Raw genomic sequence first — 57,671 nt, 5'->3', positions numbered from 1 at the left:
TGCTTTTAAGATATCCTCTTTAAATCCCAAGTGTCCGCCAGCCTCTGTTCCTTCAACAATAACCATATCGGGTATTTTATTATAGTTTTTATCCCAATAGCGGGTAATAACCTTAGCTGCTTTGGCAGAAGAAACAATAGGGGCAAGTTTTATATTTGTACCTTTTGTTAGTTTTGGCAATTGAGTTGGTAGTCCTGCACCACTTATTATTAAATCGATGCCCTCCGAAACAGCTGTTTTAACCATTTCAGCATAGTTATTCATGGCAACCAAAAAATTAATACCAATAAACCCTTTAGGCGCTAACTTCTTAGTAGTTCTAATTTTATTTATTAAGGCTCTTAAATCAGCTTTTTTGGGATTTTTATTATAATCCGACTCGGTATATCCAATACCCACTCCAGATAAAACTCCTATTCCACCAGCGTTAGCCACAGCAGCTGCTAAGTTAGGACCAGATACCCCAACCCCCATAGCTCCTTGAATAATTGGAATATTAACTTGAATATCGCCAATTTTAAGTTTAGGTATTTTCATATTAAGCTCCTTAAATAAATTTAAACAAAATACTTTGAACATCAAAGTATTATATTATATTGTATCACACATTACCTTCGCTAAGAAACAAAAACAGCAAAATTTTTATCACTATACTGTTAATTAGGATTTTAAATGTGGATTTTAATTATCACATCACGAATATTTCAGCATAGTGTAAAGAGAATCACTGCGTTTAGTATTAATTATAGAAAGGTTGGTTATGTGAAAATTAATGAAATTCCTTTAAATATTTTAGCTATTGGTAAAAAGGCAAAGGTAGTTAAGCTGTTAGCCTTTGGATCTAAAAGACGTAGATTTTTAGATTTAGGTCTTATTCCTAATACCATTGTAGAGGCAGTGCAAATTAGCCCTGTAGGAGACCCTAAAGCTTTCTTTATTAGGGGGGCAGTAATAGCACTTCGCGCAGAAGAATCAAGCAAAATTATTGTTCAACAACTTAATTAATTATAGAAAGGAGATACCATGGGACTAACAAAAAATTCTACTGGTTCAAAATTAATCAGTAAAAATAATCTTTTAAATATTGACAGTACAAATAGCTACATTATTGCCTTAGCTGGCAACCCTAATGTTGGTAAAAGTACAGTCTTTAATAGCTTAACTGGTTTAAAACAACATACTGGTAATTGGCCAGGCAAAACGGTTATGAATGCCCGAGGAAAATATCAGTTTAAAGATGAAAGCTTTACGCTTGTAGATTTACCAGGCACATACTCAATTATGTCTACGTCCGAAGAAGAAGAAATAGCCCGTAACTTTGTTTGTTTTGCAAAGCCAGATGTAACTGTTATTGTAGCTGATGCAACAAGTTTAGAGCGTAACTTAAACCTAACTCTTCAAGTACTTGAAATAACTAATAAGGTAGTTGTCTGTGTTAATTTAATTGATGAAGCTAAGCGCAAAGGTATTGAAATAAAGATAAAGCAACTTTCAAAAAAACTAGGCGTACCAGTAGTAGCTACCAATGCTAGAGATAAAAAAAGCTTAGTAAATTTAGAGTATCAAATACATAAAGTTGCTAATAATTTAATTGAATTAAAACCACATAGAGTTACCTATGAGCAAAGCATAGAAGTAGCTATAGGCATTATAGAGCCTAAAGTAAAAGAAATAGTTAAAGACAAAATGAATAGTAGATGGATTGCTTTAAAGTTGCTTGATGGTGAACAGAGCATTATAAATTCTATAAATGAATACTTTAATAATAAGCTCTTAAGTAATGAAGAATTGCAAAGTTTGTTAATAAAAGCTAAACAAAGTTTAACAGCAAAAAATATAGATGCAGATAAGTTTAGAGATAAAGTAGTAACTAGTATTGTAACAACAGCAGAGCAAATAAGTAAAGAACACGTATCATTTACTAATAAAGAGTATAATAAAACCGATCGCAAAATAGATAGAGTATTAACATCAAAATTTTTTGGCATACCAATTATGATTGGCCTATTAGGTTTAGTATTTTGGTTAACAATAACGGGTGCCAATTATCCGTCGGCAATGTTAGCTAACTTTCTTTTTGGTATAGAAGCAAAAATTACAGTTTTATTTAATAGTTTAAATGCCCCAAGCTGGTTACACGGAATATTAGTTTTAGGTGTTTATCGCACCTTAGCATGGGTTATATCAGTAATGTTACCGCCTATGGCAATCTTCTTCCCAATGTTTACGTTTTTAGAAGACCTTGGTTATTTGCCACGTATAGCATTTAATCTCGATAAATTCTTTAAAAAAGCATGTGCTCATGGTAAGCAGGCTTTAACAATGTGTATGGGATTTGGCTGTAATGCAGCAGGTGTAATAGGGTGTAGAATAATAGATTCTCCGCGTGAGCGCTTAATTGCTATAATAACAAATAACTTTGTGCCTTGTAATGGTCGTTTTCCTACTTTAATAGCAATATCCATGATATTTATTGGTGGAATGTGGGGTGGAAAATATCAGACCTTAGCCGCTACCCTAGCAATGGTATTAATAATACTTTTAGGAATTTTTATGACTCTTTTTATCTCTAAGCTGTTATCAAAAACAATACTTAAAGGTATGCCATCGTCTTTTACCTTAGAACTACCCCCATATCGCAAACCACAAGTAGGTCGAATTTTAGTAAGATCATTATTAGACCGTACTTTATTTGTATTAGGTCGGGCTATTGCAATTGCAGCACCTGCTGGTATTGTTATATGGGTTATGGCAAACATAGATATTGGTAGTGCTAGTTTATTAACTCATTCAGCTTTATTCTTAGAGCCCTTTGCCAAACTCATAGGTATGGATGGTTATATACTAATGGCTTTTATTTTAGGTCTACCTGCCAATGAAATAGTTGTTCCTATAATTATAATGAGCTATATGGCAAGCGGCAGTATGTTAGAGTTTGAAACCCTAGGTGAATTAAAACAACTATTAATAAACAACGGTTGGACTTTATTAACTGCAATTAACGTTATGTTATTTTCCTTAATGCATTTTCCATGTGGAACAACGCTGTGGACCATAAAAAAAGAAACCCAAAGCCGAAAATGGACCTTTTTATCATTTTTAATACCAACTGTTACAGGTATAATAGTATGTTTTATAGTTACTCAAGCTGCATATCTTCTTGGCTTGATGTAATAGTTGTAAGTTGCTCTTTAGTTAGAGGTGAACAAAATTGCACCCAGGTAGGGGTTTGTTTAACTAACTTTACAAAAAGAAGACCTAATCAAACTAATATAAACATATAAAATACTACAGATGAAGGTGCTGAGGCGTAAGGATTATCATAAACCTGCCACACCTTCTTTTGCCTTTGTGCACTTGGTGGTTTCTAAAACGTATATATTTACCTTAAGCTTGATTTTAAATCCTCAAATATTATTGATACATAAATTATAGAATTTAATATAATTGGTGGTTTAAGAACGAGTATCGCATAAAGTTTAAGATAAATTTTTGCACTCTTAAACTTTGCATCTATAAGTTATCTACATTTATAAGAAAACACAGTCATTTTTATTATAAATAGGCTGCTACATTAGCTTTTTTTTATTTATCCTAATGTGACAGCCCCTTTATTGTGTTTTAAAGAATTACGCAAGATAATGTAACTAAAAAATATTAATGTGATTGAGATAAAAAATTTGTAGAAGTAAAACTAAATCTTTATCACTTGATTTTCTGCTGCCTTTATAACCGCTTTTATTCGGCTATCGACTTCTAACTTACTATAAATATTACTTAAGTGATTTTTTACAGTGCCTAAAGATATATGAAGCTGTTGGCTAATTAAAGAGTTTGTTAGTCCATTTGCAACAAGTTGTAAAACCTCTATTTCTCTTTGTGTTAGTTCTGATTCAGCTTTTTTAGAGTTAAGCATGTCTCTAATATTAATGTTTTTAAGGGTATCTAATTTTGTTACGATTATTTGTAATATTGTTTTTAGGTACATAATAAAATCACTATTAAATACTGCTTTATCTTTTGTTTCTATATACACTACACCTACTAAAACATCAAGATATTTTATAGGCATGCTTAATATATTAACATCATCTTTGTGAGCTAAGGTATTAGCAAAAATGGAATTATTATTATCAGCACCTATTAAAACATCTTCTGCAGTTCTGGCTACGTATCTAACAACCTTATGAGAAATATTACTGGTAAGATTAAGTCTTTGAGCTATATTTAGCTTTAGCGTTTTATTATTTTTTTCTTTGTGGTAGTGTAAATACATTTCATCTTCTTTTTCAAATAGTATTGCTACATAATCAATACTATTATTATTAGGTAAATTTTCTATGAAATAAAAAATACTCTCTTGCTCATTAAGTTTTTCAATATTATTAAGCTTGAGGAGATTTTGAGATTTCACTTCTTGTTGATCACTTATTATGGGTGATTTTTTACCATATTGAACTTCTAAAGCACTTTCAATAACATACTTCTCTGCAATAACATTAGCAATATAATCAGCACCCCAAAGTTTAAAATTGTTGATAGATTCTTTTACATAAAACTGTACAAGTTTAGGATTATAATCATAGTAGTTTGCAGTTAATAGATTTCCGATAGCAGCAATATGATATTGTGAATTTTTTTCAGCAAAATTATTTGCCTCATAGTAAATTTTATCTATATTTTTTTTATTTTCGAATAGTCGACAATATTCTGCTTCAATCAGCTTATATCTCGAATAATTCTCCACTTTATTAAGCTTTGTAAAAACTTCTAAGTCAGCTTTGTAACTTATAATAAGTTGTTTATTAGTAATGGCTGTTTCTTCATGTAAAAGATGATGATAATTTAGGCGTACCAATGCACACATAAATAGCACATGAGGATAAATAATATGCCCTTTTAAAGAATCTATTAAAGCTGTAATTGTTACAACTAAATTATATGCTTCATTAATATCCTGACTAAAGTAAAACCTTTGCATCTCAAAAAAGTAATAAACAAACTTAAAAGCATCGAGCTCATTGCAGATTACTGGTTTTAGTTCTAAATATTCAGGTTTTAATTCACCTAATTCTAAATAATTTAAATAGTTTAAGAAAAAAATATTTACAAATAAACTATTACCATCTCCAAAAATACTAATATCATTCAGCTTGTTCTTAAGGTATTGCTTAATTTCTGTAAATGGAACTGCCATTGCATATTTAGCATATAAGATTGAAACAATTGAATAACCCCCATAAATTAATTTTCCTGACTTTATATTCTCATTAATGCCCTTCTCTAAATAAAAAATGGAGCTAGTTAAGGGTTCAGACCAATGTTTTATAAATGTTCCCACAAAGCTATAAACAAAAGATTTAATATCCGAGTCATCGCTTTTATTTAATAGCTGCAGAACGGTTTGGATTAATTTTTCACCAGTTTGGTAATCTTTTAAATTATTATAAAGTATAAAGCTATATGCTCCATAACCTATTACTGAATATGGAGATTTGCCATATTGAACTGATAAAATTCCTATTCTTAATAATATAAGCTCAAAAAGCTTTTTGTTTACACAATTAGCAGAAGGGGTCATTTTAGCTAAGGTTTCAATTATTATAAGTATTCTTTTATCTGTTGCATCTTTTTGGCTAATTAAATCAGCTATTTTTTTAGTAGTAAATAGCTCTCGTGCTAAAAGTAAGTCTTTCTCATAATCTTGTATATTAAGCTTATAATTAAGTAATTTAAGAATTTTTAGCCCAGTTTTTAGTTCCTTTTTAAAACTGCCTTTATAGCCATACATTATCATATATTTTTGCATGATTTTTATTTGATCACTCATATTACTAAAACTACTCATTAATTCTGCAAGCTTTAACTCTGTTAGTTCATATTTATTATTAACTAATAAACACTCAATATAATTTAAGTTTACATGCAATAATAGATTGGGATTTAGGTTAGCTGAATATGATATGAGCTTGATAATAAAATTAAATAATGAAGTGTATTGCTCTAGAGATATGGCACTCATTGAGTTTTTTTCGGCATTGTATAAAAACTCAACCCACTCATTTGCTTTACTTTGTAAAAGCACTGGCTTAGACCTCAAAATTTGAGAAACAACTAATTGTATATGCATATTATTTTGGTTTAATTTCTCATCTTTAATAGACACCGCAATATCAAAATGTAAAGAGTGTCTTTGTTCTTCTGTGAGGTTTGAGTAGATAATGTCTAGTAAAATATCATGACTTAAATAATACTTGTTATCTTTGTAGTATAAAAAAGCCCAATTTTTAAGTTTGTTAAGAGTAGTGTTTAATTGATAATCACTATTTTGGCTTATCAATTTAAGCAAATTAAAGTCAGCTACCCCATCTAAACATCCCATAATATTTAGTAGCTTTTTTTCTTCATCACTAATTTTTGCTATTCTATTCTCTATAATTGTTTTTGCATTAGAAGATAATGTTAACTCACTAAGGTTGTTCATATCAACTACCCATTTACTTTGTTTTTTGTCATATAACAATATCTTTTCATTAATTAATAAGCTAGTGATTTCTTTAATATAATAGGGGTTTCCTAAAGTTAAGCTATAGGTAAATCGTGATAAATAATCTATATAATTAATTTCGTAGCCACAAATTTTACTGTAATATTCTATTATACTTTCTATCTGAATCTCTTTTAAGGCAATATAGCTAATAAGATTTTTGTTTTTATTTATATTGAGTTTATTTATATCAAATTCACTATTTCTATACGATACTACTAACATTACATTCAACTTTTTGATGTTGTTTATTAAAAACTGGCTTACCTCTAATGAAAAAGAATCAGCCCATTGCAAATCATCTATAAAAATAATTAAGGGAAATAGACATTGGCTAGCTATATCTATAAATTGAATAATTGACTTTTTAACCTTATACTTTAAGGCATTTGAATTTATTTTTACAGGTTTTTTATTGCCAAAAAGTTTTTGAGAATAATCACTAATTGAGGTTATAATATTAATATTACTACCTAATAATTTATTTATTTTTTCTTTTACTTGGTATAAGGATTTACTAGGTAATGTTAATAAGTGTTTAACTATTTCAGTAATAATCTCTTCAATAGCTATTAAAGGTTTAGTATCATAGTGTCTATACTTGCCAGATACATAGGTGATTTTATTTTTATCTAGGTCTTTTATCACTTGGTTCACTAAAAAGGTCTTGCCTATTCCAGCAACACCACTAATAAACACCACTGAACTTTGTGCTTTTAAAACTGCATCAAACTCATTAATGATTTTAAGTTTTTCATTTTCTCTAGCTACAAAAATAGTATTTAAATCATCTTTTAATAAATAATCATTATTTAAACTCATAATTTACCCCAATAATAATCCTTATAATACTGAATATAATAAACTTATTACACTTATTATAAAAAACCTTACATAACAATGCAATTATAAGTTTTTTTAGTTTTTTTAAATACAAGCATCTGCATAAATAAATAATTAAAACCTATTTGTTATTATGTAATACTGCTGTGCAAATTGATATACTTATTTATATAATATATTTATAATACTTAAAAAATTGTTAAAATTAGCTCTCTAAGGGTATATAATAAAGAAGTTGTTTTGTAAAGTAGGAGAGGTTAGTGTTATGTATAGAGATAAAAAGAATGATGTATTTAATATATTTAAAAAACGCAAGTTTTGGTTTTACATAGTGTTAATAGCTTCATTAATATTGTTACTATATTTAGGACTTAAAGTATATGTAAACGAAAGCATTGTTTTAGAAGACTTTATTTTTTTCTTTAGCTTAATTTTTGCTGAGTTAGTAGTTACAGTAATTTATTGCTCAGTAGTAGATCAAATAAAAGATTTCTTTCAATCATCTATTATTGGTAAGATATCAATAATATCCTCATTTCTATTATTAGTTACAATAGTTGTACTGGAAATTATTAAACTAAAAAAAGTACTAAAGAGCGGTTTATTATTGTTTGATTGTATAATGTAGTTATTAAAAGTAATTGAAGATTATAACTTAGCTATTTTATATTAAAGAATAGCTACATAAATTAATATTAATAAATAATTAGTTATAAAAATAATAAAATACTATCTCTATTTATAAATATAATTAAGTATGATTTATAGATTAAATAGGAGAAAAAATATGCATATAGATAAAAATAGTGAGGTATTTAATATATTCCTCAAACCAAAATTTTGGATTTGTATAGTGTTAATAGCATTACTAATATTTTTCCCATATTCTATTTATAAATTGAATGGAATTAAAAATTTTAAAGCGACAGATCTTATTTTTGCAATCATACCAGTTATTATTGAATTAATACTCACATTACTATATTGTTTAGTAGTATATTTAGTAAAAGATTTCTGTGAATCATCTAAAATAGGTAAGTTCTTTACTATAGCTTTACTGTTGTTATTTGTTATTAAGGTAGTAATTGAAATAAAGAAAATAAGATAAATAATATTATTATGTAAAGGTCAGTTATGTAGAAAAAATCAGTTTATGAATAAATAATTGCTTATTTAATTGAAGGGCTTTATCTGAGATTAAAGATATAAAGTAAGTTAATAAAATAGTAGAGATAATCAGGCATTACCACCAATAAACTAATAATTTATTGATAGTAATGCCTTTTTTATTTATTGTGAAATAATAAAGTAACAATTTGTTTTAGCACATCAATTAATCACACTTATAAAAAATTAGTAAAGAGTCAATACTTAAAGGGTAAATATTCCAATAAAAATAGTGAGGTGGTAATAATGAAACCTGTAATAGGTATACCACGGGGATTATTTTTTTATAAGTATTATCCGTTATGGCAAGGTTTTTTTGATAGCCTAAATGTTGAAACTAAGGTTTCTCAAAAAACCAATAAACAAATAATGAATGATGGAGTTAATAACTGCGTTGATGAAGCCTGCTTGCCTGTAAAAATATTTATGGGACATGTTTTGGATCTTAAGGATTCTGTAGATGTTTTATTTATTCCGCGTTATACAAGTGTATCGAAAAAAGAGTATATCTGCCCTAAGTTTGGTGGTTTACCAGATATGGTACGTAGCAGTATTAAAAACCTACCTCCCATTATTGATACCGAAATTAACATGCGTAAAGATAAAGATAACTCTGCTGTGGCTGCCATTAAAATTGGTCAGTCACTGGGCTTTGATTTTTTTAAGTCAGCAAAGGCCTACGAAAAGGCTGTAGAATTTTACCGTGATTTTAGAAGTAAAGTACAACAATATAAATTTCCACATAGGCTTATTAATAAAGAAAAAGTAATAAGTTTTAATGAAAAGAAGCTCAAAATTTTACTTTTAGGCCATGTTTATAATGTTTGTGATAGTTACGCTAATATGAATATTATTAATAAACTCGAGAGCCATAATTGTGAGGTAATTAGTTTAGAGATGTTTGATAGTAGAGTATTGCGTACTAATGTAGAGCAGTTGCAAAAGCAGTTTTTTTGGCAGTATGGTTCTTACACTATAGGCTGTATTTACGAGGTATTAAAAAGCAATAAAATTGATGGAATCATTTATTTAAGTAGCTTTGGCTGTGGCATAGACTCATTTGTTGCTTACATGGCAGAACGTAGAGTAAGAGATTTAAGCAGTATTCCTTATACCACAATAATATTAGATGAACACTCTGGTGAAGCTGGCTTAAATACCAGACTAGATGCATTTATTGATACGCTTTTATGGAGGTGTAATAATGAAGTTAACGTTTCCACACATGGGTAATGTATTTATGATTGCAAAGTGTTTATTAGATGAATTTAACCTTAGTTATGTTGTTCCGCCTCTGCAAAGTAAAAGAACCCTAGAGTTAGGAACAAAATATTGCCCGGAGGGTGCCTGTTTACCCCTAAAAATAACTATAGGTAGCTTAATTGAGGCCTATGAATTAGGAGCCGATACAGCCCTTATGGTTGGTGGCTCTGGACCATGTAGACTTGGCTACTATAGTGTAATGCAGCAAGAAATCTTACAGGACGCAGGGGTTAAAATGGAGGTAATAGCCTTAGAGGCTACTAACGGATGTGTTAGCAATTTAATTAGTAAAATAAAACGAATAACTAAGGGTTTTAAGGTGCCTAAGCTCTTAAAAACTATTAGTCAGGTAACCTCGTTATCTATTCAAATTGATGAGCTTGAGCAATTGTGTTTTTATAATAGAGCCTATGAACAGCTACAGGGAACAACCAATAGTATTTATCAGGAGTTTAGAGAGCAGGCTTTTGCAACTAAAGGAGTTAAGGCCTATAAAAGGCTTATAAAATATACCAAAAACAAGCTAAAACTAATACCCTTAAACATCCATAAAACAGCCCTTAAAATTGGAATAGTAGGTGAGATATACGGTAATATAGACCCCTTTGCTAAGCTTAATTTAGAAAAAAAATTAGGTGATATGGGGGTATTGGTTCATAGATATGTAACTATTAGTGACTGGATAGTAGATAAAATAATAAAAAAAGAGTTGCATTTGCCCCAAAATAAGCAGTATGCCAAAGCAGCTAAACCCTATTTAAACGCCATGATTGGTGGACATGCCCTAGAGACCATAGGACATACCGTTATGTATGCCAATAAAAATTATGATGGGGTTATTCAAATCTATCCACTAGGCTGTATGCCCGAGATTGTTGCTCAAAGTATCTTGCCAACAGTGTCTCAACAAGAAAACATACCTGTGTTAACCCTAATAGTCGATGAAATGACGGGCGAAGCAGGTTATATGACTAGAGTAGAGGCCTTTTTAGATTTACTGGAAAAGAGAAGGGCTAATAAACAGCTAAGCATAATAAGTTAAATAAGGGAGATTAACATGAATAATAATCTGTATTTAGGCATAGATGTTGGCTCAGTAAGCACCAACATTGTATTAATAAATGAAGACAATAAAGTTTTATTAAAAAAATATATAAGAACAAATGGACAACCTATTGTAGCTTTATGTAAGGGTTTGCAAGAGGTTGAACAAGAAACAAGTGAGATGCAATACACTATAAAAGCCGCTGGCACTACAGGCAGTGGTCGTAAACTGGCTAGCACCATAATAGGTGCAGATATTATCAAAAATGAAATAACTGCCCATGCTATTGCAGCTCAAGCTCTTAAACCCAATGTAAACACTATTATCGAAATTGGTGGACAGGATTCTAAGCTAATTATCTTAAGAGATAATATTGTTTATGATTTTGCTATGAATACTGTTTGTGCCGCAGGAACAGGATCTTTTTTAGATCGCCAAGCAGAGCGACTAAATATAGCAATTGAAAACTTTGGCAAATACGCTTTAAAGGCAACCTCACCTGTAAGAATAGCTGGTAGATGTGCTGTATTTGCGGAATCAGATATGATTCATAAACAGCAAACAGGGCATGGAGTTGAGGATATTATTGCTGGACTCTGTGAGGCTTTGGTTCGAAATTATCTTAATAACCTAAGTAAAGGAAAAGAATTAAAACCGCCAATACTATTTCAGGGTGGAGTAGCGGCCAATGTTGGTATGATAAAGGCATTTGAGAAGGCCTTAAATGAGCAAATAACAGTACCATTTTATTATGACGTAATGGGGGCTTTTGGTGCAGCATTATTAGCAAAAGACTTTATTACTAAAACAAAAGGTAAAACAAAATTTGCTGGTTTTCAAATAAGCAAAAAGAGTTACAAAACCCTTAGCTTTGAGTGTAATGATTGTGCCAATAACTGCGAACTGCTAAGGATATATGCCGATAATCAAGAGATATCATGCTGGGGAGACAAGTGTGGTAAATGGTCTAACTTAAATGCAAAAAACTCCTCTGCATCGTAGTTAATAACTAAACTTATGCTGATTATAATGTAGCAATAATTATAAACAAATGTATTAAAGCTTCAACTAAAGGGGTAATTATGACTAAAGAATTATTAACAGTAATATGGAGAAGTTTTTTCTCTGTTACAGTTCTTTTTATACTTACACGGATAAATGGAAAAAAGCAAATATCTCAAATAACCTTTTTTGACTATGTTATAGGTATTTCTATAGGCTCTATTGCCTCAGAGATGTCTATTAATAAAGATGTTAAATTAGCCTCAGGATTAGTCAGTTTGGTTATTTGGTCTATATTTCCTTTGTCTTTAGCCTATTTAGCCATGGCCAATGAAAAGATTAAAGCCTTTTTAGATGGTTCCCCCATTGTTGTTGTGCAAAATGGTAAGTTACTAGAGAAGAATATTAGGAAATCTAAATTTATGGTAAGTGAAATATTAGAGCAACTTCGAATTAAAGGCGTGTTTCATATTGATGACATAGACTATGCCGTAGTGGAGACTAATGGAGATATTAGTTTTTTGCTAAAACCCCATAAAGAGATAGTAACCAATAGCGATTTAAATCTCAAGCCTGAGTATAGAGGTTTAAGCGTAAACCTAATTATTGATGGTAAACTACAGCATAAACATTTAAAAAATGCCAACATAAATGAGCAATGGATAATTAATGAACTGAAAAAGCGTAATATAAAGTCAATAGATGACGTATTTTTAGCCACAGTAGATAAAGCTGGGAACTTATATATAAGTTCCCACAATAAAAACATAAAAGAATACGTTGTGTTTTAATAAAATTTTTTTCCGTATTCCTTGGGAATACCCATTCCGTGAGCTAAGCGAACCCCCACCGCGTAGCCCAAACCGTATGACTACTAGTCATACCTAAACCAAAAAAGATAGCTTAGGCTATCTCTTTTTTTTCATTTTTACTACTAACCAATACACAATTGCAACCGTAGGCACATTTGTTAATCCCCATATTCCCCAAAACCAAGGATTAACACCCTCCTTTTGGGCATCTTTAAACAGTAAAATGCTTTGAGTTAGTAGTAAAACCGCAATTATACACCAGGCCCATACAGGTATAACACGTAATTCTTGCATTAATTTGTACCTACCTTTTTACCAAACTTAAAGACTGCTACTGGTATGGCTATAAAAGAACATAATTGAATTTTAATAAACAAAGAAGGATCTTTTATAATAAAAGCAATTAAAACAGAAACTGTAACAAATGCTCCTGTTGCAAAGCAGTAAAAAGCCTTTTGCTGTTTTTGCTCTTTTTTAGCTACCTCAGAACGAACTAATTTACGTATTTCAGCTAAAGAAGGAGCATTTTCAGGTTGTTCATTTACAGAGTTAAGAGTTTTCTTTACAGACTCTATTTCAGCTTTGTATTTTTTATCAATATCTTTTTTCATCTTTGCAACTCCTTCCTAATTCGTTTTAGTCCATTACTTATTCTTGATTTTACTGTGCCTTTAGGTATCTTTAAAAACTTAGCAATTTCACTCTGTTCATATCCGTAATAATACTTAAGAATAACTGGTATTCTAATTTTGGCAGGAATGTTTTTTAGTACCATTAAGGTATCTAAAATCTCTTCTCTATCATAACCAATATTAGTGTTATTGTTCAAGCTAGATAATGGTAGACCATTTAAACTCTGATTTAGCAGGTTATCATAAAACTCTTTTTTTCGTTTCTCTTTTCGATACCAATCTCTACTAGTATTAATGGCAATTTGAATAAGCCAAGTAGAAAACGAAGCTTTGCAGTTATTATATTGTTCAAGTTTCTCAATAGCCTTAGTCATAGACTCCTGCGCTAAATCTAAAGCCAGCTCTTTATTTAAGGTAAGCTTAACTAAATAGCCATATACCTTATTATAATTAAGGTGAAGTAATTGTGCTAAAGACTCAAGATTACCTGCTAATGCTTCATTAATTAAATTTTTTTCAGCTAAACTATTTTGCAATTACTGCACCCCTTTAAGCCTATTTTACAAATGAGGTTATCTCTTTAATTAGTGTTTCATTTAACATATAATATGCCTTGCTATAAGACTCTACGTTTTGTTTTTCATTTGTTACAACCTTTAAAACATGGTTTGTATTTTTAAGCGTTATACATTTTGATTGTGGCAGGGCTTGTTGAAAAATCTTTAGATCAGCTATAGGAACTTGGATATCCATATCTCCATTTAAAAAAATAATGGGCACTTTTAAGTCTTTAGCTATCCTAAGAGGGTTATATTTCATCCAACTTATTAAAAATTTTTGATTAGCAATAGAAAATGAAAGCTTATCTTGCTCTTTTACGTTTTTAACTATCTTACCTTGTTTTAATTCTTCAATTATATACTTTACACTCTCATATTGATTATTAGCAGAAAGTTGCTCTTTTAAGCCATAATATACGTTGTGAGCAGGTCCTGCAATAGATATTACACCATTTACAAGGCCACTTTTAGTAGTTAACATTGCTATTAAGCTACCTTGGCTATGACCAGCTACATATATTCTATTATAACCTTTGTTTTTTAATAAGTTGATACAAGCTATGGCATCGTTTACAAAATCGTCAAAATTTGTGTTTTGAATATCTTTAAAGCTCTTAAAGCTTTTGCCAGCACTACGTTTGTCGTATCTAAAGGTGTCTATGCCTTGTTTATTTAAGGCTTTAGCTAATTGCAATAGGCTATCGTTCCTACCTTTTATAAGGCTTGAGTTACCATTTCTATCAGTAGGACCAGAGCCTGCTATCATTACTACGATGGTTTTGTGGTCTTTTCCTGCTCTATTAAGGCTTGCTTTTAGTACCCCATCGTTAACCTTTACCTTAATATCCCCAAGGTTATTTACGCTAATAACTGCAATAATAGTTACAATAACTATTATTACAGTAAGATAAATGTGTTTCATGACTTTCTCCTAACTTAAATCTATAGTTTTTAATCTAAAAATAGTTAAAAATAATAAGCTAAAACTAAGCCCTATAGTAACTATTAAGGAGCTTAATCCGCTAGTAGTTAAATAAGGTATTAAAAGCTGAGCCTCATCTAAAAGTCCACTTGGTAAATAGCTAGCTACCTTAAACAAACTACCTAAGGCAGGTGTAAATAAAGCAATTACAACGGAACATAAAGCAGCAACATTGGGCTTTTTAAATAGAGCCCCAAAAAACATTAAGCAGGTTGCTAAAAATGAAAAATATAAGCCAAATAACACTCCACTTTTTACAGAGGCGATAAAAGAAAAACGTTCACCACTAAATAAAGTACTGGCATATAAGTAATTAATAATAGAGCTAAGCACAACTGCTGATAATAAGTACAAGGTGTAAACAGTAAACTTAGCAAAAACCATTTTGCTGAAGCTCAAACTATTACAATAAGGAATAATAGCAGTTTTCTCTTTTAGTTCTCCTGCAATAATCTTCATTAAAGCAAAGCAAATAATAATACTGCCAATTTGCTGTAAGTTTTTATAATAATTTAAGGCAGCATTGGGTTGATTTAAGCTTATTAATTGACTTATATCTAAACCCTCAAATTGACTCTGCATTATTTTTGGTAGTAGCTTTAACATTATGGGGTCTAGTAAGGCGAATAACGCTATCCCAAATAAAATAACTAAAAACCGATAGCTTCTTATTGCCTCTATTATTTCCTTTTTAAATATGCTAACCATAGTTAAGTCCTTTCTCTATACCTTATTTACTTAAGGTGTTAATAAAAATATCCTCCAGATTAGGCTTTCTTTTAGCACAAGACTCAATTTCTTGTTCTATATTACCTAAGTTCTTTAATAAAATATTAGCTACATTATCTTTTAGCCATACAATTAGCTCATTTTCAGTTACTTTTAACTCTTTAACATAGGGGTAGTTACTTATGGTATTAAAAGTGTTTTTTGTTATCTTATCTTTAAATGTAATGGTGTAAGCTATACTTACTTGGTTTTTCATTAGGCTACGCATGTTTTCTTCTAGTAATAGCTTGCCATTGTGTAAAATGCCAATTGTATCACAGACCTTTTCTACATCACTTAAGATATGGGTGGATAAAAATATTGAGCATCCTGTTTCTCTTAAATGCTGTAGTAGTTTTAAAACATCTTTTCTTCCTTGAGGGTCAAGTGCCGATGTCGGTTCATCTAAAAATATAAGCTTAGGTTTATGGTACATAGCTGCAGCCATAGCAATCCGTTGCTTCATGCCTCTTGAATAACCCCCAATACGTTTATTTTTAGCATGTTGTAAAGATGTAAGCTCTAACATTTCAGTGGTTCTTTTTTTAACCTCAGTTTTATCTTTAGTTTTTAAATAACCTATAAAATCTAGGTACTCTTTACCAGTCATGTAAGGATATAATCCTGGTGATTCAGGCAAATAAGCAACACTATTAAGCTGTTGGCGAGTGTGGGCGGTTAACTTTGTACCTAGTACGTAACATTCACCAGCATTGAATTTGGCTAAGCCATTTAAGATATTCATGGTAGTAGTTTTGCCAGCGCCATTTTTCCCTAAAAAGCCATAAATAGTTCCTTTATTCTGCTCGGTTTTAACGCTAAGAGTTAAGCCCTTTAATACTTGATGTTGACCATAAGACTTACATAAATTTTTAACTGAAATCATGGCTGTCTCCTCTGTTTATACCAAAGAGTAAAAACACAACAGGTCCTAAAATACTTAAAATAATTATTATGAGTGTCCACCATAATTTGCTGAGGTTTCTACTGCCAGTTTTAAACAATTTCACTAAGCAAAAGACCTGCATAGCTAATTGAACAACAATTATTGGCCATAATAAATTTAGTAACTCCATAGTATTTCCCATATCTTTACCTCCCTATTTTATAAGTATTACGCATGACATTAGAAATTAGTTCAGTAAAAACAAAAATACTACCTAATTAATTTTGTACATATATTAGTTAGTAAACTACTTAAAACTTCTTTATAATTAAGTATAAGAGGTGATTATATTGACTAGGTATTTAAATAAAGCTGAAATAAATGAAATTATTACAGAAACAAACTTTTCAGGGGTGGCTCAAGTATTACATAAAGGAGAAATTATATATTCACATGTAAAGGGTTTTGCTGATAGGAGTAACGAATTGCCCATTAATATTAATACCCGTTTTGGTATTGCATCGGGTACAAAATTATTTACGGCTTTAGCTATCGGTTTGTTAATAGATAGGGGCAAGTTAAACTTAAACTCTCAGGTTTTTGATATTATAAAAATAAGAGATAAGTTTCCCAATTATAATAAAAATGTAACAATAGCTCAACTGTTGTCTCATACATCTGGTTTACCAGACTATTTTGATGAAGAGCTAATTGAAGACTTTGATAACTTTAAACTAGCTATTCCTTGGCATGAACTAAAAGAGCCTTATCATTATTTCGAGGTTTTTCCACATAGAGATATGAAGTCTAAGCCTGGAGAAAAGTTTTCTTATAACAATGGCGGTTATGTGTTATTAGCTGCTGTAATAGCTAAAATCTCAGGAATAAGCTATAGTGAGTTTGTAACAAATCAATTGTTTAAAAAAAATAACATGAATTCAACTGGTTTTTACCCCTTAAACTGTTTACCAAAAAACACAGCCTATGGCTATGTGGATACGGATACTGGCTGGTATACCAATATATACAATCTGCCGATAGTAGGAGCAGGGGATGGGGGAGCTTTTACCTGCGTAAATGATCTCACAAAGCTCTGGCAGGCCCTTTTTAATAATGAAATACTATCGCCTAAACTAACAGCCGAATACTGTAAAAAGCATGCTAAAGATACTGAAAACCGCTACTATGGTTATGGTATGTGGCTTTATAATTACCCTAGTTGTCAGCTAGAGTATATAATGGGTTGCGATGCAGGGGTATCTTTTCAATCGGGTGTAATAAGGGAGCGTGATTTAGAGTTTTCGGTAATTAGTAATACTACTAATGGGGCTTGGAGTGTAGTAAAAGCTATAAAAAATGCTTTAACTAAATAAAAAATTTATACTTAAGGTAAATAATTAAACAGAAAATTTAAATTGTATTTTATTATAAACGTAGTGGGGCTGTTGCATTAGTAGAAATAAAAAAAACTAATGTAGGCGCCTATTTACAATAAAAAATGACTGTGTTTTCTTATAAACATTAATAACTTATAGATAAAAAATTTTAAAAGTCAAAAATAGTCTTAAACTTTAACGATAAACTAGTAATCGTAATTTACTAAACTTAATTGCTTCATCAAAACATTTTTTTGTAGATGAGTAAAGACTTTAATGATCCAGTTATAAGAATAATCCTTACAACTAAGCTTTTTTTATATTTAATTAAATTTTTAAATATTATTGTATAGTCTCATGCTTAAATCACCAATTATGTTAAATTAGGATACCTCTTTGTGCCCCTTTGTGCACTTAGTGTATAGAATATTTTAATTAAGGGAGAGTAAAATTTATGTATCAAAAATATTTGAGGATTTAAAATCAAGCTTAAGGCAAATATTTTTGTTTTAGAAATCACCAAGTGCACTAAGGTAAAAGAAGGTGTGGCAGGTTTATGATAATTCTTACGCCTCAGCACCTTCATCTCTAGTCTTATATATGTTTATATTCGTTTGATTAGGGCTTCTCTTTATAGATTTAGTGCTATAGCTCCTATTTGCTTATCATAACAAGGCATACCTAGCTTTTTACTTAATTAGTATTTTATTTATTAGCATAATTAAATTTTTTATCAATTAATAAAATATAAATTAATAAAACACTTCCATTAAATAATAGCTACTCTCTAACACAGCTAACAAAACACCTGTTTTTTTGTTATAATATTAAAGTAATCAAAATAATTAGTTTAAAATAAGGCTAAGCTGTAGTAACATTAAATCTTGGCTTATTTAAGTTATATTAATAGGAGGAACAGCTATGGGATATCAGGCCTTGTATAGGCAATTACGACCATTAAAATTTGAAGATGTGTTAGGACAAGCACATATTACTAAAACCTTAAGTAATGCTGTAAAAAATAACTTCATAGCTCATGCTTATTTATTTGCTGGACCTCGTGGAGTTGGTAAAACAAGTACTGCTCGTATTTTAGCAAGGGCCATAAATTGTTTGCATCAAGAAGTTATAGTACCCTGCAATGAGTGTTTGGTTTGTAAAAACATATTAGAAAGCCGCTCACTCGATGTAATAGAAATAGATGCTGCCTCCAATAATGGAGTTGACGAAATAAGGGATTTACGTGAAAAGGTTAAGTATGCCCCAGCTAATTGTAGATACAAGGTTTATATTATAGATGAGGTACATATGTTATCTACTGCCGCCTTTAACGCTTTACTTAAAACCCTCGAAGAGCCACCAGCTCATGTTATTTTTATATTAGCTACAACCGAAGCTCATAAAATACCTGCAACCATAAAATCACGTTGTCAACGCTTTGATTTTCATAGAATAAATAAGGATTTTATCAAAAGCCATATACAGCAAGTAGCAACTGACTTAGGAGCTACAATATCTAAAGAAGCCCTTGATTTAATAACACGTGCGTCTGATGGTGCTATGCGTGATGCCATAAGTATTTTAGATCAATGTTTAGCATATAGTGAAAACAATATTAACCTTAAAATAGTTATGGATTTATTAGGTGCAGTAGACGATAAAGCCTTTTATCTAATAACAGAAAGTATTATTTCCAACAATGTAGTGAATGCTTTAGAGCAAGTAGCTAAAGTTTATGATCAAGGCCATAGCTTAGAGCAGTTTTTAGTAGACTATTTACACTACTTACGTAGTTTATTAGAGCTACAGGTGGGTATAAATAATAATGAAATAGTTCTAGAGGATATTTCACTAGTTAATAAACAGGCTAAAGATATTTCAAGAGATCATTTGTATGTACTCATACACTCAATAGTAAAAGCTGTGAATGACATAAAGTATGCCAAAAATCAGCGTTTAGTAGTTGAATTAGCTATTTTAGAGAGCCAGTATATAACAGGATTTTCTCTTACAGAGTTAGCTGCTCGTGTTACTGTGTTAGAAAAACAAACTCGAAATGGTGAAATAGTTAGTGTAAGTACTTCTAAACAGGAAGAGCAAGTTAATAATATTAGTTATAGTGACTTTAAAAAAGAAATTGAACAGCAGGTAGTAAAAAATGAAACTGCAAATGAGCAAGCCGTTATAGCTGAGCCACTAGTTAGTAAGAGTTATGAACCAATTAAACAAACTAAGTCACAGATATCACTATCTTCAATTGAGCGCAATTGGAATGATATTTTAGCAAAGGTTAAAGAGCAAGATGTTATAACAAATGCTTTACTTAAAAACGCAAAACCATTACAATTTGAGAACATGAATTTAGTATTGCAGTTTAGTGATGATTTTCATAAAGATCAGGTCACAAGCAGTTTAAAGAAAAACATAATAGAAACTGTTCTTGAATCAGTTTTAGGCGATAAAGTAAATATTAAAGGTGTTTTGCAAAAGGCTTCAAAACCAAAAAAGAATGAAGTAGTTGAAAAACCTAAAGTCGATATTGTGCAAACTGCAATAGAGATTTTTAGTGGTAAAATAGTTTCAAAAGAAAATTAGGAGGTACTTTTTATGCGTAAGAACTTTGGTGGTGGAGGAAAAAGTATGAGTAAGCTAATGAAGCAAGCTCAAAAAATGCAAGCAGATATGGCGAAAGCCCAAGAAGAGCTTGGTAATAAAACCATAGAAGTAGTTGTTGGTGGTGGTGCTATTAAAGCTGTAGTAAATGGCCATAAACAGCTTCAAGAATTAGTTATACAACCTGATGTAGTAGATCCAGAAGATGTTGAGATGTTGCAAGATATGCTAATTGCAGCTGTAAATGAAGCCCTAGAAAAAGCTGAAAAAATGGCTCAAGATACTATGGGTAAAATTACAGGTGGTTTACCAGGTATATTTTAATAATGACTGCTAAATACCCAGTAGCTTTAACAAGATTAATTCATCACCTAATGCAGTTACCGGGTGTTGGCCCCAAATCTGCAGTAAGAATAGCTTTTCATATTTTAAATATGCCAGAGCAAAGTGTAGCAGATTTAGCAGAGGTAATGGTTAATGCCCGTAATAATATTCAAATGTGCAAACAATGTGCCAATTTATCTGAGCAAGATATTTGCTCACTTTGTAGTGACCCCAATCGCAATAAAAATACAATTTGTGTTGTGGAGTCACCTCGTGATGTTAATGCAATTGAAGCTACTCATGAATATAACGGACTTTACCATGTGTTACATGGTGTAATTTCTCCTTTAGAAAATGTAGGACCCGAAGAACTTCATGTGTATCAGTTATTAGATAGAATAGATCAGGAGTCTATTAATGAAGTAATAATTGCTACAAGTCCTTCAGTAGAGGGCGAAGCTACAGCAATGTTTTTGGCTCGTTTAATAAAACCTTTAGATATAAAGGTAACCCGAATTGCTTATGGTATACCAATGGGCACTGATTTAGAAGCAGTGGATGAAATTACATTAGGTAAGGCACTACAAGGAAGAAGAGAAATTTTATAATGTATTTATATAGCTTTAGTTATATAGTTATAACATAATACTCAATTAAAGATGTTTAAAAATACCACTCTTGGACACAATATTAACAAAGGGAGTGGTATTATTTATTATGGATTGGAAAAAATTTATTGACAGATTATATGTTAAAAATCAGCAAAATAGCCACGATACTAAAAATCAAGAATTATTGAATGAAGTCATAAAAGCACGTGAAGAATGGCAACAGGCTCATAAATATTTTAATAGCGTGAGTGAAGATGGTTTAACAGACCACGCCATAATGATGTGCCAAGCCGCAGAGCAAAAATATATTTATTTGCTACGCTTAGCAAAACAAGAGGGCGTAGTTAACAATAATATTAGTATAAGTTAGCATGTTTTACCCTGTTAAGGCGTATTATTAAGTAAAAGCCATTAACGGGGTGATTTTTATGTTAGACAACTTATCTTCAATCACAGTTAATCCACAATTAATAATTGCATTTATTGGAGGAATAGTGGTTGTTTACTTAGCTATAAGGTTTTTATCTTTACCGCTTAAAATACTTAGTAAAGCAGGTATTATTTTATCTAAAGGTGTACTTGCTGTATTGGTAGTTAATGTTGTTGGACAATTCTTTAACTATATAATACCTTTTAATCTTGCTAATATCTTAATTACAGGTAGCTTAGGTTGGCCAGGTTTAGTAACGGTTATAGCCATAAAACATTTGCTTGCATAAAAGTGGAGATTTTTATTAAACATAATTAAAGCAAATCTCTTATGTTTATGTATCACACCATTCCTAGTAATTTTTAAAAGGGTCAGTAGGATTTACCTCTGTGTAATTCCGTTGTGCATACATAGCTAACGTTTAGTATTACAGTTTATTGAATGATACACTATATATCAAAAAGACATTAAAAAGAGGCGTTACACTTTAAGCTAGGGTAACAGCCTTTTTTTAGATTTTTAAATTTGCAGCTACTGTGATAATAAATAAACCATTAAATCTAATTGTTCTAATACTGTATAAGTATAACTAGAGCATAAAAACCTATAATATATAGTAAATACCTCACTATTTTTACCAATATAGCTCTTACGTTAGCTTAGTGAAGCAAAATGCATAAATACATAATTTTTTTTACTAAAAAAGCATAAATATTTCACTATGTAATACAGTATACAATTGACCTTTAATGCTGAGAGAATTATAATAGTAAGGAGAAAAAATATGTGTGTATATTCGCATATAAGAAGGAGGATCTCCGAATGGCTAAAAGAACCATGAAAACAATGGATGGTAATAGTGCAGCGGCTTATATTTCATACGCATTTACAGATGTTGCTGCAATTTTCCCAATAACCCCATCATCAGATATGGCACAGCATGTTGATGCATGGGCAGCACATGGCAAGAAAAATATTTTCGGTGAGCCAGTAAAGGTAGTAGAAATGCAGTCAGAGGCGGGAGCAGCTGGTGCTGTTCATGGTTCACTGCAAGCAGGCGCATTAACAACAACATATACAGCTTCACAGGGATTATTATTAATGATTCCTAACATGTATAAAATTGCTGGTGAGTTATTACCAGGTGTATTCCATGTAAGTGCTCGTTCAGTAGCTACACAAGCACTATCAATCTTTGGCGATCATTCAGATGTAATGGCTACTCGCCAAACTGGATACGCTATTCTATCTTCAGGTAGTGTACAAGAAGTTATGGATTTAGGTGGCGTTGCTCATTTAAGTTCAATTAAAACTCGTGTACCTTTCTTACATTTCTTTGATGGATTTAGAACATCTCATGAAATTCAAAAGATTGAAGTTATGGATTACGAAGACCTTAAACCTCTAGTTGATTGGGACAAAGTAAAAGAGTTCCGTCATAATGCTTTAAATCCAGAGCATCCAGTAACAAGAGGTACTGCTGAAAACCCAGATATTTTCTTCCAAGCACGTGAATCTTGCAACAAATTCTACGATGCAGTTCCTGCTGTTGTAGAAGATTATATGAAAGAAATTAGCAGAATTACAGGTAGAACATATAAGCCATTTAACTATGTAGGTGCTCCAGATGCAGATAAAGTTATAATTGCAATGGGTTCTGTAGTTGAAACAATTGAAGAAACAGTTGAATACTTAGTTTCTCAAGGCGAAAAAGTTGGTTTAGTTAAAGTACGTTTATATCGTCCTTTCTCTGCTGAACACTTTATGTCTGCTATGCCTAAAACAGTTAAGAAAATTGCTGTTTTAGATAGAACAAAAGAGCCAGGTGCTCCTGGTGAGCCATTATACCTAGACGTTCGTTCTTTATACTTCGGTAAAGAAAACGCTCCTACTGTTGTAGGTGGACGTTATGGTTTAAGTTCAAAAGATACAACACCTTCTCAAATTAAAGCTGTATTTGAGAATTTAAAATTAGATACACCTAAAGACCAATTTACAATTGGTATTGTGGATGATGTTACATTTACTTCTTTAGATGTTAAAGAAACAATCGTAACAGAAGATAAAGACACAGTACGCTGTAAGTTCTGGGGTTTAGGATCAGATGGTACTGTTGGAGCTAATAAAAACGCTATTAAAATTATTGGTGATAAAACAGATATGTACGCTCAAGGTTACTTTGCATACGATTCAAAGAAATCTGGTGGTGTAACAGTTTCTCACTTGCGTTTTGGTAAAAATCCTATTCGCTCAACATACTTTATAAATGAAGCTGACTATCTTGCTTGTCATAATCCATCTTATGTAAAGCAATATGACTTACTACAAGGCTTAGTTCAAAATGGAAACTTTGTATTGAACTGTAAGTGGGATTCTATTGAAGAGTTAAATGAAAACTTACCTGCTTCAATGAAACAATACATTGCGAAAAATAATATTAACTTCTACACAGTAGATGCTACAAAAATTGCCAATGGTGTAGGCCTTGGAAACCGCATTAACATGATAATGCAAACAATTTTCTTTAAAGTATCTAACGTTATTGATTTTAATAAAGCTGTAAGTTACTTAAAAGAAGCTGTAGTTAAGTCTTATGGTACCAAGGGACAAAAAATAGTAGATATGAACCACCGTGGTATTGATGCCGCAACAGAGGGTCTAACTAAAGTAGAAATACCTGCAGATTGGGCTACTGCTGTAGATGGAGAAAAAGCAGAAAGAGTTGCTCCTGATTTCATTAAAAACGTTGTAGACGTTATTAATAAACAAAAAGGTGATACTTTACCTGTAAGTACTTTTGTAGGTAGAGAAGATGGTACATTCCCACAGGGTACAGCTGCTTATGAAAAACGTGGTATTGCTGTAACTGTTCCTGAGTGGCAAATAGATAATTGTATTCAGTGTAACCAATGTGCGTTTGTATGTCCTCATTCAGCAATTCGTCCTTTCTTATTAAACGAAGAAGAAAAGAAGAATGCTCCTGAATCATTTAAACCAAAAAAAGCTACTGGTAAACAGTTAGCTGGTTACGAATACAGAATGCAAGTTACAACTTTAGATTGTACAGGTTGCGGAAACTGCGCAGATATTTGCCCAGCTAAAAAACCTGCATTAATTATGAAGCCTTTAGATACCCAAGTTAATACAGAAGTTCCTAACTGGGAATATGCTGCTAACAATGTATCTTATAAAGCTGATTTAATGGATGTTGGATCAGTTAAAGGAAGTCAATTTGCCCAGCCATTATTTGAGTTCTCTGGCGCTTGTGCTGGTTGTGGTGAAACACCTTATATTAAAGTTATTACTCAATTATTTGGTGACCGTATGCTTATAGCTAATGCTACAGGTTGTTCATCAATTTGGGGTGGCTCTGCACCTTCTACACCTTACTGTAAGAATGCAGAAGGCAAAGGTCCAGCATGGGCTAACTCTTTATTTGAGGATAATGCTGAATATGGTTATGGAATGTATTTAGGTATTAATGCTATTCGTAATCAAATTGAAACTGCTGCTAAATCATTATTAGAGTTAAATGTTGCTGAAGAAGTTAAGGCTCCATTTAAGGCTTGGATTGAAAATAAGAACGATGCTAAAGCATCTAAAGCAGCTACCTTAGATATTTTAAGAGTATTAAATGATAATAAAGTAACTGATGAAAAAGCAAAAGAACTACTTTCTATCATTGATGATCGTAAAGATCAATTAATTAAAAAGTCTGTATGGATTGTTGGTGGAGATGGCTGGTCTTATGATATTGGTTACGGTGGATTAGATCATGTTATTGCTTCTGGCGATGATGTTAATATCTTAGTATTTGATACTGAGGTTTACTCTAATACTGGTGGTCAGGCTTCTAAAGCTACACCTACAGCGGCAGTTGCTAAGTTTGCAGCTTCTGGTAAAAAAATACGTAAAAAAGACCTTGGTTTAATCGCTACAAACTACGGTTATGTATATGTTGCTCAAGTTGCTATGGGCGCAGATAAAAACCAGTTTATGAAAGCAATTAAAGAAGCAGAAGCTTATCCAGGTCCATCATTAATAATTGCTTACTCACCATGTATTAACCATGGTTTACGCGTTGGTATGGGTAAGTCTCAATTACGTATTAAACAAGCTGTTGACGCTGGTTACTGGCATATGTGGAGATTTAACCCTGAGCTTTCTAAAGAAGGCAAGAATCCATTTGTATTAGATTCTAAAGAGCCAAAGGCAGATTTCCAAGAGTTCTTAATGGGTGAGGTTCGTTACACATCACTTAAAGCAACTTTCCCAGAGATAGCTGATGAGCTATTTGCTCAAGCTGAGAAAGATGCAAAAGACAGATATACAAAATACAAGCGTTTATCAGAAATGAAATACGAATAATTATAATTAAACAAACTAATTAATTTATAAAGAAGGCTGTTTCATTAGCATTAAAGCTAATGAGATAGCCTTCTTTGATTAGATATAAACCATTAGTTAGCTTTTTTATTGTTTAGTTTATGATATTAAACATTAAACTCTCTTTAACATATTAGATTTTCATAGTATAATATATTTTATATTAATAAAACATTATATTATATGAAACAATTACATATATATTACGTCTAATGTATAATATGTTTATTTAGATAATATAATAAAAAAAGTAAAAATAGGGAGATTATTATGAAAAAAATATCACTTTTAGTATTACTAATATTAGTAACAGCACTAGCTAGCGGAGTTGCTTTAGCAGCAGAGCACAAAGTAGACCCTAATGATAAGGATTTTCCAGAGATTAGCTATGTACTAAATGGTAATGAGGTAACTTTTACAGTTTACGATGAAGATAAAATACGTCTTATAGTAATAAATGGAGAAGAAATTAATATAGAGGAGCCTAAAGCAACAGTTACACATACAGTCAAGAATTTAAAAAAAGGCAAAAACCAGTTTAAAATAACTGGTGTAGATTTAAACGAAAGATGTGATATTAAAAAATATACTATAGAGATAGGTGAAAATGGACAGATAGATAGTGAAAATCCTAAAATAGAATTGAAGTTAATTACCGGTAAAGCTATTGTAACTATTACAGATGACGTAGAAATAGCAAAACTTATTATAAATAATAAGGAGATTGATATTACCAAAAGCAATAAAATTATTCATAATATTAATATTTTGCAGCAAGGTAAAAATGATATTAGTGTAGTTGCTATAGATTCAAGTGGTAAAAGTTTAACAAAAAACTATAGTGTTGATTACAACGATGGAGTTTGTATTGATCTTGTAAAGCCTCAAGTAAGTTCCGTAGTAAGTGGTCAAGATGTAATAATAACAATAACAGATAATATTGGATTAGCTTTAATAATGATAAATTCAGAAATTTTTAATAATATATCAGATAACGTATTTACACACAAGATTAGTAATTTAAAACCTGGTTCTCATAATATAAAGATTGAAGTTTGTGATGTAAACGCTATGGGTATCTCTAAGAAAATACGCGTAGAGATTGAAGAACCTGTAGACGAAACGGAAAAAGAAGATGAGGTAGGTACTGTAACAGACCCCAAAGGAAGTAGTGTAGGAGACACACAAGATTCAAGTAAAGAGCATTCAACAGATAATACAGCGCCAATAAATCCAAAATCAAAACTATCTGTTAGTTTTAGCCTTAATGAAAAGACAGAGTTTGGATTAATAGAAAGTAAAAATGGTATAACTATGGTACCTGTACGTTTTGGTGAGCTATTAGGTGCAAGTGTAGAGTGGTTTGGTAAAACGAATACCGTTAAGTATACATGCAAAAATAAGATTGTTGAAATAAAGTCAGGTAATAATATGGCTTTAGTAAATGGTCAGGTAAAAGAACTTGAAGTTACCCCTTATATAAATAGCGAAAACAGAATGATGGTACCTATAAGAATGATTGCTGAAGAACTAGGTTATAGTGTTAAATTTATATCTAATACTAAACCAATTGTTATAGAATAATATAATTCAACTGAATATAAGATACCTATTTCATATAAAACCTCTTGAACAGGTACATATAAAAGAACCTATATAAATTATATAGGTTCTTTTTGGTGTAACTAGTATTATTATGCTTTAAGTTTAACTTAGAAAACAGATATTTCGACATTATTATTATAATAATAATTTTAAAGTGAAAAAATGTAGTATATTGTTAAAGTTAAGGGTGTTTGTAGTTTTTATTGTATATATAATAAAAAAGCTTTAGATTGTCTTAATTTAAACGTGTTATTTCTACAAACTATTTTTAGTTTAGAGATATCTTAAATATAAATAAAACAAAAACTATAAAGAAAATATTATGCCTGTCGAAATTAATAATAGGGTGAGGTGTTTATTTTGAACAATATTGATATCGTTTTTTTAAACAAAAAGAAACTACCTATCAATGATACATCATTTGTTGACGATATGAAATATTTATGGGGAGACTGGGGTGTTAACTCCGAGGTATCTCCTCTTAAGTCTGTGCTATTACGAAGACCAGGCAAAGAACTCGAGCAATTTAATCATGAACAAGCAAGATTTAAATCTCCTATTATACCTGAATTATTTAGAGTTGAGCATGATGTGTTAGCAGATATTTATAGAAATAATGAAGTAGAAGTACATTATGTTGAAAATATGCGTAGAGATAGACCTAACTCAGTTTTCTTAAGAGATTTAATGTTTATGACCCCCGAGGGAGCCATATTAGGAAGATCAATTATGCCAGATCGCAGAGGTGAAGAGAGGTATATTGCTGAGCAATTAGCTAAACTCGGTGTGCCCATATTATGCACAATTAATGGAAATGGTTTTTTCGAAGGTTCAAATGCGATGTGGGTTAATAAAAATACCGTAATTATAGCCTCTAATGAAAGGTCTAATGAAAAAGGATTAAAACAGGTTAAATATCAATTACGTAGAATAGGAGTTAAAAATTTCATTAATCTGCAACTACATAAAGGATTAAGTCATATAGATCAAATTATGAACTTTATAAGCGAAGATATGGTGGCGGTATTTAAACCAGCTATACCTGTTGAAGTTGAAGTAGCACTTAAAAGCAAAGGTTATAAACTTTTAGAGGCTCCATGTCAGTTGGAGATTCAAAAAAACCTTGGTTTAGATTTTGTAACCCTAGAACCAGGTAAAATTATTCAGCCATCGGGAAATCCACGATGTAAAGAGCTGTTTGAAAACAATGGTATTGAGGTTATTACTGCTCAATATTCAGAAATGATTAAAGGTTTAGGTGGTATTAATAGTGTAACAGCAGTACTTAAAAGAGAGTAGTATAGTTATTAATAATGTTTAATATTTTAATTTTGGTTTTTATAAATAAAAGGTGAATAAAGAAATATTATAAGGTAAAATATAGTGTGATATTTTGTTTTATTTAGGAGAAAAAAATGGCTAAGGTAAAAATAACAGTATTAGAAAGCAAATGCCGCGGTGGATACCATAAGAAGGGTCAAGAATACATTGTAGAAGACTTGTGTCCTGCACTATGTCATGAACTATGGCAAAATATTTATCCTAGTGTGTATACGTTATTAAACAATGGAGACTTAGATTTTGGTGAAACTAGAGTAAAAATGTTTCAAGCAAGATGTCCAGATGGTGGAAGAGTGTTAGTTCGAGGAGAAGTCGTAACTGACAAGTAGTTAATAAGCAGCTGTATTAAACTAACAATGTTAATACAGCTGCCTTTATTTTAATTAGGTAAAGGGATTAAAGTAGCTATGTCATTCGCATCTACCTTATTAGTTATATTAGCTTTAAATGGCTTTTGTTTACGTTGCATTTCAGTTAAAAATCTCCAATACCTTCTGGGCATACATTTTCGTTGTAAATTAGGATTAATACGGCTTTCTATAGCAGCTGTTTCAAAGTATTGTTGCCATAACCGAGAGTATGTTTCTTCACTTTTGCTAACCTGAAGAGGTTGCTGTAGCTCAAATTCAGTTATATACCAATTTCCTTTGGCATAAAATGAGGCTATGTTACGGCCAATATCGTGAATAATAAATTTTTCACCTGAAAAACGATCAGCAAAAAAAGGTGTAATTAAACCTGTTATATTATTATCTGGTGCATAATCAGCATATAAAAAATTACCTGTTTCTTTAAATCTCAATAAACCATAAATGCGATGTTTTTCAAAAGATACTTTTCTAACAATTTCTCTAATTGGCAAAACATAAGCATGGGTATACATATTATCTATTTTAACACCCATTTTAAATGCTAATCTTAAATAGTTTAGTAAACAGTTTTCTTTTTGAGGGCTTTTAGCTAAAAACGTATAAAAAACTTCTTCCACAGCCTTTTCACTTAAATGTTCATGCATTCCTTTGTAAACCCTTTGCGCCTTTTCTTCATCGGTTTTTATATACATGTGTTCTTCTAAAATATTCATTTGCCACGCTGAACTATTATAAATTGCAGTTGCTTTTTTAAAGTAATAGTTTTGAAATATACAGGTTAAAAAACCATCAAAACTGCCATCATATGTGTATATCATTTTATCCACCCCATATACTCATTTGGCGGGTTGGGTTTAATAATGCAGCCTTTATATACTGTGGTTCTGGAGCTACATCACCGTAATACCTGCCATTACAAGTAATAAAATATTGTGCCCTCTTTAAAACAACTTTCATCTTTTTTAAATTATGATAAGTAACTGCGGCTAGCCGTCTTTGCCTTACAATTCTTTGGGCTGTTGTTGGTCCTATTCCTGGTATTCTTAATAACATTTTGTAGTCGGCTTTATTTATTTCAATAGGAAAAATCTCAGGATGCCTAAAAGCCCATACAATCTTTGGATCAAAATCTTCATCAAAAAAGGGATTACTGCTATTTAATAGCTCATTGGCTTCAAAGTTATAAAACCTTAAAAGCCAGTCTGCTTGGTACAATCTGTGCTCTCTTTTTAATGGAGGTTTGCTTGATACAGCAGGTAAATCACTATCCTCATTAATTGCAACATAAGCCGAATAAAATACCCTACGTAAACTAAACTTGTTATATAACCTTTCGGTAGCTGTCAGCAAAGCTAAATCGGTATCATTTGAAGCACCTACAATAAACTGAGTAGATTGTCCACCTGGCACAAAGCTACGCTTTTTGGTGTATTTTTTTAGCTTGGGATAGGCCTGTATTTGCTCAGCAATAAAATTCATAGGTTGCAATAAATTTGTATATTTTTTTTGCGGTGCTAACTGTTTTAAGCTAGCTACAGAAGGCAGCTCCAAATTTACACTCATTCTATCTACCAGTAAGCCAAGCTTGTATACTAACATGGGATCAGCTCCAGGAATAGCTTTAACATGTATGTACCCATTAAATCTATACTCAGTTCTTAGTAAAAATATTGCTCTGTATAAATTCTCCATCGTGTAATTAGGTGATTTTTCTACAGCAGAACTTAAAAAAAGACCCTCTATGTAGTTTCTGCGATAAAATTGTATTGTTAAATCTGCTACTTGCCTAGGAGTAAAAGAGGCTCTAGCAGTATTACAATTAAGCCTATTAACACAGTATTTGCAATCATAAACACATTTATTGGTTAGTAAGATTTTAAGTAATGATATACACCTGCCATCTGCTGCCCAAGTGTGACAAATACCAGATGCTGCTGAACTACCTATGCCACCAGCAGTATTGTTTCTACCAACACCACTAGATACACAAGAAACATCATACTTAGCTGCATCAGCTAAAACCTTTAATTTTTTATTAATATCCATAATTATCACCTATGAGTATTATACCACAGTTACGCAAACATATGTTCGTAAACAATGTGAAATTTCCATAAAAGTTCCCACTCTGCGTTATAAACAAATTTGTAAACTTCAGCATACCTCATGTATAGCTTCAGTTAAAAATTTGTTTACGCCTTGATTGAAAACTATTCTGAAAATTATCATCATTGTTTAACAATAAGTAATGATTAAAAAAGGATAAAGTACATGAAAAAATTTACTAATGCCTTAATATCATCAAATTATTAGAAATATGCATAGGTAAGTGAAATTTCCATAAAAGTGCCACTCTGCGTTATAGCTTTTGGTTTTCATAGCTAACCAATAAAATAAGACTAACCCTCTTAAACATAAAAGAATATACTAAAATAAAGGAGGGCTTAAATGGAACATAAATATCCAGAAATAAAAAACGTTAAACATAATCGATACTATGCTTATCTATTACAAAAAGATTATGCAGGTTTAGTTTCGGAGATAACAGCCATTAACTTATACTTATATGACCATTTTATATTGGCAAAAAAATATGAAAAAACAGCACAAATATTTGAGCGAGTAGCTATTGAAGAAATGCACCATATGCATGCATTAGGAAAAGCCATTATAGCCTTTGGTGGAGACCCTAAAATTGGGGTGCCAAAAAAGAAAGAAGGATTTACCTATTGGAAAGGCTCTTATTTTCCATATAAAAGAGGCATATGTAGAATCTTAAATACCGCAATTAAAGCAGAGTATGATGCTATTGCGCAGTACCAAAAACATATAAAACTAATAAACAAAACCCCAGTTACAGCCTTATTAACAGCTATAATTGAAGATGAAAAACAGCATATAGAATTGTTTAAAGCCGCAAAGCTAGATAATTGCTGTAAGTAAACATTAAAATAATAATTATATAAAGAGTTAATATTCTTTTTACCAGAGAGTAAAAAGAATATTATGTTTTAAAGCTAAATCATATAACTTAGCATTTACATTGAAATTACATTGTAGCTATTTGCTCCATCAATAAGTAAGTATAATGACTAAAGACTTACTGTTTGTTTAAGGTGTTTAGTCAATTTCCACAGTATTAACTTAATTCTCATATAATTCTCCTCTAAATTACCCTAATAAGAAAAAAAACTTTATTAATACAACAAATATAGTATTATATTTTACCCAAATTTATTACATGATTGTTTAATGATATAAGCATTTTTTAAAAATTAACTTGTATTTTAGGGGGTATTAATGAACATAGTTCAAAAGACCATTGACATTATGAACATTGTTCAATATAATATTCACCATACATCAAAAAGAAAGGGGCCACAATAGTGCAAGAAAAAAGAGCAGAAATGTTAGGAAAAGATAAAATATCTAGGGTTTTAATTAAGCTTGCTATTCCTGCAATAATAGGCATGTTAGTTAGTGCTATTTATAATGTAGTAGACACACTCTTTGTTTCTAGTTTAGGAACAGAGGCCTTAGGAGCAGTAACAGTTGTATTTCCTTTCTTTATGTTAGTTTCGGCTATAGGAATGATGTTTGGTTCTGGATCAGCATCTTATATCTCCCGTTTATTAGGTCAAAAAAATACTAAAAGAGCTAATCAAACAGTTATTGTAACCTTAGTATCTAGTATAGCTTGTTCAATAATTTTTACCTGTTTAGGACTAGTTTTTTTAGAGCCAGTATTAGCTATGTTTGGGGCATCAAAAACAATAATGCCTTTTGCTCGTGATTATGCAGTAATTATTATTTGTGGATCAATTTTTACAATGAGTAATATGGCTCTTAATAATATGTTAAGAGCTGAAGGTAGCGCTAAAATTAGTATGATAGGTATGGTTTCGGGAGCAGTACTTAATATAGCCTTAGATCCAATCTTAATCTTTATGTTTAATATGGGGGTAAGGGGTGCGGCATTGGCTACCGTTATTTCACAAGCCGTTACAACCGTTATTTTACTTTACTACTATCTAAGCAAAAAAAGCTACTTAAAATTAAGTTTAGGGAATTTCACTTTTTCAAGAGAGATATACTCAGAGATATTTAAAATAGGTATTCCAACCCTACTAAGGCAAGGCTTAGCTAGTTTGAGTATGGGTATGATGAACTCAGCAGCTGTTGTATATGGAGATGCTGCAGTTGCAGCAGTAGGGGTAACAAATAGAGTAATTATGGTTGCTTTTTATGTATTATTTGGTTTTTCACAGGGATTTCAACCCCTTGCAGGTTATAACTTTGGAGCAAAAAAATATGACCGTGTTCAAAAAACAGTTAAAATTGCAGTTCAATGGAGCACAATTTACTGCCTTATAATATCTGGTTTAATTTTTATAGCAGCACCTGCTATTGTTTCTGCATTTTCTAATAAACCAGAGGTAATTAATACAGGTGTTAAAATGCTGAGATACTACAGTGTTGTATTGCCAACCTTTGGTTTTACAATAATGTATAACACCTTGTTTATGGCTTTCGGTAGAGCTAAATCTGCTTTAATATTAAGTACAGCACGACAAGGTATATTTTTAATACCTGCAATTATAATATTACCTAAGATATTCAATTTGGAAGGGGTATTAATGAGTCAGCCTGTAGCAGCAGCGTTATCTTTTTGTTTAACAGCCTATATGGCAAGTAGAATACAAAAGGAACTAAAAGAGCTAGTAAACAGTCAAAATAATGAAAAACAATTACAACTAAGTCCAGTAAATGCATGATTTATTACATTCATGCCACAATGTTGCTTATATCTTTTAGTTTAATATAAGTGTAAAGAACAATAATTAATTTACAATAAATATGAAGGTGTAGTAAACGCTACGCTTTTCAAACCTAGTTTTCAAGGATTGCAATTTTTGCAAACCTTTTAAGATAGATTTTATTTCTCTCTCACACTTTTAGTGCTACCCGTACTCCGGCACTAAAGTGATTTAACAGCCTAACAAACAACAGTAACAAAGCAGGGCAGATGCCCTGCTTTGTTACTTTATAAATACTTTATTAAATCATTTTTTTAAACAATTTATCTCAAAGCCCTTTATAGGACCTTTAAACCTAGGATACTTAACAATATCCTCACTTTTACTTGTAATATTAATAGCCGCTGTTGGGCAAAAATTATAACATCTCATACATAAACAACAATTGTCATTAATCTGAATACTATTATTTTTATTTGTAATATTATTAACAGGGCAGCTGTTTACACATAAATTACAGTTTGTACACTTGTTATTAACATACATAACATCATTAAATTTTTTAATAGTTGAGCTATAATTTTTACGGTGACTGTTACCTATAAGATGACAAATAAAATTATCACCTGTAGTTAGCTTTTCATTTTTAATAATTTTACTAACAAAATACTTAACCTTCTTACTAGCCTTTTTATTTCTTTTCGCTATTTTGTCATAATCTCCAGCAGGCAATAACTTAGCTAAAGGTGTGTAAAAATTATTAGTCATAACAAAGTGAATAGCTTGTTGTAAAAGGTAACCCTTACTTTTTAATTGATTTTTTATAAATATTGCTCCATCACTAGATGATAAAGATTGGGTGCAAAAAACAGCAGTATTTTTGTTATGCTGTTGAGGCAAATTGTTTATAAACTTTTGCATGGGCAAAGGTAAATTCGAGGAATAGGTAGGATACCCAATAATAATAAGATGTGATTCTGTAATTAAGTTAACAAGACTTTCTTTATTTGTTAATGTTGAGTTTTCAATAGAGTACCAGTTCACCTTATAATTATTTTTGGTAAGTTCTTCTTTTAGTTTTTGCGAGATAAACCATGTATTACCTGTACCACTAAAGTAAAAAATAACTGCTTTCATATTATACCTCCCCTTATACCTCCCCCAATTTTCCTAACAAGTGGTAGTTTTACTTTAACTTATTTTATACTGTTACTACCACATGCATAAAAGGCCTTATCATACTTTACCCTATTACGAGGGTCTTTTAACACAGTATGACTAAGTTGTTTGAATATTTAAAAAATATTGGAAAGAATCTATATGTTAGGAAAAGAAAAAATTTTCTGTGGCGGTGAGTGAAAACTTTTTAATTTATTATGTTTATCAGCTATAAAAATATATAAGGTAACTAAAAAAGGGATTTAGATTAGCTCCAAACCCCTTCTGTTATTTTTTTAACTATAGTGATCAACATTTGTGTTGTTGTATTTCATAATGAAATGGTTTGCTTTAGTCAATCGTTTAATTGCTGTTTTAAGCTCTAAACTTTACAGCATAATGCCTTACAATTAAAGCCTCAACTAACATACCTACACTTAAAGCAATTGAGCCTGTTACAGCTCCCATATTAGGATAAATAGCTGCAATTGTAAATACTGTTATACCTATAGCAACAATATTTAACACTTTAGCAAAGCCAATAGGTTTGGTTTCACCTTTAAGCAGTAATCTTGCCTGATAATGCTCTTCTAGAGTTAACAGAATAGGATAAAAAGCAAAAACTAAAATCGGAGCTGTACAAGCAACTGCCATGCTTTTATCTACCCCAATTACATTGGTTAATAAATACTCACCAATTGGTGTAAATACAGAGACTAAAATTAAAGCAGTAACTGCTAAGCTAGCAATAGCTGAAAACTTAATAATATGTTTTTTGTGATTAGGATTATTACGTAAAAAGGCAACGGTTATATGTTTTACGTTGTCTTGTACTAAAACCATAAACAGCCATGTAAAGTTATTGGCAACTTTGTAAGTGGCAATGCTTAACTCACCTAAATTAAGTCTCGCCAAGCCAGCATATAATAAAGGCCTACTTATACCCCACATTAAAGAAGTAACCATTAAAGGTGTTATAAACTTTAGTACAGCTGCTTGAGTTGCAGGGTAGTTTTTTTCAGGCACATCATTTGGTTCTGTATGCCATTTTTTAAACAAAATAGCCGCTGGTACCAGAGCTACTAATCCCTCTGTGCCCATACCTGCCAACATAATCAGTACTCCAATAGCCGCTCCAGATAAACCCTTTAATAAAGGTAAAAAGGCAGCCAAAGTAAGCATAACAACAAGTCTTAAACCACGTGCAATAGTTACATAAATAGTTTTTTGCTCGGTAAGCAAAACAGATCTACTTGTAGAAATAATTAAATATACAAAAGGCAATATTAGCGAAAATCTCCATACAGTTGTTATATCTTTATATAAATTAAGAGAAGCTCCACCAATATTAAGAGCAACAAATTTACCTACAGGGGTAAACGCCAAAACTCCAATAAAACACATTGCTACAGCAGTTACCTTTATCATAAACTTAAAGGTATTTATAAAATACTTACGATCTCTGCCCAAGGTAATCATCATATTCATTCCAGAAAAACAAGGAGCAGAAACCATTTCGGCGTAGCTAAAAGCAATAGCAAAAGCAGCCAATGCAGCCTGGGGGTTAGGGGTTTTACTAAGTGCTGAGTTAACTACATTAACACTGCCAATCATAATAACAGCGGCAGTAGCCAATGGTAAATAAAACCTTAAAATCTCAGCAAAAGTAAGGGATTTATCAGCTTGTTGAGAGTTAGCAAAATCTTTCATAAGATTATACCCTTCACCTTTCAAAATATCACGGTAATTAGACCATATGCTAAAACAATAGTCAATATGTTTATGTTAATCTTAATAATTTAACATTGTATTTCTTAATTGCATTTACAACTAAGAAATTATTAAGAAAAACTGTCATATAATACATGGAAAATGTTATTATAAAGGAGTACTAGATAACTTATTATAGAGAGGACACATATGAAAAAATTTACAAATGTACTGCTTGTTATTTTATTATTCACCACGTTAACAAATCTATATAATAACCTTATTTTACATATTCGAATAGATACTTTAGAGCAATCTTTAAAACAGCATGTTCAAATAGTGACATATAGTGAAAATGAAGAAAACAATAATAATATAAATGATATTAGCAAGTGGATAAATAAAGCTACTTACTCAGTAACTATTAATGATAAATCAGCTAATCTTAACTTTAAAATAGCTGTTAAAGAGATAACTAAAAATGAACAACTATATTTAGTTTTAGTTAATAGCCAAAGTGAAGAACAAGAGTATAAATTACAAAAATTAAGTTCTTTTAATTACTACATAAATACTAAAGTTAATTGTAGTAGTTATGAGGCTTATATTATTAGTAAAAGTGGAGATAAACAGCGAAAAGAAAAACTTGGTTATATAAATACCAATAAGAATACTAATATATTAATAGAAGGAGATAGATACGGTATTCATAAAACAGCTGAAGATGCTTTTGTAGAGTTTTATATATCAGTAAATTTATTACCTCCTAAACTTTTAATTGGTACAGCAAAAAAAGAGGATTATAAAAATAATATCTTAGAAATAACAGCCGAGGTTTACATGGGATTGCAAAAAATAGGTGATATTGATTTACATAATAATATTGGTTACATATCAAAAAAAATCAATAGTATGGGTTATTCTTATTCAAGTAATGCTATTTACAATAAAGAGTTTTCTGGTGAGTACAAAATAAGCTTCAAACAATATGATTATTACCAAAGTGAAATAAAGAAAAAACACTATAAAGATGTTGAAATTTACTTTCTTGTTAAAGCACTAGATTCACATGGTAACAAGTATCAAAAACTTGTAAACCCAACATATTATAAAATTGATAAAGATAAAATAGTAAAAGAATAAAAAGTAGAGGGTAGGGGTAGTAGATAAAATAACAATTAGTATTTTAACAATACCTTTGGGGTACACTAAAACGAGCCAAAAAAGGAGGTTAAAATATGAGAACCGTAGTAGGAACTTTTAATAGTAGAGAAGAAGCAGAAATGGCAGTTAACCGTTTAAGAGAAGCAGGATATGATCAAGAAATATCCATCATATCTAACCCCGAAGGACATAGCGCTCGACTAGAGCAAGGATCATCAATGGCATCTGGTGCGGCTACTGGGGGAATAGTTGGCGGTTTAGCAGGTTTGGCGTTAGGAGCAAGTGCCATTGCTGTACCTGGTATAGGACCCTTGTTAGCAGCTGGACCTATAACAGCATTGCTTACAGGTGCATCTGCTGGTGGATTAATAGGTGGCTTAGGTAGCTGGGGTGTTACCAGCAATCAAGGTCGCAAATATGAGGCAGCCTTAAAAGAAGGCAAAACCTTAGCTTTTGTACATACCGACGAAGGGCGTCAAGACGAAGCCAATAGAATGATGATGAAAAGTGGCGCTGAAAGTGTAGTTAGTCATAGAGCAAAAAAACAATAAACAAACATAAAGTTTAGCTTCTAGCTAAGTAAAGTAACAAAATCATATCTTCGAATAAAGGTGACATGTGTTCATGTTACCTTTATTATTTTAAACAGCAAACCCACATTACAGTACTGTTAAATTTACCCACATCATAACACTACTTCTTGCAAAAAACCTACAAAATGATATAATACCTGTACATCTTAGTTTTGTTTAAAGATTTAAAATACGAAGTGTGAGTGATTAAAATGGCGCGTGCAAAAGGAATAAAAGTGTTAGTACAAAACAGACGTGCTAGACACGATTATACAATTTTAGATACCTATGAGGCAGGAATTGCTTTGCAGGGCACAGAGGTTAAGTCAATCCGTAATGGTAAGGCTAATCTTCAAGACTCATATGCTCGAGTAAGAAATGGCGAGTGTATTCTTAATAATATGCATATAAGCCCTTACGAGCAGGGTAATCAATTTAATCACGATCCAATAAGGGCAAGAAGATTGCTCTTAAATAAACGTGAAATAAAACGTTTAGAAAATGAAACAAAACTAAAAGGCCATACCCTTATCCCCTTAAAAATATATCTTAAAGATGGCTGGGTTAAGGTAGAGCTAGCAGTAGCTCAAGGTAAACAGTTACACGATAAACGCCACGATATAGCCAAGCGAGATGCCGAGCGTAGAGCAAGGCAAGCCGAAGGCCGAAGAAGGTAGTAAGCTTACTTATGAAGTTTTTGTTAATGAATTTCAACTAACATTTCTACCAACAGTTACATTTGACTCTAATGTAGAATATGTTAAGATAAGATACACACTCTAACAAGGGGGCGCACTGGTTTCGACGGGAGTGGAGTAGTCTTGAGTAGCGTGTCGGGAATTATGTAACCCGTAAAACATAAACAATTAAACACAAACGCTAAAAACAATAAATTAGCATTCGCAGCCTAACAAAAGTTTAGGCGGCCATCCGCCCGTCTCTTTCCTGTAGAGATGGTACCGGGTGTCATAATAAACAGGATACCTTTTAGCAAACGCCAGTATGCATAAAGGGAAATTCACTGGATCGCCCGCGGGTTATTTAGTTTCCGGAAGATCCCAAAGGTTAAATAAAAATCGGAAAATACACACGTAGAAGCTCCTGAACACTTGCTTGCGGACGGTGGGTTCGATTCCCCCCGCCTCCACCATATATAATAAAACATCCTGCTTAGCAGGATGTTTTATTATATATGGTGAATGAAGTTTGCCTGTGGCAAGTGAAGTATCCCTAAAGGGATATGAAGTGTACTTCGTACATGAAGTGTGCTATCGCACATATGTGCAAACTTTACTTCATTGCCGATAGGCACCTCATATTGCAACGCAATACTTCATGTCACGCAGTGACACTTCATTTTAGTAAAATCATAAAGTTCTTCACATTTATAAAATACATAAGATTAAAGAGTTTATTTATATGGTGAATGAAGTTTGCCTGCGGCAAGTGAAGTGTGCTACGCACGTGAAGTCGCTACACTAATGAAGTGTATTGTCGTACATGACTGGAGAACTTCACTTCATTGCCATTAGGCATCTCATATTGCGAAGAAATACTTAATGTTACGCAGTAACGCTTCATTAATTGTATATAAATTAACCCTTTAAATAAACAATTTATTATGTTTTAATAAAAACTGGTGATAAAATGAAAAATAACAAACTAGCAGACTTATCAATGGACTTAGCAGTAGAAATTATAGAATTAGTAAAGCAACTTAAAAGCAAAAAAGAATCTATTATTTCAAGGCAAGTAGGTCGAAGTGGTACATCAATTGGAGCAAATATTCGAGAATCCCAATACGCACATAGTAAAGCAGACTTTATAGCGAAGTTACAGATAGCATTAAAGGAGGCAAACGAGACAGGATATTGGCTTGAGTTGCTACTTAAGACTAATTACATAAGTAAAGAGTATTACAACAAAATAGATAAACTTTGCTCAACCATAAGAGTACTATTAATAACTTCAATTAATACAACAAAAAGAAATATGGAAAGTAAGAAATGAAAGCAGCCTCCACCATAAAAAACCTCAACAGAAATGTTGAGTTTTTTAGTTATATGAACCGTACCAGTTCGTGATCTTTCTCCATAGTCGAGTGATATGCACTTTGTGCGTGATATACGCTTACGCGTGTTTTGTTCATATAATATCATTAAGTTGTGTGAGTTTTACATGTTTTAGCCATTAAACACCGGACTTATCATTCTATTTTTTTATAATTAATATAAATCAATAAAGTAATAAAAATAGTATTGGACGTGTTCTAAACCCGCTTTTTGTATTGTTTTTTAGTTAAATCTACGTAACTAATGGTTGAGAATGAGGGGATTGGGGGTGGCTCTATGGGATTGTCACCTTTTTTATATCTATAATTGATGTAATAGATTAGATTAATTGCATAGAAAACTTATTAATTTAATGTTAATATATTATAAACAGCCATTAAAAGAAAAATATGGTGATTAGATAAATGATTATGCTTTACATGAATTATAATTCAAATGGAGAGAGTGGATAGTATGATTTTTACATTAAATGCACGTGGAAATGTGATGTTGGAAGTGATGCAAAAACATTTTTCGCTTAATAGTAAGCAAATGCTAATAAATAATAATTGTATGCATAAAACTCTTTGTAGTATATTAAGGTCCAAAAAAATTGAGTATCAGAAGCTGAAATATGCACTTATTCCTAACAAGAAGAAAAAAGAAGTAATGTTGGTTTTTGACTCAAGTAAAATAGAGAATGCATGGTATTCATACCCTATTTTTAGTGAAATTATTAAGGTTCTTGATAATCAATCAGTAAATAGTTTTCTTTGTGGAGATTATATTGACATTATTAATAACCAATAGTTACTTAGGGAGATTTTACTTGATCATAAAGCATTACATGTAGATTATCAACATAGTAGCCAATTTTTTATGGTGTATATTAATAATGTTACAGACAATATGATACAAAGTTTAGCTGAAGGATTAAAGAACTTTCTCGGTTTTGCTGGTCTTGTAGTTTTTACTTATACATCTCTATTAAAGGAGTACTGTTCACATATATTGTGTGGCTCTTTTATCAAATGTGGTAATAAAATAATTATGGGACATGAAGATGATAGATCAATTGATGAAAATGTAAATATTTACTCATATCCTTTTGAAGAAAATGGATTTCATGTGAGAAGTATTCCCCTATCATTATATGGGGTATTATTAACTTATAAAATTGAGAGATTATTTGATGAAGACCTAAAGGATATCTGTTTTTCAATTAATGCTATCAATGATGATGTTAAAAATTTTAATAACTTAAGTATCAATATCGATGATAGAAAACTAAATTATTTAAAAGTAAATAAAACAGATATTCTAAAAAGAATTGAACTCCTTAATATAGATTCAAAAGAATTAGAAATGATAATTAAGACTAAAATAAGAAATAACTATATTTTCAATTTAGAATTTCTAGAAGATTATAATGTATCAAAATTTAATGTCTTAGTTGAGTTTGATGTAAAAAATGGAACAGAAACTAAAATGTATAAGGTATTAATTGCTTTAGAATATTGTGCAAATGAAGAAGAATTGAGATTAATCACATTGTATTAAGTACATAAAAGTATTAGTTGTAACTAGAGGGTATGTTATTAGACAAAAAATATTCTTATTATTTTGAATTATTAGAAGCGCAGAATCTTAAACAGCAAAAACTAGAGAAGTTGTATCTTAAGAGAACAGAAGTAATAGATAAGTTTATTAATGAGAGAAAAATTTTAGGTACGGGTAAGTCTATTGAAAATGTTTTCAAAAATGAATCATCATTGTTTCATTAATCAAGTTAATCTAAATTAAATACAACAAGTCTTTTTATCAAAGAGTTTTGCACATCAGAATGGTATGTATTTTTGCTAAGTACTTCATAAATTAATAGAAAAATAAAGTAATACTTTGTTTAGAGATAATAGGTAAAAATTAATTACTATAATAACTTTTTAATTATTTGCTTAATTATAACAATGATGGGGTGTAAAGATGTCAAATATAAAGTTTTACTCTGAACATGACATGATAGTTGGTATTGAATTAAAAAAAATAATCGAAAAAATCAATGCTAATGAAATTGATAAGGAATGGAAAATTACAGAGTTACTCGATTTTCATAATGTACTGAAATACATTAGTATTACTAGATTTAAAGATTGTCTGGCTCAAGAGACTGGTATTGATATTAATCAGTATGAGAAAAAAATACACAAGAAAATAGGGATGTTTATAGCAGAAAACAATGATGAATACTTAAAATTTTATGATGAAATTAACTACAATCATACAGATGATTTTTTTGAGATTTTTAATAACTTAAAAATATTTAAGAAGATTGATTCAAGGGAGTTTAGACAATTTTTAGCCAAAGATAATGTACAAATCCTCTCAATTCTTAAGTTAAAAAGGTTAACAGATTATTACGATGAGGAAGTAAAAAGTGAGTTGATTTCTGATTCAGATAATGCAAGATTAATTTTATCAAAATATCTAGGAGAAAATAAGTTATATTTGCCGATATCTTTAAGCAATATAGAAAGTTTAAGTTTAATAAATGATTATATTTCGTCACCTCAAGTAAATATCAATATATTAAGAAAAATCATTACATTTCCAAACGATAAAGGTTTAACTATAACTGATAAAATTAAATTACATGCTAAAAGAAAAACTGAAGACGAGGAAACAAAAATTTTTAAAAATGGAAGTGGGATAGAAACTAGTGTAAAAATATCATATCCAGATAATCAGAAAGAAGTTATTATACTTTCTATGAATGGAATGATGGCTGATATAAAGGTAAGTAGAAAGTGGATCTCAGATAATTTAGATTTTCAGACACTGTGGAATAACTTTATATACGTATTTAATTTTTTCAATGAGAAGATGATGCTGGAGTTGGCTCCCAAAACAAGTGAAATGGGTATTTATGAAAGGATCATACAACCTAAAGGTACACATATCTATAATAAAACGCATTCATTTAGTTTTAAAGAGATGTTGTCAAATGCTGAATTATATAGTTACTATAATGTTTTAAATATCTACAATATAAGATTAGAAGACATGATTGAATGGTTTTTTCATGTATATATTAAAAAAGAATTCCATATAGAAGATTTTATTGTTAAGATGCCTTCAAGAGATGCTTCTTACTTCGAAAAATGTAGAACAATTTTACCTGAGATAGATAGGATATTTAAACAATATAATGTATTAGTTGAGGATGGCATAATTGACCAAGAATTAGTTCAGATATCTTCATCTAGTGTTAAGATTAAAGATGTTAAGTCATTCAATGAGAACAAATACGTCTATTCTTCTAGTGATTGGTACAAAACAGCCTCATTTCTCTTGTTTTCTGATCAAAGTCACATATTTTACTTACCATCAAGGAATAAGCAATATAACAACTTCTTTGAATTAGTTTTTTATGAGAAGTTGACTAGAGATGATTTTGATGAATTTCAATTGAGAGACATGCAATGGTTGTTTGATAATAATATAATTTATATATCTGAAGAGAAATTTTTAGATTTTAGAAACAAAACAGAAATTTATATTCTTAAAGAACTATATTATAATGGAGCCTTAAATTACTGGCACTATTCTAGGGATGTAAGAAAAGTAATTGATAAACTTGTAGACTATCAGTTTGTAATATTTGAGAGTAGCCTGTTTACGAGAAATGAACAAGATTATATTGATTTTCATCTTAATAGATCAAAATTTACTAATGGATATGATATAAGAAATAAATATTTACATGGAACAAATTCTAATGATGAAAATAAGTATATGATTGATTATTACTTAATATTGAAGATTATTGTTATTATTGTCATTAAAATTAATGATGATTTGTGTATTAAAGATGATGTCAAAAAGCGTCGTATTTCTTATTCTAGCTAAACATTCCTGAATACGCATTAATATAAATAAAGACAGCTATATTTAGTCATGCCTAAAGTAGTAAGTATATATAATACAAACATCAATATATCCAATGCATAAACTAGACGTTGTAGCTTGACCAAATTTAAATATATTACTGGACTTGACAATTTTTTTTTGTATATCTTCTAATGTTATTTATTTATTATTAACAACAACATAATTACGTATCTATCAATTAGTTCGTGTTTATCAAGAATCTTAATGACTAAATAATAGTTATTATTCGGAAGGAGAAAAAAGATGATAAATATTCTAGAAAAATATTGCTTAAACAATTCTGAAAACGGTTTACTCTTATTAAGTATGCCAACAGGTTTTGGAAAAACATATAATGTAATTAATTTTATCTATGATAATTACGAAAAGTTTTCATCACAAAACAGAAAAATATTTTTTATAACTAATCTCAAGAAAAATTTACCATATAGTGACATGAAAAAGAAGTTTGAAGTTAATAATAGAATAGAAGATTTTAAGAGGCATGTTCTGTTTATAGACTCAAATTCAGAAGGAGTTATTAATAACCTCTTATGCGTATGTAATGAAATTCCTAATAAATTAAGAGACAAGAATTACAGAGATCTTTATGAGTACGTGAAATTGGCGCAAGATAAAAGTACAAATAAAATGCTTATGAAGAATATAAAGAATCAAATTCGTCAGACATTTGAACCGAGATTTAGGCAAAGTATAGTTAAATATATCAAAAATGAATTTGAGTCAAAGAGGCAAAGTTTGATTGCAATAAATAATAGGAAAAAATATTCTTGGATTAAGAAATTATACCCAGCAGTTAATACAGAGAATAGAACTGTCTTATTTTTAAGTATAGATAAATTCATTAGAAAGAATACAACTCTAGTAGAGAACTCATATTATTTTACAGAGAAACTAGCTAAAAATGCACTAATATTCATTGATGAATTTGATGCCTCAAAAGAAAGAGTTTTAAATAATATTATTGAATCAGGAATGAGCCATAGAATAGACATGGTTGACCTCTTTCTTAAAATACATAATAATTTGACAAACATACAATGCCCTGAATGGTTATTAAGAGTATCTGATGTTACGTCAATAAAAATCAGTGAAGGCCAATGGAAGTCCCCCCATGACATAATTAATAGTATTTTGGAGAAAGCTAGAAATATTTTTACAAAATATAATCTTCAGTATTCATGTAAATCCAAAAGGGATAATTTTGATAATCAAAGAACGTTTCTTTTCCATGACTATCAATATCATAATGTCTTAGATTCATATAATAAAAGCATAAAACTAAAACAAGATTTAGTAGAAAAAGTTAATTGGATTATAAAAGACGAAATAAGTAATAGAGATCATCATATTAATATTTGGACACTATTATCTGATATAGGTGGCTTCTTAACATATTTTCAGTATGGAATTGTATATATATCTAAAAATCATTATCAGTTAAAGCAAGAAGAAATTAGTGATTCTATACCATATTCAATTGAGTCATCAATAAGAACTGTTTTAAATCAAATAGGATTAGATAAAACATATGTTGATTTTCTAGCTAAGAATATTATGGAGCAGAATCTTCCATTCCAAACTAGAGTTAAGGAGCAGACAATACTTCAAAGAGGGTTTTATGAAGAGGGTTTTAGATATCATGATATTGTTGATAGCGAAGATCATGACTCTTTATCTAGAGTATACATGTATAACTTTATACTCACTCCAGAAATGTTTTTAGCAAATCTATGTAAAAATGCAAAAGTAATTGGTATGTCAGCTACAGCAACACTCCCTACTAACATAGGAAATTATGATTTAGATTTTCTGCATTATTTGTTAGGGGATAAATATATAACACTAGAAGAAAATGAAATACAGAATCTAAGAATGCAATATAAGAAAAGTACTTTAGGGTATAACAATGTAGATATAAAGACAAGCTTTATTGGCTTTGATAATTCTACTGCATTAGAACATCTTGAGAGCTTAGTTGGTGATAAAGAAGCTGCCCAAGCATTAAAAAACATAGTAGTAGGTGAAAATGTTGATGAATACTCAGATTATATTTTTTATAGATATGTTCGTATTTTAACTGTTTGGGATTATTTTTTAGATAACCAAGATATTCATGCTTTCTTATGCTTATTTAATAAACATCCAAAAAATAGAGACTCAAAATTTGATTTGAATATTATACTTGAATATGCTAGCTACATTGCAGAAAATAAGGGTTATAAAGAGTTAGAAGTTGATGATATTATATGTACACTAAGTGGGTCTGATTTTGAAGAGGCAAAGAAAAATATTCTTAAGCATTTGAGTGAAGGAAATAAAAAACTTGTAATATCTACATACCAAACATTAGGAGCAGGTCAAAATTTACAGTTTAAAATACCTGAAGGAGTAACCCCAATAAAGATAAATAACTTTAGCTCTAGGGGAGAGATGGATTTCAATGCAATATACTTAGATAAACCTACAAATCTATTAGTAAATATTAAGAATCTAGAGAATAAAGAAAAAGATTTTATAAAGTATTTATTTCAACTTGAATTCCTATTAGAAAATGGAGCCATGTCACCAAGTATATTTAATGAAAAGCTAAATCAAGCTTTTCACAGTTATATCGGAAGAACTGACTACAAATATAATAACAATGATAAGACAAACTTATACAAGTCAAGAGCTTTCATTTTATTTATTAACAAAGTAATTATACAAGCTTTAGGGAGAATATGTAGAACAAATATGAAATCTCCTAAAATTCATATTATTGCTGATAATACAATACAGGAATACATTAACAAGATTAACCTCCCTAAAAGCATGATATCAGTTATGGAATATGAGGCATTAAAATCAATATTGATTGATGATAACAAGAAAGAACAGAATATTGATGAACTCCAATACGAGGGAGCTCGTCGGAGTAATAGATGTGCAGTATATATTCATAATCAATTAAGCAAGACTTGGAACAATGATAGTAGACAGCAATGGATTGATATGAGGCTACAGGTATTAAAACAACCGTTTATAGAAAGAGAAAATGAGAATGAAGGTAAGTGGAAACAGTTGTACGTTGAGTTACCTAGTTCTACTTCTACTTATTGGTATTCACAAACCTATGATTATAGAAATTCTAAAATTTACTTTGGATATCGGACTGGATATCAGGAAGTTAGCCAGAGATCTTCAAGGCTTACTGAGCTTATGGAGGTAGAAGAGTTAAAAGAACACTTTGTAGAAAATAGTTTTGCTACTTGTTTTTCCCCTTCAAAATTTCTCTTAACGCCACCTATGTTTAATAATATCTATAAAGGGGCACTTGGTGAGGTGTGTGGTAAATACATAATAGAAAAGTATACTCAAATAATGCTAAAAGAATTGTCACTAGATCAATTTGAGATGTTTGATTATAAAGTAAACGATGATATTTATATTGATTTTAAGTTATGGAAAGACAATTATAGAACTAAACCTGATAAATTTATTCCTAATATCATTAAAAAGAAAGATACATGTAATGCAAGAAAAGTGCTTATTATTAACATGTTAGGATCACCAAATGCTACTTTTAGACCAATGTATTCAGAAAAAAGATCAATTATTGAAGTTCCATTTTTAATCCAGAATAAAGAGGTTAATCACTTAGCTATTGATTTTATTTTTAAGGAGCTACAACAATGACAATAAGAACAAGTAAGATTATTTATAACTTTAATATAGAGCAAATTGAAAATGACTTTCACTTTTTAAGATTTGAAAGATGTCATAATGGAAAATGGTATAGAGCATATCAGCTAGACAAATTGCTAGGTGATGAGTATCAAGCAGAAGCAGTTTTATATAAGTATGGAAAATATGCATATGCTATGTTTAAAAAGTCATTAGATATATATGAAATCTTAAAGCATATTAGAACTAAAGGTGATTTTGAGAATGATATTGTTCAGAAAGTTGTTCCTAGAGTATCATATGTAAATGAAACTAAGGACTGTATATGTGGACTATGGCTTGCTCAAATACTAATTAACTCACTTGGATCGTCTAAGTCAAAATATAGGCAATTTCATTATTCAAACCTTACCGGTGCATTAATTAAGACACCAGTTGTAAGAGGGGATACAATTGATGCTATAAGGTTTAGTCTTGATAAAGGTGATATTCTTAATATTAGAGTAGAACGTTATCGAAAGTTGATATCAATTGCAGATAAATATAAATATGCAAAAAAACCAAAATACTACATACATAATGGCACTAGCTCATTTAGCAGATATTTAGGTAATAATAAAAACTTAGATTTGAAAAAAGCATATGTTAAAGCTGAAATAGAGGGCACTAAAGCTACTAAGACTTTTATTGATTTTTCTTCATTAAGAAGATTTGAAAAAAGTCGTATATATATGTTCCAAGAGTTTAAAAATCTAGTTATCCAACACTTATCAAAGTATTTAACAGTTGAGTTTAATCATTTAAAGACTTTAGACACATATAAATTAACTAATACAATAATTAAGAAACCAAAACATTTTAAAGAAAAACTAATAGGAAAAAATATTAGAATTGTTGATAAGGTTGATAGTGTAGAATCTAAAAGATTTATAATGGCAATTAAAGAAACATTAAAGGAACATTACATATCAGATAATGCCTTAATAACAGAAGGTAAGAGAGAGAAAAGTGATGCGTTTAATATAGTAATTATTCATGATATAGAGTATTATAAGAAAAATAATCTATCTGATAAATATAAGGCTTCAGATGCAAAGTATATTAGCCAACATTTAGTTATTGAAAATTATTATGATATAACACCTAAAGATATTAATCCCATAGTTAAGACCATACTAAAAGAGCTACTGATTAAAGAAGATATTATTAGCAAAAAAGTAACTTTATTTAATTGGGATTTACTAGATTCTAAGAAAAGATGGGTGTTCGGCACCATAGATGAAGCTAAGCGACTCTCTCATTTTATGACAATAAAACCTAATGGAGAATTCGATATTGATTGTGTAGATGGGAACAATTTTTTTGAGGTGTCGGAGTATCAAAGCTATTTGGATATAATAAAGCAGACTAAAGATAATATTGAATCATATGCGAAGTTTGAAGGCATAGTAGTATCTGAAGATGGCGATATAAACTTAATATTTAATACTAATGAAATTTCATTACCTGCTATAGAAGAAATAAAAAAACTATTAATAGAAGTAGAAAAAGATCTCCCTGAAAATATTTGTCACTACTCTGATTTAGTAGAGATAATTAAAGAGTGTTTTGGAACTAATATAGATGATTATAGCTATAGGGTCAGTAATCTTTTAAATAATATCAATACTCTAGATAATAAAAGTTTAGATAAGTATAAATTAAGAAAACTCATTAAAGATCATCTTTCATTAAATAGCAATGATGCAAGAAAACTAAGACAACATTTACTAGAAAACTATTATGTAAGGTTAAACTTCCCTAAAGATAATAAAAGTTTACAAGCTCTATTTAAGTCGTCACTAGACATAAATTTTTATACTCAGTCTGAGTCTGAAGCATATTATTTTGTTGGCTGCAGTAAAGAAATGATAAATAAAAAGATTGATAGAGCTACTAGAATAAGAAAAGTTATAGCTGTTAGCAATTCTAAGCTTATTTTCTCGCAAATTCTGCAGACAATGAATGTAGATTTTGTGAGGACAGGTCAGAGTACAGTATTGCCATTTCCATTTAAATATTTGCGAGAATTTATTGGTGTGCAAAAATGATTAAAGTTAGGTATAAACATTACTATTTGCATTAGGAAAATATTTAAAATCAAATGTAATGAGGAGGTTAATTAATAATGATCGTGAAAACATGGAACAATGGTAGATTTAATACTAGTGGGGCCGGTTATGGTATCAGAATTCCAAAAGAAAGCAGAGAGAAGCACTTTAATAAAACATGGGAGTATGTCACACTAAAAATTGCAGATAAAAGTATTGATATTAAATTAAGAGCTACATTTTGGACAACGTGTTCTGAACTAAGAAGTAAAGTAATTGGTCAATTCTTAATTAAGAATAATGTGGGTACTTGGGGAAAAGGGCACCCTCACGAATTGCACTTAGAAATATTTGAAGATAATATATTTGTTCTTAGAAAGCTTGACACTTATAAAAGTACTAAATAATCTTAACAGCAATCACTATAAGCATATTTTGGATATACTGAGTGACGCAGATGAATTCATCCTTGCAAGTTACATTTAATGCTCATAAGCTGTAATTAAATATTTTAAACATGAAAGGTGGAATTGCTCATGTCTGATATAAATAGATGGTTGAATTCAGTGGGAAAGAAAATCTTTGTAGATTATTATTATAATTTTAAACAGATAAACTTAGATAAGAATACTTTTGCACAAAGATTATTAGAAGAGAACCCAAATGCTACAAGAATAAGTGGGCAGCTCACCCGAATTAGTTGTGCACAAAGGATATTTAGAAATAATCTGCAGATTGAAGCACTTTTATTAATTATTGACTCAAATAGATTAAGTAATGCAACTATAAATAAGGCAAGAGCAATCTTGGAAAAAGAGAGCTTGGGTAAAGAAGGAGATATAAATGAGAGACTATCAAGCGAGAGGGTACATTCTAGAATCAGTTGTTTGGAAAATCCTAAGTAAATTTGGATATATAGAGGTAGCATCTGGAAATATTAGAGGGAGGGGCGCTGAGCATCAAATAGATGCATATGGACTTCTTAGTTTTCCAACGGCATTTATTTATCGAATAAGACTAATCTGTGAATGCAAATATTATAAAAGAAAAATTCAATTGCATAATATCAGAAATTTTGTAGGGGTGGTAAAGGACATATCAGAAAACTACTTTACTATAGCTCACCATAATGCAAATAGCTTAGATAGATATAATGATGCAGGGTGCTTCTTTAGTGCTTCTGAGTACACTATTGATGCTCAAGAATATGCATGGGCTCAAAACATATTTTTAGTTAGTTTCTATAGGAATCCTTTTCTAGAGCCGATACTTGAGAGGATTTCACAATTTGCAGAATATGCAGTTAGCAGGAAATCCTATCTTGAAAATGCAACAAAACAATCTGTAGTTGATGATTTTTGGCAGTTCACAGAAGAAGAACGAGAGTCAAACAAGAGTCTATTAAAAGATTATCCTAGTGTTGCTATGGGAATTCTAGATGATAATTATCCAGTTGCTTTAGTAGGTGAAGATAACTGGTTAAATGATCTAGATGCTCTTGATAATAATTATAGTGAAATAGTAGAAGCAATAAAATCCCATAGGGTTGAGTATGAAACTGAAACAGCATTTCATCTTCATGTAAAAGCGAAATATATAGTATTTACTCTACCAAACGCTATAGCAAACAGAGTTATCAACCGTATAGATTTAGCTGAAAAAGGAAATGAAATTTTCACTATAGATATTCCATATATAAAAGAGTTTAAAAACGAAAAGATACGTAGATTCATCAAGATAAAGGTACATTTGCCTGATGATGAGAAATATAGCTACTTGAATAAGATTAGTAAATGTTACTTGACAGGTGAATTGAATGATTAGCAAAAAATATTTAGATAAACAATATGGTGTTTATGGCTCATTCTTTAAATTATTCATTATGAAAGATGTTTATATTCCTTGTCGTAATGTGCTTGAAATAGTAAAGAATGATTATAATGAGTATGATTATATGAACTATGCAAATTATGAGCCTGATATTATTGCAATTATGATGAATCCGGGATCTTCAAGTCCGAAATATAAGAGCTATCAGGAAAGTAGTTACAATAGCAATATTAAAGACATAGGATTGAATGACCTAACAGAGACAATACCAGATAATACTCAATATCAAATTATGAGGTTCATGTCAAAGTTTAATTTTCGGCATGCTAGAATTCTTAATATATCTGATGTAAGAGAACCAAAAAGTAGTGTATTTAAAAAAAAAGTCTCTAAAACAAAGTATAATAATATTTTATGCCACTCAATTTTTTCTGACTCAAGAGCTGAAGAACTTCAAGGATTGATGAGTGATAAATCATTATATTTATTGGCTTGGGGAGTTGATAGTAAGTTAAAAGCTTTAGCAAACCAGGCATATGATAAAGTTAAGCATATGAGGACTTTTGGGAAACTGAAAATAGATAATTTATATTACCATCCATTGCCTCAAGATTACAATAAGCAAAAAGAGTGGCTAAGAGATATTGAAGATATAATTGAAAAAACTGGCTATATTCAGTAAATTAAATGATTTGTTGCTAATAAAGACTACTCTACACTCCCCACGACGCCAGCGGAGCATACTTGCCCTTCGTGTCGGGAATTATGCAACCCGTAAAACATAAACAATTAAACACAAACGCTAAAAACAATAAATTAGCATTCTCAGCCTAACAAAAGTTTAGGCGGCCACCATAAAAACCTCAACAGAAATGGTGAGGTTTTTAGTTAGTGCGCCTGGCATGTTCACAATCTATAGGGTGAAAGTCCCGAGCGGTGAAGTTAGTATAGCCGTTAGCTGAAAACAAGGGTGTCCTTCGCGAGGAGGAATCTGAAGGAAGTTGGAGGCAAATTTCTGGTCTGAGGAACACGAATCACATGAGGCTAATGCAAACTGGATGAGTTTGCTAATCAAAACAAAATCCGTACTAACCGAAGGGTGTGTTAGTAAATGTGGCAGATATATGGAAAGAAAGAGTGTGGACTTACCCAGGGAGGTCTCGCATCCTAAACCAAACGCTACTCAGTGATGAGCAGAGGGGATGAGAGAAGTCAGCAGAAGTCATAGTACTGAAATTATTTTTTTTTCAGGAAGGGCTGAACAATAACAGTTTTGTAAACTATGAGACCTAAGAGTACGAAAAAAAAAAAACTAGACAACCTCGAAAGAGGGCTTATCTCAGGAGGATAAAGTGGAACTTAAAAGTAATGAGAGAGCAGTTAGTGCTCAAGGGATTCAACAAGAGCAAAAGCAAAACACAAATCAACTGATGGAAGAAGTGGTATCGTATCCGAATATGATGAAAGCTTATGGTCATGTTAAAAGTAATAATGGAAGCCATGGGGTAGACGGTATGAAAGTTTCTGAGTTCTCAGAATGGTATCTCAGGAACTTAGAAAACCTCACCCAAGAGCTGCTAGAAGTGACGTACAAGCCTAGTCCAGTAAGAAGAGTGGAAATACCAAAAGACAATGGTAAGACTAGAAAACTAGGAATACCAACGGTCATAGACCGAGTAATTCAACAAGCCATTAATCAAGTGCTATCGCCAATATTTGAGGAGAAATTCTCAGAATACAGCTATGGATTTAGACCAGAGCGTAGTGCCCATGATGCACTTCAACAATGCAAACGGTATATAGAAGCAGGTTACACGTGGATAGTAGATATAGACTTAGCATCATACTTTGACACAGTCAATCATAACAAACTTATGCATCAAATGTACCTAGAGATAGAAGATAGCAGAGTTTTAAGACTCATCAGGAAATATCTTCTATCAGGAGTTGTAATAGATGGTAAATATGAAAAGACTCGACAAGGGGTTCCACAAGGAGGTCCATTATCGCCATTGCTTAGCAATATAATGCTAGACAAGTTAGATAAGGAACTAGAGAAAAGAGGGCATAAGTTCGTTAGATACGCTGATGACTGTTCAATCTATGTAAAAAGTAGAAAAGCAGTCAGAGCGTACCTTAACGAATGTAGCCAAATTTCTTGAAAAGGAATTAAAGCTTGTCGTCAATCGAGATAAAAGCAAAATTAGTCGACCCTGAAAGACCAAATTTCTAGGGTACTCCTTTTACATATCTGCTAATGGTGTGCAATTTAGAGTGCACCAGAAAAGCAAGAAGAAACTCAAAGAGAAAATCAAGGCACTGTTAACAAGTCGAAAAGTACAAAACATCAAAACTTTGTATATCAGACTGAAAAGAATGTGCCAAGGTTGGATTAATTATTTCATACTTGCAAATATGAAGCAATTCTTAATGGAGCTAGACCAATGGATAAGGCGAAGAATAAGAATGATATATTGGCGGAGATGGAAAAGGATAAGGACTAAAATTCGGAACTTAACAAAACTAGGGTGTCCTCCTCAGAAAGCATACGAGTATGGAAATACTAGAAAGGGAGCATGGCGGACAGCTAAAAGTCCCATACTCCATAAAACGATAACAAATAAGAGACTAGCAAAAGCTGGTCTCTTATCACTGCATTCTTACTACATTAGTAGGCTTGGTTATTGAACCGCCGTGATACGGATCCGTACGTCCGGTGGTGTGAGAGGTCGGCTAATCAACTAATGATTAGCCTCCTACTCGATTATGAACCGTAACCGGTTCGTGATATCCTCTAAGGGGGTGATATGCACTTGTATAATAAAAGAGTGGTTAAGCTATTAGAAATATAGCGTATAATCAAAGTAACAGATGCTGTGGATTATTGTGTGCTATAGCTTAGACTATTTCGCGAAGACCATAACTACAGCTTTATTTTACAACTATTAATTAGTTAGATAACGCATAGACGCTCTATCTCTAGCAAGGATATAGAACATAAGGCTGATGGAATAACAGCATTAATGAAAGGACAAGGTCAATGAATGATCTATGTAGGAATTGATGTAGCGAGTACAAAACATGACTGTTTTATTGTTAACTCTGAGGGTGAAGCAATAAAAGAAGTATTTACAATAGCCAATAATAAAGCAAGGTTTGAAAAACTATTATCCAAGATACCAAAGGTAAATAAGAGCAAGATAAAAATTGGACTTGAGTCTACAGGGCACTATAGCAATAATACGTAACTACCTGTATCTTTAACTTAGTAGTACTAAATCCACTCAGCACTAACCTATATCGAAAAGCTCAGACCCTTCGCAAAACAAAAACAGATAAGATAGACGCAAAAATGATTGCCAAAACACTGAAGACCACAAGCCCTACACCCCAATATCATACCATATAAACGAGATTAAATCTCTAACAAGAATAAGAACTCGCTGGGTAAAAATATGCAGTTCTCATAAAATATCTATACAAGAATCCTAAGATGTACCTTTCCAGAACTAAAGCGAAATCGTTTTAGAGGAGGATTCATCATAATTAAATAGAATTATATGGGAAAGTGTTGAATTATGGAGTTCTCACTATGTATTGACTATTATCAAACAGGTACTTTAAGTGGTATTCTATTTTCATCCTTATCAAGATATTATTCTACACTTATAATGAACAAAGGAGAGATTAAAATGCTAAAAAACTTGAGTCCTACTTGGGATCTTGATGTTTATTTCGCTGGTGGTAGTGAATCAACCGAATTTACCAATTACATAAAGAAGCTAGAGAAGCAAATGAAAGATTTTCAAGAAAAAATGAAAACAATTGAAACAGCAAGTGGTTGCCCCGATTCATGGAAGTTTATTTTGACTGAGATTCAGGAAATTGATAAAAAGATTCAACATGCAAAATCATTTGTTAGTTGTTTAGTAGCTCAGAATGTGCAAGATAAAAAAGCAATGCAATTAAGAGGTATAATAAACTCATTAATTGGTGTTAATTCATCTTTAGAGAATAACATGCAGAAGCGTTTACTTGAGCTAACTGATAAAAAATTTAATAATTTACTACAAAATAAGTATTTTGCACCACTGAAATTTAACTTAAACGAAATTAGAGAGAGAGCAAGTAAAAAACTAACTGCTGATAAAGAGAATATTATAAATGACTTATCTGTTGACGGTTTACATGCTTGGGGAACACTCTATAGTAATGTTACTGGCAAGTTAAAAATTCCTGTAGAGGTTGATGGAGAAGTTAAAAAGCTGTCAGTTGGACAAGCCTCAGCTATGATGAGAAGCCCTAACAGAATAGTAAGGGAAAAGGTCTTTGAGAGTTGGAGTAAATCATGGAGTGGGGTAGCTGATAGCTGCGCTTTAGCAATTAATAGTATTGCAGGCTTTAGATTAAATGTCTGTAAACAACGTGGTTGTGCAGATTTTATGAGTGAAACACTAGAACTTAATAGGATAAATCGCAAAATACTTGAAACAATGTGGTCAGTAATAAGCATAAATAGAGGTCGTTTAGTTAAATACCTTAAGCGTAAAAAAGAGATTTTAGGGGTTAACAAGCTCAGCTGGCATGACTATCCCGCTCCTTTAGGCACTAGTCAAAATACTTACAACTTAGAAAATAGGGCTAACTTTCTTGTTAAACATATCTCTAACTTCAGCCCTACTATGGGCAAATTAGTTACTAGAGCTTTTGAAGAACGTTGGGTTGAAACTGAGAACAGAGATAATAAACGTGCTGGAGCATTTTGTGCACGATCTCCATTAGCAAAACAAACAAGAGTTTTTCTGACTTACACAAGTAAATGGAATATTATTACGCTAGCCCATGAATTAGGGCATGCTTACCATCAATCCGTTATATATGATTTGCCCCCATTAGCTCAGCGTTATTCCCAGAGTGTCAGTGAAACTGCTTCAACCTTTTTTGAATTCGTTGTTACAGATGCTTTATTTAAAGCCGCACCTACAAAAGAGGAAAAAATTGATATATTAAACTTTGATCTTCAACGTGCAGTACGTAAACTAATGAATACCCATGCACGTTATCTATTTGAAACAAGTTTTTATGAAAAAAGAAAATCTGGCTTTGTAAGTACTAATGAGCTCAATGAACTAATGTTAAAGGCTCAAAAAGAGGCATTTAA

Annotated in this window: 51 protein-coding genes and 1 other RNA gene (2 of these 52 running past the window's edge); 39 read left to right on the top strand and 13 right to left on the bottom strand. The window is 31.1% G+C overall.

All coding sequences use genetic code 11. The features are described 5' to 3' along the window. Nucleotides 1-537 carry the 5' end (the start) of a nitronate monooxygenase gene (locus IMX26_RS09020; protein WP_195158066.1) on the bottom strand. The gene continues 552 nt to the left of window position 1, outside the view, so the window shows 537 of its 1,089 coding nt (coding positions 1-537); it begins with the start codon at nucleotides 535-537; its stop codon lies off the left edge, out of view. Nucleotides 538-762: 225 nt separating this feature from the next. On the opposite strand from IMX26_RS09020, the gene IMX26_RS09015 reads away from it, so the two are divergent. Both IMX26_RS09015 and feoB read left to right on the top strand, forming a co-directional pair. Beyond that, a complete protein-coding gene (locus IMX26_RS09015; RefSeq protein WP_243259352.1) occupies nucleotides 763-1,005 on the top strand; it encodes a FeoA family protein in 243 nt (80 codons plus the stop codon). A gap of 18 nt (nucleotides 1,006-1,023) precedes the next feature. Beyond that, nucleotides 1,024-3,174 (top strand): ferrous iron transport protein B, encoded by a 2,151-nt coding sequence (feoB, locus tag IMX26_RS09010; protein WP_195158064.1) that lies wholly within the window; start codon nucleotides 1,024-1,026, stop codon nucleotides 3,172-3,174. A gap of 520 nt (nucleotides 3,175-3,694) precedes the next feature. On the opposite strand, the gene IMX26_RS09005 is transcribed toward feoB, so the two are convergent. Then, a complete protein-coding gene (locus IMX26_RS09005; RefSeq protein ID WP_195158063.1) occupies nucleotides 3,695-7,369 on the bottom strand; it encodes a helix-turn-helix transcriptional regulator in 3,675 nt (1,224 codons plus the stop codon). Between the two features lie 286 nt (nucleotides 7,370-7,655). Here IMX26_RS09005 and IMX26_RS09000 point away from each other — a divergent pair, with 286 nt between their 5' ends. The 6 genes from IMX26_RS09000 (at nucleotide 7,656) to IMX26_RS08975 (ending at nucleotide 12,658) form a co-directional block, all read left to right on the top strand. Next, on the top strand, nucleotides 7,656-8,018 hold the full coding sequence (locus IMX26_RS09000; RefSeq protein ID WP_195158062.1) for a hypothetical protein: 363 nt from the start codon (nucleotides 7,656-7,658) through the stop codon (nucleotides 8,016-8,018). Between the two features lie 159 nt (nucleotides 8,019-8,177). Then, nucleotides 8,178-8,498, top strand: coding sequence for a hypothetical protein (locus tag IMX26_RS08995; RefSeq protein ID WP_195158061.1), 321 nt, complete (start codon nucleotides 8,178-8,180; stop codon nucleotides 8,496-8,498). A gap of 305 nt (nucleotides 8,499-8,803) precedes the next feature. Then, nucleotides 8,804-9,790 (top strand): acyl-CoA dehydratase activase-related protein, encoded by a 987-nt coding sequence (locus tag IMX26_RS08990; RefSeq protein WP_195158060.1) that lies wholly within the window; start codon nucleotides 8,804-8,806, stop codon nucleotides 9,788-9,790. Then, nucleotides 9,762-10,862 carry a CoA protein activase gene (locus tag IMX26_RS08985; protein ID WP_195158059.1) on the top strand — a complete coding sequence of 367 codons (1,101 nt, stop codon included), beginning with the start codon at nucleotides 9,762-9,764 and terminating at the stop codon, nucleotides 10,860-10,862. Before IMX26_RS08990 ends, IMX26_RS08985 begins: the two co-directional genes overlap by 29 nt. Nucleotides 10,863-10,877: 15 nt before the next feature. Beyond that, entirely contained in the window at nucleotides 10,878-11,867 is a 990-nt protein-coding gene (locus tag IMX26_RS08980; protein WP_195158058.1) for an acyl-CoA dehydratase activase, read from the top strand. A gap of 80 nt (nucleotides 11,868-11,947) precedes the next feature. Next, nucleotides 11,948-12,658, top strand: coding sequence for a DUF421 domain-containing protein (locus tag IMX26_RS08975; RefSeq protein WP_195158057.1), 711 nt, complete (start codon nucleotides 11,948-11,950; stop codon nucleotides 12,656-12,658). A gap of 117 nt (nucleotides 12,659-12,775) precedes the next feature. Here the strand turns inward: IMX26_RS08975 and IMX26_RS08970 are convergent, their stop codons facing one another. From IMX26_RS08970 to IMX26_RS08940, 7 genes are read right to left on the bottom strand one after another with little or no spacing between them, the layout of a single operon-like run. Next, nucleotides 12,776-12,973, bottom strand: a complete 198-nt coding sequence (locus tag IMX26_RS08970; RefSeq protein ID WP_195158056.1) for a sigmaY antisigma factor component — start codon at nucleotides 12,971-12,973, stop codon at nucleotides 12,776-12,778. After that, entirely contained in the window at nucleotides 12,973-13,290 is a 318-nt protein-coding gene (locus IMX26_RS08965; protein ID WP_195158055.1) for a DUF5345 family protein, read from the bottom strand. Before IMX26_RS08965 ends, IMX26_RS08970 begins: the two co-directional genes overlap by 1 nt. Next, nucleotides 13,287-13,847 carry a sigma-70 family RNA polymerase sigma factor gene (locus IMX26_RS08960; protein WP_195158054.1) on the bottom strand — a complete coding sequence of 187 codons (561 nt, stop codon included), beginning with the start codon at nucleotides 13,845-13,847 and terminating at the stop codon, nucleotides 13,287-13,289. The genes IMX26_RS08965 and IMX26_RS08960 overlap by 4 nt, the downstream gene beginning before the upstream one ends. 19 nt (nucleotides 13,848-13,866) lie before the next feature. Next, nucleotides 13,867-14,793, bottom strand: a complete 927-nt coding sequence (locus tag IMX26_RS08955; RefSeq protein ID WP_195158053.1) for an alpha/beta hydrolase — start codon at nucleotides 14,791-14,793, stop codon at nucleotides 13,867-13,869. A gap of 9 nt (nucleotides 14,794-14,802) precedes the next feature. Further along, nucleotides 14,803-15,561: a hypothetical protein gene (locus tag IMX26_RS08950; RefSeq protein WP_195158052.1), complete on the bottom strand. Its 759-nt coding sequence runs from the start codon at nucleotides 15,559-15,561 to the stop codon at nucleotides 14,803-14,805. 22 nt (nucleotides 15,562-15,583) lie between these two features. After that, nucleotides 15,584-16,507 carry an ABC transporter ATP-binding protein gene (locus IMX26_RS08945; protein ID WP_195158051.1) on the bottom strand — a complete coding sequence of 308 codons (924 nt, stop codon included), beginning with the start codon at nucleotides 16,505-16,507 and terminating at the stop codon, nucleotides 15,584-15,586. Next, nucleotides 16,494-16,709 (bottom strand): PLDc N-terminal domain-containing protein, encoded by a 216-nt coding sequence (locus tag IMX26_RS08940; protein ID WP_195158050.1) that lies wholly within the window; start codon nucleotides 16,707-16,709, stop codon nucleotides 16,494-16,496. Before IMX26_RS08940 ends, IMX26_RS08945 begins: the two co-directional genes overlap by 14 nt. A 148-nt stretch (nucleotides 16,710-16,857) precedes the next feature. On the opposite strand from IMX26_RS08940, the gene IMX26_RS08935 reads away from it, so the two are divergent. The 10 genes from IMX26_RS08935 to IMX26_RS08890 all read left to right on the top strand — a co-directional run bounded on the left by IMX26_RS08935 (nucleotide 16,858) and on the right by IMX26_RS08890 (nucleotide 29,522). After that, complete coding sequence (locus IMX26_RS08935; protein ID WP_195158049.1) at nucleotides 16,858-17,880, top strand: serine hydrolase domain-containing protein; 1,023 nt, start codon at nucleotides 16,858-16,860, stop codon at nucleotides 17,878-17,880. 924 nt (nucleotides 17,881-18,804) lie between these two features. After that, a complete protein-coding gene (gene dnaX, locus IMX26_RS08930; protein WP_195158048.1) occupies nucleotides 18,805-20,478 on the top strand; it encodes a DNA polymerase III subunit gamma/tau in 1,674 nt (557 codons plus the stop codon). Nucleotides 20,479-20,490: 12 nt separating this feature from the next. Then, nucleotides 20,491-20,820, top strand: coding sequence for a YbaB/EbfC family nucleoid-associated protein (locus tag IMX26_RS08925; RefSeq protein ID WP_195158047.1), 330 nt, complete (start codon nucleotides 20,491-20,493; stop codon nucleotides 20,818-20,820). Nucleotides 20,821-20,822: 2 nt separating this feature from the next. Then, nucleotides 20,823-21,428: a recombination mediator RecR gene (gene recR, locus IMX26_RS08920; protein WP_195158046.1), complete on the top strand. Its 606-nt coding sequence runs from the start codon at nucleotides 20,823-20,825 to the stop codon at nucleotides 21,426-21,428. Between the two features lie 109 nt (nucleotides 21,429-21,537). Further along, entirely contained in the window at nucleotides 21,538-21,801 is a 264-nt protein-coding gene (locus tag IMX26_RS08915) for a DUF2508 family protein (protein WP_195158045.1), read from the top strand. 58 nt (nucleotides 21,802-21,859) lie between these two features. Then, a complete protein-coding gene (locus IMX26_RS08910; RefSeq protein ID WP_195158044.1) occupies nucleotides 21,860-22,150 on the top strand; it encodes a pro-sigmaK processing inhibitor BofA family protein in 291 nt (96 codons plus the stop codon). A gap of 533 nt (nucleotides 22,151-22,683) precedes the next feature. After that, entirely contained in the window at nucleotides 22,684-26,229 is a 3,546-nt protein-coding gene (nifJ, locus tag IMX26_RS08905; protein WP_195158043.1) for a pyruvate:ferredoxin (flavodoxin) oxidoreductase, read from the top strand. Nucleotides 26,230-26,517: 288 nt separating this feature from the next. Next, nucleotides 26,518-27,831, top strand: coding sequence for a stalk domain-containing protein (locus IMX26_RS08900; protein WP_195158042.1), 1,314 nt, complete (start codon nucleotides 26,518-26,520; stop codon nucleotides 27,829-27,831). A gap of 381 nt (nucleotides 27,832-28,212) precedes the next feature. Continuing rightward, on the top strand, nucleotides 28,213-29,151 hold the full coding sequence (locus tag IMX26_RS08895; protein ID WP_195158041.1) for an arginine deiminase family protein: 939 nt from the start codon (nucleotides 28,213-28,215) through the stop codon (nucleotides 29,149-29,151). Nucleotides 29,152-29,267: 116 nt separating this feature from the next. Next, nucleotides 29,268-29,522, top strand: coding sequence for a TIGR04076 family protein (locus IMX26_RS08890; protein WP_195158040.1), 255 nt, complete (start codon nucleotides 29,268-29,270; stop codon nucleotides 29,520-29,522). Nucleotides 29,523-29,572: 50 nt separating this feature from the next. On the opposite strand, the gene IMX26_RS08885 is transcribed toward IMX26_RS08890, so the two are convergent. Both IMX26_RS08885 and IMX26_RS08880 read right to left on the bottom strand, forming a co-directional pair. Further along, nucleotides 29,573-30,382 (bottom strand): TIGR03915 family putative DNA repair protein, encoded by an 810-nt coding sequence (locus IMX26_RS08885; protein WP_195158039.1) that lies wholly within the window; start codon nucleotides 30,380-30,382, stop codon nucleotides 29,573-29,575. A gap of 1 nt (nucleotide 30,383) precedes the next feature. Next, complete coding sequence (locus IMX26_RS08880; protein WP_195158038.1) at nucleotides 30,384-31,610, bottom strand: putative DNA modification/repair radical SAM protein; 1,227 nt, start codon at nucleotides 31,608-31,610, stop codon at nucleotides 30,384-30,386. A 402-nt stretch (nucleotides 31,611-32,012) separates the two neighbouring features. On the opposite strand from IMX26_RS08880, the gene IMX26_RS08875 reads away from it, so the two are divergent. Both IMX26_RS08875 and IMX26_RS08870 read left to right on the top strand, forming a co-directional pair. Continuing rightward, nucleotides 32,013-32,507, top strand: coding sequence for a ferritin family protein (locus tag IMX26_RS08875; RefSeq protein WP_195158037.1), 495 nt, complete (start codon nucleotides 32,013-32,015; stop codon nucleotides 32,505-32,507). Nucleotides 32,508-32,950: 443 nt separating this feature from the next. After that, entirely contained in the window at nucleotides 32,951-34,339 is a 1,389-nt protein-coding gene (locus tag IMX26_RS08870) for an MATE family efflux transporter (RefSeq protein ID WP_207729273.1), read from the top strand. Between the two features lie 288 nt (nucleotides 34,340-34,627). On the opposite strand, the gene IMX26_RS08865 is transcribed toward IMX26_RS08870, so the two are convergent. Further along, complete coding sequence (locus IMX26_RS08865; protein WP_195158036.1) at nucleotides 34,628-35,458, bottom strand: EFR1 family ferrodoxin; 831 nt, start codon at nucleotides 35,456-35,458, stop codon at nucleotides 34,628-34,630. A 396-nt stretch (nucleotides 35,459-35,854) separates the two neighbouring features. After that, nucleotides 35,855-37,189 (bottom strand): hypothetical protein, encoded by a 1,335-nt coding sequence (locus IMX26_RS08860; protein ID WP_195158035.1) that lies wholly within the window; start codon nucleotides 37,187-37,189, stop codon nucleotides 35,855-35,857. Between the two features lie 210 nt (nucleotides 37,190-37,399). Here IMX26_RS08860 and IMX26_RS08855 point away from each other — a divergent pair, with 210 nt between their 5' ends. From IMX26_RS08855 to IMX26_RS08765, 19 genes are all read left to right on the top strand, one after another. Beyond that, complete coding sequence (locus IMX26_RS08855; protein ID WP_195158034.1) at nucleotides 37,400-38,332, top strand: hypothetical protein; 933 nt, start codon at nucleotides 37,400-37,402, stop codon at nucleotides 38,330-38,332. A 95-nt stretch (nucleotides 38,333-38,427) separates the two neighbouring features. Beyond that, nucleotides 38,428-38,904: a general stress protein gene (locus IMX26_RS08850; RefSeq protein ID WP_195158033.1), complete on the top strand. Its 477-nt coding sequence runs from the start codon at nucleotides 38,428-38,430 to the stop codon at nucleotides 38,902-38,904. 233 nt (nucleotides 38,905-39,137) lie between these two features. Continuing rightward, nucleotides 39,138-39,602, top strand: a complete 465-nt coding sequence (gene smpB, locus IMX26_RS08845) for an SsrA-binding protein SmpB (RefSeq protein ID WP_195158032.1) — start codon at nucleotides 39,138-39,140, stop codon at nucleotides 39,600-39,602. Nucleotides 39,603-39,711: 109 nt separating this feature from the next. Beyond that, nucleotides 39,712-40,075: a transfer-messenger RNA gene (gene ssrA, locus IMX26_RS08840) on the top strand. A gap of 497 nt (nucleotides 40,076-40,572) precedes the next feature. Next, nucleotides 40,573-40,935, top strand: coding sequence for a four helix bundle protein (locus IMX26_RS08835; protein ID WP_195158031.1), 363 nt, complete (start codon nucleotides 40,573-40,575; stop codon nucleotides 40,933-40,935). A 557-nt stretch (nucleotides 40,936-41,492) separates the two neighbouring features. Next, a complete protein-coding gene (locus IMX26_RS08830; protein WP_195158030.1) occupies nucleotides 41,493-41,786 on the top strand; it encodes a hypothetical protein in 294 nt (97 codons plus the stop codon). A 69-nt stretch (nucleotides 41,787-41,855) separates the two neighbouring features. Next, on the top strand, nucleotides 41,856-42,536 hold the full coding sequence (locus tag IMX26_RS08825; RefSeq protein ID WP_195158029.1) for a hypothetical protein: 681 nt from the start codon (nucleotides 41,856-41,858) through the stop codon (nucleotides 42,534-42,536). A gap of 32 nt (nucleotides 42,537-42,568) precedes the next feature. Beyond that, on the top strand, nucleotides 42,569-42,760 hold the full coding sequence (locus IMX26_RS08820; protein ID WP_195158028.1) for a hypothetical protein: 192 nt from the start codon (nucleotides 42,569-42,571) through the stop codon (nucleotides 42,758-42,760). A 199-nt stretch (nucleotides 42,761-42,959) separates the two neighbouring features. Further along, nucleotides 42,960-44,882 carry a hypothetical protein gene (locus tag IMX26_RS08815; protein WP_195158027.1) on the top strand — a complete coding sequence of 641 codons (1,923 nt, stop codon included), beginning with the start codon at nucleotides 42,960-42,962 and terminating at the stop codon, nucleotides 44,880-44,882. A gap of 285 nt (nucleotides 44,883-45,167) precedes the next feature. Beyond that, nucleotides 45,168-48,602 (top strand): hypothetical protein, encoded by a 3,435-nt coding sequence (locus tag IMX26_RS08810; protein WP_195161297.1) that lies wholly within the window; start codon nucleotides 45,168-45,170, stop codon nucleotides 48,600-48,602. Continuing rightward, on the top strand, nucleotides 48,599-50,680 hold the full coding sequence (locus IMX26_RS08805) for a hypothetical protein (protein WP_195161296.1): 2,082 nt from the start codon (nucleotides 48,599-48,601) through the stop codon (nucleotides 50,678-50,680). Before IMX26_RS08810 ends, IMX26_RS08805 begins: the two co-directional genes overlap by 4 nt. A gap of 77 nt (nucleotides 50,681-50,757) precedes the next feature. Beyond that, nucleotides 50,758-51,087, top strand: coding sequence for a hypothetical protein (locus IMX26_RS08800; RefSeq protein WP_195161295.1), 330 nt, complete (start codon nucleotides 50,758-50,760; stop codon nucleotides 51,085-51,087). A gap of 129 nt (nucleotides 51,088-51,216) precedes the next feature. After that, entirely contained in the window at nucleotides 51,217-51,585 is a 369-nt protein-coding gene (locus IMX26_RS08795; RefSeq protein WP_195161294.1) for a hypothetical protein, read from the top strand. Further along, nucleotides 51,524-52,504, top strand: a complete 981-nt coding sequence (locus tag IMX26_RS08790) for a restriction endonuclease (RefSeq protein WP_195161293.1) — start codon at nucleotides 51,524-51,526, stop codon at nucleotides 52,502-52,504. Before IMX26_RS08795 ends, IMX26_RS08790 begins: the two co-directional genes overlap by 62 nt. After that, entirely contained in the window at nucleotides 52,497-53,192 is a 696-nt protein-coding gene (locus tag IMX26_RS08785; protein ID WP_195161292.1) for a DUF1643 domain-containing protein, read from the top strand. Before IMX26_RS08790 ends, IMX26_RS08785 begins: the two co-directional genes overlap by 8 nt. Nucleotides 53,193-53,862: 670 nt before the next feature. Then, a complete protein-coding gene (gene ltrA / locus IMX26_RS17885; protein WP_243259335.1) occupies nucleotides 53,863-54,672 on the top strand; it encodes a group II intron reverse transcriptase/maturase in 810 nt (269 codons plus the stop codon). Nucleotides 54,673-54,772: 100 nt separating this feature from the next. Next, on the top strand, nucleotides 54,773-55,198 hold the full coding sequence (locus IMX26_RS17880; RefSeq protein ID WP_347707862.1) for a group II intron maturase-specific domain-containing protein: 426 nt from the start codon (nucleotides 54,773-54,775) through the stop codon (nucleotides 55,196-55,198). Between the two features lie 356 nt (nucleotides 55,199-55,554). Further along, on the top strand, nucleotides 55,555-55,758 hold the full coding sequence (locus IMX26_RS18110; RefSeq protein ID WP_195161291.1) for a transposase: 204 nt from the start codon (nucleotides 55,555-55,557) through the stop codon (nucleotides 55,756-55,758). Between the two features lie 444 nt (nucleotides 55,759-56,202). Next, a protein-coding gene (locus tag IMX26_RS08765; RefSeq protein ID WP_195161290.1) for a M3 family oligoendopeptidase crosses the window boundary here: on the top strand, nucleotides 56,203-57,671 show its 5' portion. Its footprint extends 313 nt past the window's final position; the window shows 1,469 of its 1,782 coding nt (coding positions 1-1,469); the start codon lies at nucleotides 56,203-56,205; the stop codon falls past the right edge of the window.

It is taken from the genome of Clostridium sp. 'deep sea', assembly GCF_014931565.1.
In the GTDB taxonomy this organism is placed as follows: Bacteria; Bacillota; UBA994; order PWPR01; family PWPR01.
The sequence above is the reverse complement of the archived record's forward strand: the minus strand, read 5'-3'. Positions and strand labels throughout refer to the sequence as shown.

Bases quoted from the DNA above. Each gene is read 5' to 3' on its own strand.
- feoB (WP_195158064.1), top strand. From the start codon at position 1,024: ATGGGACTAACAAAAAATTCTACTGGTTCAAAATTAATCAGTAAAAAT.
- IMX26_RS09005 (WP_195158063.1), bottom strand. From the start codon at position 7,369: ATGAGTTTAAATAATGATTATTTATTAAAAGATGATTTAAATACTATT.
- IMX26_RS09000 (WP_195158062.1), top strand. From the start codon at position 7,656: ATGTATAGAGATAAAAAGAATGATGTATTTAATATATTTAAAAAACGC.
- IMX26_RS08995 (WP_195158061.1), top strand. From the start codon at position 8,178: ATGCATATAGATAAAAATAGTGAGGTATTTAATATATTCCTCAAACCA.
- IMX26_RS08990 (WP_195158060.1), top strand. From the start codon at position 8,804: ATGAAACCTGTAATAGGTATACCACGGGGATTATTTTTTTATAAGTAT.
- IMX26_RS08985 (WP_195158059.1), top strand. From the start codon at position 9,762: ATGAAGTTAACGTTTCCACACATGGGTAATGTATTTATGATTGCAAAG.
- IMX26_RS08980 (WP_195158058.1), top strand. From the start codon at position 10,878: ATGAATAATAATCTGTATTTAGGCATAGATGTTGGCTCAGTAAGCACC.
- IMX26_RS08975 (WP_195158057.1), top strand. From the start codon at position 11,948: ATGACTAAAGAATTATTAACAGTAATATGGAGAAGTTTTTTCTCTGTT.
- IMX26_RS08970 (WP_195158056.1), bottom strand. From the start codon at position 12,973: ATGCAAGAATTACGTGTTATACCTGTATGGGCCTGGTGTATAATTGCG.
- IMX26_RS08965 (WP_195158055.1), bottom strand. From the start codon at position 13,290: ATGAAAAAAGATATTGATAAAAAATACAAAGCTGAAATAGAGTCTGTA.
- IMX26_RS08955 (WP_195158053.1), bottom strand. From the start codon at position 14,793: ATGAAACACATTTATCTTACTGTAATAATAGTTATTGTAACTATTATT.
- IMX26_RS08950 (WP_195158052.1), bottom strand. From the start codon at position 15,561: ATGGTTAGCATATTTAAAAAGGAAATAATAGAGGCAATAAGAAGCTAT.
- IMX26_RS08945 (WP_195158051.1), bottom strand. From the start codon at position 16,507: ATGATTTCAGTTAAAAATTTATGTAAGTCTTATGGTCAACATCAAGTA.
- IMX26_RS08940 (WP_195158050.1), bottom strand. From the start codon at position 16,709: ATGGGAAATACTATGGAGTTACTAAATTTATTATGGCCAATAATTGTT.
- dnaX (WP_195158048.1), top strand. From the start codon at position 18,805: ATGGGATATCAGGCCTTGTATAGGCAATTACGACCATTAAAATTTGAA.
- IMX26_RS08925 (WP_195158047.1), top strand. From the start codon at position 20,491: ATGCGTAAGAACTTTGGTGGTGGAGGAAAAAGTATGAGTAAGCTAATG.
- recR (WP_195158046.1), top strand. From the start codon at position 20,823: ATGACTGCTAAATACCCAGTAGCTTTAACAAGATTAATTCATCACCTA.
- IMX26_RS08915 (WP_195158045.1), top strand. From the start codon at position 21,538: ATGGATTGGAAAAAATTTATTGACAGATTATATGTTAAAAATCAGCAA.
- IMX26_RS08910 (WP_195158044.1), top strand. From the start codon at position 21,860: ATGTTAGACAACTTATCTTCAATCACAGTTAATCCACAATTAATAATT.
- nifJ (WP_195158043.1), top strand. From the start codon at position 22,684: ATGGCTAAAAGAACCATGAAAACAATGGATGGTAATAGTGCAGCGGCT.
- IMX26_RS08900 (WP_195158042.1), top strand. From the start codon at position 26,518: ATGAAAAAAATATCACTTTTAGTATTACTAATATTAGTAACAGCACTA.
- IMX26_RS08890 (WP_195158040.1), top strand. From the start codon at position 29,268: ATGGCTAAGGTAAAAATAACAGTATTAGAAAGCAAATGCCGCGGTGGA.
- IMX26_RS08885 (WP_195158039.1), bottom strand. From the start codon at position 30,382: ATGATATACACATATGATGGCAGTTTTGATGGTTTTTTAACCTGTATA.
- IMX26_RS08880 (WP_195158038.1), bottom strand. From the start codon at position 31,610: ATGGATATTAATAAAAAATTAAAGGTTTTAGCTGATGCAGCTAAGTAT.
- IMX26_RS08875 (WP_195158037.1), top strand. From the start codon at position 32,013: ATGGAACATAAATATCCAGAAATAAAAAACGTTAAACATAATCGATAC.
- IMX26_RS08865 (WP_195158036.1), bottom strand. From the start codon at position 35,458: ATGAAAGCAGTTATTTTTTACTTTAGTGGTACAGGTAATACATGGTTT.
- IMX26_RS08860 (WP_195158035.1), bottom strand. From the start codon at position 37,189: ATGAAAGATTTTGCTAACTCTCAACAAGCTGATAAATCCCTTACTTTT.
- IMX26_RS08855 (WP_195158034.1), top strand. From the start codon at position 37,400: ATGAAAAAATTTACAAATGTACTGCTTGTTATTTTATTATTCACCACG.
- IMX26_RS08850 (WP_195158033.1), top strand. From the start codon at position 38,428: ATGAGAACCGTAGTAGGAACTTTTAATAGTAGAGAAGAAGCAGAAATG.
- smpB (WP_195158032.1), top strand. From the start codon at position 39,138: ATGGCGCGTGCAAAAGGAATAAAAGTGTTAGTACAAAACAGACGTGCT.
- IMX26_RS08835 (WP_195158031.1), top strand. From the start codon at position 40,573: ATGAAAAATAACAAACTAGCAGACTTATCAATGGACTTAGCAGTAGAA.
- IMX26_RS08825 (WP_195158029.1), top strand. From the start codon at position 41,856: ATGGTGTATATTAATAATGTTACAGACAATATGATACAAAGTTTAGCT.
- IMX26_RS08820 (WP_195158028.1), top strand. From the start codon at position 42,569: ATGTTATTAGACAAAAAATATTCTTATTATTTTGAATTATTAGAAGCG.
- IMX26_RS08815 (WP_195158027.1), top strand. From the start codon at position 42,960: ATGTCAAATATAAAGTTTTACTCTGAACATGACATGATAGTTGGTATT.
- IMX26_RS08810 (WP_195161297.1), top strand. From the start codon at position 45,168: ATGATAAATATTCTAGAAAAATATTGCTTAAACAATTCTGAAAACGGT.
- IMX26_RS08805 (WP_195161296.1), top strand. From the start codon at position 48,599: ATGACAATAAGAACAAGTAAGATTATTTATAACTTTAATATAGAGCAA.
- IMX26_RS08800 (WP_195161295.1), top strand. From the start codon at position 50,758: ATGATCGTGAAAACATGGAACAATGGTAGATTTAATACTAGTGGGGCC.
- IMX26_RS08795 (WP_195161294.1), top strand. From the start codon at position 51,217: ATGTCTGATATAAATAGATGGTTGAATTCAGTGGGAAAGAAAATCTTT.
- IMX26_RS08790 (WP_195161293.1), top strand. From the start codon at position 51,524: ATGAGAGACTATCAAGCGAGAGGGTACATTCTAGAATCAGTTGTTTGG.
- IMX26_RS08785 (WP_195161292.1), top strand. From the start codon at position 52,497: ATGATTAGCAAAAAATATTTAGATAAACAATATGGTGTTTATGGCTCA.
- IMX26_RS18110 (WP_195161291.1), top strand. From the start codon at position 55,555: ATGATCTATGTAGGAATTGATGTAGCGAGTACAAAACATGACTGTTTT.